Source organism: Pseudoxanthomonas sp. CCNWLY206-1 (assembly GCF_039710385.1).
Taxonomy (GTDB): Bacteria; Pseudomonadota; Gammaproteobacteria; order Xanthomonadales; family Xanthomonadaceae; genus Pseudoxanthomonas_A.
In genome coordinates this window covers 1-57671 of record NZ_JBDKXI010000004.1, presented here as the reverse complement: position 1 = coordinate 57671, position 57671 = coordinate 1, and the positions used below count along the sequence as shown (strand labels likewise).

Below are 57671 nucleotides of genomic sequence, written 5' to 3'. Positions count from 1 at the left end.
GGCGAGTGCTTGTCGCTGGTCATCGACCAGGCACCGGATTTCAAGCATCGTTGTCCAGAGTTGTTCTCCGTGCTTGTGGAATGCGCGGCCTTCGTGAACTGGCGGCGCATAGAGATGGACCATGCTCCGGTTCTTGCGCTGGCATTCCGTGCGTAAGCCGCCAACCAGCCATTCAGACAGACCTGCCTCGCGGGCCGGCTCAGGTCAACCTTAAGGCACACTGCTTTACCTATGGCCTATATCGCGCAGGCAAATCGTCCGTTTCCGGCATCCATGGAGGCAGACTCCGATGGCGCCTTCTTCGAAAGCATCGTCGACGACGGCGCAGCTTCCTTCTATCTGATCGTTCGCCCCAAACCATATCTGACCGCCCGAGACCAGGAGCTGATCGACCTAGGCCACTTCTCATTGGAGGATTTGTATCCGGAGGTGCTCAGGCTAGGCAGGACTCCTTCCTCCGAGACGAACTGGCTATACGACCTGGAGTCGTTAAAGGTCGCTCGCGAGCATCACGATGATCAGGAGGCCTTCAACGACAACGCGACGGACTATCGGTCCGAGATATTCGACGACCTATCGACCCTGCTGGACCATTGCCAACAGGAATTCGGCGTCTCGGCGTCGGACTTCAGGAGGCGCGAAGCCACGCACTATCCCAGCTTCTGAATGGACCGGAACGACCTCTACTCGGCAACCGGCACCCAGACAGCACCTTGTCGTGCGCTGGCCACCGCCGCCTCAATGAAGGCCATGCCGGCAATGCCGTCGTCGATGCCGGGAAGATCGAGATCATCCGGCAACGGCTCGCCCGCTACTTCCAAAGCAATGGCACGGAAAGCCTCGCGATACAGGTTGGCGAACGCCTCCAGGTAGCCTTCCGGATGTCCGGCGGGTATCCGCGTAACGCCTTGCGCGGCCTCGCCGACATAGCCGTTGCCGCGACGCAGGATTTCGCGTGGGCGGTCCGGATATTTAACGACCAACTCGTTGGGATGTTCCTGCTGCCACTCCAGCGAAGCCTCGCTGCCGTACACGCGCAGGCTCAGGTTGTTCTCTTCGCCGACCGCGATCTGTGAGCTGTGCAGCACGCCGCGCGCGCCGCCTTCGAAGCGCAGCAACAGATTGCCGTCATCGTCCAGCCGGCGGCCCGGCACGAAGGCGGTCAGGTCGGCGCACAGTTCGGTAATGCGCAAGCCGGTGACGTAGCGCGCCAGGTTTTCCGCATGCGTGCCGATGTCGCCCATGCACCCTGCCGCGCCGCTGCGGGCAGGGTCGGTGCGCCACGAGGCCTGCTTTTGTCCGCTGCTTTCGATGTCGCGCGCCAACCACCCTTGCGAATACTCCACCACCACCTTGCGCAGCGTGCCGAGTGCACCGCTGCGCACCAGTGCGCGCGCCTGCTTCACCATCGCGTTGCCGGTGTAGTTGTGGGTCAGCGCAAACACCTTGCCGCTGCGCGCGACCGTCTCGCGCAACGCGCGCGCCTCGGCCAGCGTCAGCGTGACCGGCTTGTCGCAGACCACGTTGAAGCCTTGCTCCAGGAACAATGTCGCGGCCGGGAAATGCTGATCGTTCGGAGTGACGATCACCACGAAATCCAGGCGCTCTTCGGACGGGCGCGCCGCCTCGGCAAGCGCCATCTCGCGATAACTGCCGTATGCGCGTTCGGCGGACACGAACAGGTCGGCCGCCGAATCACGCGAGCGCTGCGGGTCGGACGAGAACGCGCCAGCGACGAGTTCCGCCTGCCCGTCCATTTGCGCAGCAATCCGGTGCACGGCGCCGATGAAGGCACCGCGACCGCCGCCGACCATGCCGAAGCGCAGCTTGCGTCCGATCACACCATGCCTCCGCGGCCGCGGCCTTCGAACGCCGCATCGAACGCGACTGCGCTGGGCGGGAAATCGAGCTGGCGCACGAACGCCGCCGCCTCGGTGGCGCCGTGCACGCGATCCATGCGCGCGTCCTCCCATTCCACCGACAGCGGGCCGCGATAGCCGATGTCGTTCAGCGCGACGATGATGTCCTGGAAGCGGACGTCGCCGCGTCCGACCGAGCGGAAGTCCCAGTTGCGACGTGCGTCGCCGAAGTCGGTATGGCCGCCGAATACGCCCACGCTGCCATCGCCGCGTCCCCACCAGACGTCCTTCATGTGGACGTGGAAGATGCGGTCGCCAAAGGTGCGTAGGAAGCGCACATAGTCCACGCCCTGGTAGGCGAAATGCGAGGGATCGAAGTTGAAGCCGAAGCGCGGATGGTGGTCGACCGCTTCCAGCGCGCGCTGCGCACTGGCGATGTCGAAAGCGATCTCGGTGGGATGCACTTCCAGGGCGAAGTTCACGTTGACCGCGTCGAAGGCGTCGAGGATCGGCCGCCAGCGTTTTGCGAAATCGTCGAATCCTTTCTGCAAATACTCTTGCGAGGTCGGCGGGAATGCGTAGACCGCATGCCAGATCGACGAGCCGGTAAAGCCGGTGACCACCGCCGGGAAATCGATCGTGGCCGCACCCGGCCGCGCATCGAAGAAAGCGCGCGCGGCCTTGGCCGTATCGATCATCCGCGCGGCGGCACGCTGGCGCACACCTTCCGGCTCACCGTCGCCCCAGATCTCGGGCGGCAGAATCGCCTGATGGCGCTCGTCCACCAGGTCGCAGACCGCCTGACCGACCAGATGATTGGCGATCGCGTGGCAGGCCAGTCCTTGCGATTGCAAAACGCTCCAACGCTGACGCACATAGTCCGGCGAAGCCAGCGCGCGTTCGACATCGAAGTGATCGCCCCAGCACGCCAGCTCCAGACCGTCGTAGCCCATGGCAACGGTCTTCTTGGCGAGTTCGTCGAGCGTGAGGTCGGCCCATTGCCCGGTGAAGAGCGTGACAGGACGTGGCATGTGGAGACTCCTGTTATTGGCAATTTGATGTTTTTACACGGGAATGGGGAATGGAAAATTCCACTATTCCCCATTCCCGCTGTTCTCAGGCACCAACGCGTTCGATGCGATAACCACCGCGTGAGCGGTCGACCAGATGGAGGATGCCGAAGATCAGCGCGATCAATACCGGCAACACCGCCCATATCGGCAATACGCTGGAGGCACCATAGGTGTTGTTGATCCAGCCCATGACCGGGCCAGCCACCGCGGTCGAGAACGCACCGGCGGCACCGACCATCGCCAGCGCCAGCGCGCCGCCGCGCGGGAAGCGCTCGGAGGTCAGCCCCAGCATGGTCGGCCACCAGAACGCGGTGCCCACGGCGAGCAATGCCGCGGCCGCGAACGCCAGTACGGGCGTATCGGCACGTCCGAACAGCCACAACCCGATCGCCGCGATAGGCGCCGTCACCGCGACCAGCGTCACCGGCGAGAACCGATGCGCCAAGCCGCCGCCAAATTGCCGCAGTGCGTACATGATGCCGTTGATCCACACCAGCAGCAGTACGCCGGCCTGCAGGGTGCTGTGCATGACCTCGTTGAAAATGTTGCTGACCCATTGGCCTGGGCCGAGTTCGGTAGCAGCGGTCAACCACATGCAGATGAACACCACCAGGAACAGCGGACGCTTGAGTTCGCCGTACATGGCAGCGGTGGAAACGCCCGCCGCCTTGCGTTCGCTATCGGGAAAGTGCTGGGCGAAGAACATCGCCGCGTAAATCGCCGATGGCACCAGCATCAACAACATCTTGGCCTGCCAACCCAATCCAAGCTGGGTGAAGCCGAAGGCGAGCACACCGCCGACCACGATGCCGCCCGGGAACCAGGCGTGCAGCTTGACCAGCCGCGCGGTCTTGTTTTCGCGGTACAGCGTGGCGATGAGCGGATTGATGCCGGCTTCGACAAAACCATTCGCAATGCCGATGACCACGGTGGCCGCGAACAGCATGGTGAAATCGGTGGCGAACACGGTAAGCAGCACGCCTGCGATATGACCCACGGCAGCCAGCTTCAGTATTCGCCCCATGCCCAGCAGATCGCACAACGTGCCACCGAACAGGATCGACAGGCCGAAGCCCCAGAACGCGGCGCCGCTGATCCAGCCCAACTGGACTTTGTCGAGCCCGAATGCGAGCTCCAATTCACCCATTATGTCGCCGCGGATGGCGAACGACATCGCGGTGGCTAACAGGGCAATACAACTGGCGACGAACAGGCGCTGCGGGTTCATACGTTATCTCCGCGGATGGGACGAATGTTTCAGGGCAACGCACTTAATAGCAGCATGCTTCATGGCAGCACACGCACCTTGATGTTGCGGTAGTGCACTTCGCTATCCGGGTCGTGCGCCTGCAGCGCGAAGGTGCCCGAGGATAGCACCCGGCCACTCATGTCGGCCGGTCGCTCCGGCTGATCGGGCTGCGTGTAGTCGGCGATCAATTTGTCGTCGACGAAGGTACGAATGCGGCGGCCCTCGACGCGTATGCGCAGTGTGAACCAGGCGTCGTCCTTGGCCGGCGCCTGGTAGTTGTCCTTGACCGCATACAGGCCGCCGGTGCGCTTGGGGTCGCTCTGGCTGTTGTTGACCTGCACTTCATAGCCTTTTGCCGGCCAACCTTGTTCCTGCCAGGCGGTATGGAAATACACGCCGGAATTGGCACCGGGCTTGGTCATGACTTCAAGCTGCAATTCGAAGTCGCGGAAATCGTGACCGGCCACGTCGCCTACGTAGAACAAATGCGAACGAGGACCACGTACGACTATCGCGCCATCGCGCACGATGAACGAACCCGGCGCCTCGCTGGCCCGCCAGCCGTCCAGCGTCTTGCCGTCGAACAAGGGCTGCCAGGCCTGGCGTGCCTGTTTTTTGGCGGCCTGTTTTTCAGCGACCTGTTTTTCAGACGCCGGTTCTGCAGCGTGCGCGCTCATACCACTGGCCAATGCCAGCAGGCAGGCGACGAGCAAACGAATGTACATGCGAGTTGTTCTCCAAGTAGACCGGCGCGAGGCCGGCATGGGCGCTTTTCCCTTCTCCCCCTGGGATGAAGGTATGCGGCTTACGACCCATCGGGTCGTGCATGGCTGAATGCCCTGCGGGCGGCTTCGCCGTGCAAATCGGCAGTCCTGCCGATTTGTCTCCCGAAGGGCGAAGGGAGGTCCATCGGCTCCAGATGACAGAGAAGGATGGAAGCGGCATCACGCTCACGGCGACACCGGCCGCGCGATCGGGCGAATCCAGATATTACGAAACGCCACCCGATCGCCATGATCCTGCAACCGCAACGGCAGCTGCGCGGCATGCGCTTCGTATTTGGGCTGGCCCCGGTATTCGGTGGGTCCACGCAACGCCACGTCGTGCTGCACCAGCACGCCGTTGTGCAGCACCGTCATGCGTGCCGGCGCCAACACACGACCATCAGCGGCGAAGCGCGGGGCAAGGAACAGCACGTCGTAGCTTTGCCACTCGCCAGGCGGCCGACTGGCGTTGACCAGCGGCGGGTACTGCTTGTACACCGAAGCCGCCTGGCCGTTGACGTAGGTGGTGTTGCGATACGAATCCAGCACCTGCAACTCGTAGCGCTCCATCAGGAATACGCCGCTGTTGCTGGCACCCTGCCCCTCGCCCGTAGGCTGCGCCAGCGTGCGGAACTCCAGGTGCAACTGCACATCGCCGAATGCCTCGCGCGTGCGGATGTCGCCGCTGCCTGGCGTTACTACCAACGCACCGTCCACCACTTTCCAGCGGACCGGGCGGCCGTCTTCCGTCTTTGCGTCGGCGTGCTCCCATGCACCGGTGTCCGTCCCTGCGAACAGCACCTTGGCATCACTGGGCACGCCATTGGCAGGCGCGTCGACCTTCGGGGGCACTGGCTGCCACACCTCGGTCTCTTCTGGCGGCGGCAGTGCTTTTTCACCGGCCGCGGCCGACAGCGCGCAGGTCAGCACCACGACCGAACACGCTGGACCAGCCAGGCGCCAGCGCTTGTTTGAAGCACGCTTGTTTGAAGCAGGCTTCTTCGAAGCAAGTTTCAGAACCATCCCTGCCGATACTCCTTATTCAAATACCGATTGGCCTCGGGCACATTGCTCACGCGCATTGCCTTGGCATCCCAGTCCAGCCGCCGTTGCATGCGCTGCGCCAACACGCCCAGCAGCACCGTCTCGGTGAACGGCCCTGCGTAGTCGAAATGCGAGCCTGGCGTCGGCCCGCCCTTGCAGGCGCGCGCCCACTCGACGAACGGGCCGCCCTGGACGCGAGGAATGCTCGGCGCCGGCAACGCGATCTGCTGCGCCTTGGCTTCCGGCACGATCCGCACATCGTCGTAGTAGAAGCTGCACAGCGCGGTCGCCTTGCTGCCGACCACGAGCGTGCCGGCTTCGGCATCCAGGGTGCGTCCGATCTCGATTTCCGGCGGCAATACCGGCTGAATACCGCCATCGGACCAAACGTATTTCACCGGCGGTAGCGAACCGCGTTCCGGGAAATGGAATGTCACTACCGATGCGGTCGCGGTTCCCTCGGCGGTCGCACCAGCCACCATCGCTTCGACCGCTTCCGGCGCGCCCAGGTCCAAAGCCCAGTAGGCGCCGTCCATGATGTGGCAGCCGACGTCGCCCAGCGGCCCGGTACCGAAATCCCACCAGCCTCGCCACTTCGAAGGCGTATACGCGGGATCGTAAGGACGTGGTGGCGCCACCCCGAGCCAGGCATCCCAGTTCAGCGTCGCCGGCACTGGCGGGGCGCCCTTGCTGTGGTCCGGCCGTCCCTTCACCGCAGGCCAAAAATTACCCGGGCGATCGGTCCAGCTGTAGATCTCGCGCACCTCACCCAGCACGCCGGCCTGGACCCATTCGCGCAGGCGGCGACAGCCATCGCCAGCATGGCCCTGGTTGCCCATCTGGGTAACGACACCAGCCTTGCGTGCTGCGCGCGTCAGTTCGCGTGCTTCCCACACGGTATGCGTCAGCGGCTTCTGGCAATAGACATGCTTGCCCAGCGCCAGCGCGGTCATCGCCGCGGGGAAGTGCATATGGTCGGGCGTGGAAATCACCACCGCGTCGATGCGACTGGTCAGCGCGTCGAACATGCGCCGGTAGTCGTTGAAGCGCCGTGCATCCTTCATCCGCGCCCAACCTTCCGGGTCCTTTTCGGCCGTGCGCTGGAATTGCTTGTTGGCCTGCATCTCGTCGACGTCGCAGAACGCAATGATGTTTTCATCGCGCAGCGCGTTGATCGCGCTGCCGCCAACACCGCCCACACCGATCATTGCGATGTTGAGCCGATCATTCGGCCCGGGCCGCCGCACGCGCGGCGCCGATATGGCGGAGCCAAAAGGAGCCGCCAGCACTCCAGCCGCCGCCGCGGCGGCAAGAAAATCGCGGCGCGTGACCGGCGGCATCAGCCCACCCCCACGAGTTTGAGCACTTCCGGCGGCGGGCCGTCGAAACTGGTCAATGGCACGTTACCGACATAGCCCAGGTACTGCCGCCCCTGTGGCGATGTGCAAAACCCGCCAATGGTCAGGTCGCGATAACGAGCGAAGAATTCCGCGGCCTCCTTGAACTCGGCACGCGCCCGCGGCACATAGGCGATGTCATCGCAGATCTCGATGCGCTGAACCACGCTCGATCCAGCGAAGCTGCGTGAAAAGCGCTGATCCGCTTGGGCATCCAGCCAGTCGAATCCGGCCAGGATCCGCTTGCGATCGGCGGCTTGCTGCGGATACGGCGCGCTGACCCATTCGTTGATGAAAGCGACCACACCGACCGCAACCGCTCCCGGCGCATTCGCGTCGGCCGGGACGATCAGGTCGCACAACGCGGTGGCGGTGGCGCGCTGCCGTTCGCTCAGCGTCAGCGGCCAGACCGAACCTGGCCCGTAGACCTTGAGCAGGTCCGGATCGGTGCCGTAGCCCACGCCCGAGGGCAGCTTGGGCGGCGGCTCGGAACTGCAACCGGCCAGGTGCACCAGCGGCAGCGCCGCCGCGCTCAACATCCACTTCAACGAAGTACGGCGATCCATCAGAGCTCCTTGCGGCGCATGCGCGCCAGGATGTGATCGGAGGCGCGCCAGGCCAGCGCCATGATCGTCAGGGTCGGGTTCTTGTCGGCATTGGATGCGAAGACTGCACCGTCGGTGATGTAGAGATTGTCCACGTCCCAGGTCCTGCACCAACGATCGGTGACCGAGGTCTTCGGATCGGCGCCCATGATCGCGCCGCCCAGTTCGTGGATGATCGAGCCGCCCGGGTCGATGGCCTTGGCGCCGTCGGTCTCGACCTTGCCGCGCACGGTTCCGCCCATCGATTCGATGATGTCGGCGAAGGTGCGTTGCATGTGCACGGCTTGGCGTCTCTCGTGTTCGGACCACTGCCAGTGGAAGCGCAGTACCGGGATGCCCCACTTGTCCTTCACCTGCGGGTCGATCTCGCAATACGAATGCTCATTCGGGATCATCTCGCCGCGGCCGGCGAAACCGACGAAGGAACCGTAGTAGCGGCGCGCATCCTCCTTGAACTTCAGACCGTAGCTGCCACCGGTGAGCGATTCCAGTCCAGCGGCGGTGTACAGGTCCGGCATGCGCCGGCCGCCACCGAACTCGATGTGGTAGCCGCGCGCGAAACCGAGCTTGCCTGCCAGTTGTTCCTTGTAGAGCCACCACGGCGAATACATGTGACCGCCGTCGGCGCCGTCCTCGTTGTGCAGCGGCAGGTTCTCCAGCAACGGCACTTGTCCGGTCAGGTCGGTGCCGACGGTATCCATCAGATAGCGTCCGACCTTGCCACTGGAATTGGCCAGGCCGTTGGGGAACGAAGTGGATTTCGAGTTGAGCAGGATCCGTGCTGTTTCGCAGGCACTGGCCGCCAACACCACCACGCGCGCGGTAGCGGTGTATTCGTCACCGCTGGTCCTGTCGATGAAGCGCACGCCTTCGGCCTTGCCATTCGCACCCAATACCGTCTCGCGCACCATCGCATCGCAGACGATATCCAGCCGGCCGGTCGCCAATGCCGGCGGAAGATGTACGGTGGTCGATTGATAGTTGGCGCCGGTCGAACAGCCGCGACCGCAGGGCGTGGCCCACCAGCATGCCGCGCGGCGCAGCATCGACTCGCGCAGGATCCGCTGCGCTTCGGGGTTGCCCGGATGCAGTTTGGCCGGCAGGTTGTCCGCATCCAGGCGCCGCGTCAGCACTGCGCGGTGGCCGGCAATCACCGGAACACCCAGGCGCCCGGCGCGCTGCTTTACCAGCAGGTCGCTGACCTTGGGCTTGGGTGGTGGCAGCAATACGCCGGGAGACGAATCGGGCGTGTTCTCCAGGCCGTCGTTCTCGCCGTACACGCCGATCAGCATCTCGACCTTGTCGTAGTACGGCGCCACGTCGGCGTAGTCGATCGGCCAGTCGAAGCCCAGGCCGTCGCGGCTGTAGGGTTTGAAATCGTAGGGCCCATTGCGCAGCGAGATCCGGCCCCAGTGATTGGTGCGGCCACCGAGCATGCGCGCGCGCCACCAATCGAACCTGCCGGCATGATCCTCGCGCGCGTTGACGTACGGTTCGCCGGGTACCTGCCAGCCGCCGTCGACGGTGGCATCGTAGAAACCGAAGTTCTTTTCCGGTGTCGAGGTGCCACGCAGCGGCGCCTGGTCCGGAGTCTGGAACATCGGCGTTTCGGTTTCCGGCTTGTAGTTGCGCCCGGCTTCGAGCATCAACACTCGGGCGCCTTCCATGCACAACGTGTAGGCAGTCTGGCCGCCGGCTGCGCCGGAGCCCACCACGATCACGTCATACGCTTGTTTTTTGATGTCGCCCGCAGTTATGAAAGCCACGGCGTCACGCTTTCAAACGGCTTAGGTAATCGAAACTCAGCTTCACGCTTTCCATCGGTGCTCGTTCAAAATTTTCCTGCTCCACGAAGTAATGCTGGATCCGCTGCGGATCCATGGCGGCGAACAGCTTCGGCCAGTCCACCCGGCCTCTGCCGATCTCGACGGTCTGGGTATCGACGCGATCGACCATTGTCTTCGCATCCTTGCGTACGTCCTTGATGTGCAGCGAAGAAATCCGATCGGCATGTTGGGTAAGCAGCTTCAACGGATCGGCGCCGGCCGCGGCGACCCAGCCGATGTCCAACTCCATCGTCACCAGCTTCGGATCGGTCAGCCGCAGCAGTTCGTCATACGCCACCACGCCGTCGAACGAACGGAATTCCATGTTGTGATTGTGATAACCGCAGGTGATGCCCGCCTTGCGCGTGAGCTCGCCCAAGCGGTTGAGTTGCTCGGCATTCCATTTCCAGTCGTCCAGGGTCATGCCGGCCGCGAGTGCATTGCCGTCCTTGAAACGCTCATCCGCGGTCGACGGAAACGAGATCACGATGTATCGCGAACCGATCGCCTGCGCGTAATCGACGCGCTGCTGGAAGTCCTTCTGCGCATCGGCCATGCCGCAGTGCATGCTGGGCGCGGTCAGGCCGTTGTCGCGAAGCATGGACAGTATTTCGGTGGTGGTCGCTTTTGGTATGCCTGCGAATTCAACCTCGCCATACCCGATCGCACTAACCGCCTTCAGCGTGCCCGGCAGGTCCTTCGCGACCTCGTCGCGGAGCGTCCACAACTGCAGCCCGACAGGTTTATTCAGCGGCCCGAGGCGTGGTTTCGCGGCATTCGCGGCAAAGGCATCGAGGGAAGTCATCGCGGCAAGTGCCAGCGAACTGCGTTGAAGAAATGCACGTCGGGTCAACATGGTGTTCGCTTTGCCCCTTCAAAAAATATATCGGTTGATATCTATCTAGCAATGTTGCATTGCGACAACTTCATCGCGCCGCCCATTGTCTGATGCTCGTCTTGATACAACGTTTCGATATTACCCACTTTTCGCGGTAGAGTCGTGACCGAGCGTGGGCTTGAGGAAGCGAAGGTATGGCGGCTGAGAATAATTCTTTTGACGCAATCGTGGTCGGCACCGGCATCAGCGGTGGATGGGCTGCGAAAGAGTTGACCGAGAAGGGATTGAAAACCCTGGTGCTCGATCGCGGACGGATGGTGAAGCATGGTGATTACCCCACTACGTCCGATCATCTCTGGGAGCTGCCGTATGCCGGCCGCCCCACCCAGGAGGACGGCCAACAGCAAAATGTCGCGCAGCGCAGCGGTGCGCTTTCGCAAGCGACCAAACACTGGTTCGTCAACGACGTCGATCATCCTTACGTCGAAAAGCAGCCCTTCGCATGGATACGCGGCTATCACGTCGGTGGCCGTTCCATCATGTGGGGCAGGCAGTCATACCGCTGGAGCCCGATGGATTTCGAGGCCAACGCGAAAGAAGGTATTGGCGTGGACTGGCCCATCCGCTACCAGGATCTCGCGCCGTGGTACGACCACGTGGAGAGTTTCATTGGCGTGAGCGGGCAGGCAGAAGGCTATGAGCAACTGCCCGATGGAAAATTCCAGCCACCGATGGCGATGAATTGTGTCGAGCTTCACTTGAAGCAGGCAATCGCCGACAAGATGGGGCGCGCGATGACCATCGGCAGGACGGCCAACCTCACCGCGCCACTCGCGCACAGTCCACAGCGCGGCACGTGCCAGTACCGTAACCTGTGCATTCGCGGTTGTCCTTTCGGGGCTTACTTCAGCAGCAACTCCAGCACGCTTCCCGCGGCGGAGAAAACCGGCAACATGACGCTGCGGCCCAATTCGATCGTCTACGAACTCATCTATGACGCGAAGAACGACCGAGCCAGCGGCGTGCGTGTGCTGGATGCGGAAACCAACGAGCAGATGGAATTCCACGCCAAGGTGATCTTCCTTTGCGCGTCCACGTTCGGTTCCACGCAGATACTGATGAATTCCGTCTCCAGCCGGTTTCCGGAGGGGTTCGGCAACGACAGCGGCGAGCTCGGCTGCAACATCATGGATCATCACCTGGGCGTCGGCGCCTCGGCGATGGTCGAAGGCTTCGAGGATAAGTACTACAGCGGCCAGCGCCCGAACGGCATCTACATTCCGCGCTTCGTCAATATCGGCAACGACAAGCGATCCTACCTGCGCGGCTTTGGTTACCAGGGCGGCGCGGAGCGAGCCGGATGGACCCGGCTGCTCAAGGATTCCACGCTGGGTGCGGACCTGAAGACGAAGGCCGCGGAACCCGGACCATGGCGCATGGGAATGGTCGGTTTCGGCGAAACCCTGCCGTATCACGATAATCGCGTCACGCTCGATGGCACCCGCAAGGACAAGCATGGTCTTCCCGTGCTGGCGTTCGATGCGGTGATGCGCGAGAACGAACTGAAGATGCGCAAGGACATGGCGGCCGAGGCCGCAACCATGCTGGAAGCCGCGGGATTCAAGGATGTCAACGAGTTCCATGGCGGCGACCAGATGGGCCTGGGCATCCATGAGATGGGCACCGCACGCATGGGCCGGGATCCGAAAACCTCGGTGCTCAATGCCTGGAACCAGATGCATGCTTGCAAGAACGTGTATGTCACCGATGGTTCCTGCATGACATCTTCGGCATGCCAGAACCCATCGTTGACGTACATGGCGTTGACCGCGCGCGCCGCGGATCACGCCGTCCAGGAACTCAAGCGGATGAATATATGAAGACCGACATCAACCGCCGCGAGGCGATACGCCGTGTTGCCTTGTTGATGGGCGGCGCGGTTTCGGCGCCGGCCATCCTTGGCGTGCTCAGTGGCTGCTCCGCCGAGCCCGATACGGATGCCGCAGGCAAGAAAACCGAATGGAAGCCGGTGTTCCTCACCCAGGCGCAAGTCGCGTTGGTGGCGGAAGTCGCCGAGGTCATGATCCCGCGCACGGATACGCCGGGTGCGAAGGACGTCGGTGTTCCGGCCTTCGTCGATAAGATGATGAAGGACGTCTACCCGAAGGATGATCAGACGCACTTTCTCTCCGGGCTCGCGGATTTCGAAGCACAGGCCAAGCGCGAGCACGGGCGCGCGTTCCTTGAACTGGAACCGGCACAGCGCGCGGCGCTGGTGAAACAGCTGCACGATCCGGCCGTCGAGGAGGAGCGAGAGGCGACGCTTCCGCTTTCCGAACGGCGGCGCCCTTTCATCCTCATGATGAAAGAGCTGACGATGCTCGGCTACTTCATGTCCGAACCCGGCGCCACCCAGGTATTGCAGTACCGCCCGGTTCCCGGCGCATATCACGCATGCGTGCCACTGAAGCAGGCGGGCAAGGGCGGCAGGACCTGGGCCACGGAGACGAGCTGGCGGTTCTGATCCGCTGTACCTGAAGCCCCTCTCCCACCGGGAGAGGGGTTGGGGTGAGGGCGAACGAAGCGGCGCCCTCCGAGTCTCCAATGCAACAAGGCGCTCGAACACCCTCTCTTCGCTCGCCCCTCATCCGGCGCTTCGCGCCACCTTCTCCCGATGGGAGAAGGGACAGCGCAAGCAAACCAGCCCCATATGACGACAGGACTGACGCATGACTCCGAATTCCCGTTACATCGCGCGATCCGGCCGCTTTTTCTTCCTCCTCGCCGTACTGCTGACAGGCAGCGCCGCGGCGGAGACGCCGGCCGAAAAAGAAGAATGGATCTCGCTGTTCAACGGTCGAGATCTCGCCGGATGGACGCCGAAGATCGCCGGTCACGCACTCGGTGACAACTTCGCCAATACGTTCCGCGTCGAGGACGGCCTGCTCAAGGTGAGCTACGACCAGTACGAATCCTTCGGCAAGAAGTTCGGACACCTCTTCTACAAGGATCCGTTTTCCTACTATCGCCTGGTGGTGGAATACCGCTTCGTCGGTGAGCAGGCGCCACATGGTCCCGGGGTTTGGGCGGCGCGAAACAGCGGCGCGATGCTGCATTCGCCGCATCCGCGCACGATGGGGCTAAACCAGGACTTCCCCATTTCCGTCGAGGTGCAATTCCTCGGTGGTCTGAGCGACGGCAAGGCGCGCTCCACCATGAATCTATGCACGCCGGGAACGGACGTCGTGTATGAGGGTTCGATCTATCCGGAACACTGTCTGAGCTCCGCGTCGAAGACGTTCGACGGCGACCAATGGGTTCGCGCTGAGATACTGGTTCTCGGTAGCGGGCAGATCACCCATGTGGTCAACGGTGAGGAAGTGCTCGAGTACGCATTGCCACAGTTCGGCGGTGGCGCCGTAGCGGATTTCGATCCCGCCGACAAACCCGACGGGAAGCTGATCGAAGGCGGCTACATCTCACTGCAGAGCGAGTCGCATCCGATCGAGTTCCGCAAGGTGGAACTGCTTAACCTGGCTGGCTGCATGGATAACAGCGCAAGCAACTACAAGCGCTATTACGTCAAATCCCAGCCTGAAAGCTGCGTGTACGCGAAAGGCGCGAAGCCGAGTAAATAGCATGCAGTCCGGGTAAGGCCAAAGATCGCATCGCGCCCGGATCGCAAGCGCGAGTTCTTCGCTACCCGCGACCTCATGGAAGAGCTCGCGCCGAGACGGCGCTCCTACAACGGCAACGGCAAGCTTCTGTAGGAGCGCCGTCTCGGCGCGAGCTCTTGCTTCGGAGATCGTCCCGGGTGCGCTGCGCTTACCCGGGCTACATGCTATTGCTGTTGTAGGAGCGCCGTCTCGGCGCGAGCTCTTGCTTCGGAGATCGCCCCGGGTGCGCTGCGCTTACCCGGGCTACATGCTTTTCAACCGCCGAATGGCGGGTCATCCCCTTTGAAAAAGGGAAGGAAAGCGCCTTGCTTATCGCCCGACTGATGTGTTCACGGCTTCCTTCGCAAGATCGATGAAGGCGCGCGTCTTGGCGGGTGCGGCGATGTTTCCTGGATACGCCGCATGGAGAAACATCTTCCTGCTCGTCCAGCCAGGAAAGAGACGAACCAGGCGCCCTGCTTCTACCTCGGCGCGCAGGTCGGCCATGCTGGGAAAGTAAGAGATGCCTGCGCCCTGCATCACCAGTTGCATTACCGCGTCGGTACTCGCCACTGATATCGCGCCACCCAGCTTCACGCGCAGCTTGCGTCCGCCGCGCTCGAGATCCAGCGACCATGGCGTGGGCAAAAGCGACAGCGCGATCCACTCGTGGCGTGCAAGGTCCGCTGGCTTGCGTGGGGTGCCGTGCCGAGCGAGGTAGCTGGGGGCCGCGACGGTCCAGATCTGGAGCTCCTCAAGCACTACCGCGCGCAGACTGGAATCCGCCATCGGTCCGACGCGAATCGTGAGGTCGAAGTGTTCGGCGATCAGGTCGAGCTTGCGGTCCGTGGGCACGTAGTCGACGCGCATGGCGGGATAACGCTCCCGGTAACTCGCGATCCATCGGGCAACCAGGCTGGCCGCTCCCTGAGGGCTGGTAAGCCGCAACGTACCCGAAGGCTGCGCGCGCCCTGTGCGCGCGCGCTCCATCGCGGCTTCGGCGCCGGTCAGCAGCGCGCGGCAGTCGGCAAGGAATGATTCGCCCGCTTCGGTGATGGCGAGCTTGCGCGTGGACCGCTGCAACAACTGCGCGCCCAGCTCGCGCTCCAGCAGCGTGACGGCCTGGCTGACGGCGGACTTCGTTGTGTTCAGGCGTTCTGCCGCGGCGGTGAACGATCCCGCCTCCGCGACGGCGGCGAACGCGGCCAAACGGCTCAAGGAAATGGCGGGAGCTCTCATCTAGATCGTTCTCCTTAACTGAACAATGAATTATCGCTCGGGCGCTTTTTCGGAACAATTCCGACGCGCAGCATGGCATCCATCGACCTCACCGACTGATAAGGATTCGCCATGTACGTACTGCTCGGCTCCAACGGCAACATCACCTCCAAACTCGCCACGCTTCTTCTCGCGCAGGGCGCCGCGGTCCGCGTCGTCGGCCGCAATGCAAACTCGCTTAGCGCGCTCAAGGCCGCCGGTGCGGACATCGCCACCGGCGATGTCGCTGACGCGAGCTTTCTCGCCACGGCATTCGCAGGCGCCACGGCCGTCTACACCATGATCCCAACCCCGTATTCCGCGCCCGACCTGGACGCTTCGCTGGACCGGATCGGAACGGCGATCACACAAGCGATTACCGCGGCCAGCGTGAAGCGCGTCGTCAACCTCAGCAGCACCGGCGCGCATCTGAGCTCCGGCACCGGTCCGATCGCCGGCCTGCATCGGCAGGAGGTGCGCCTCAATGCGCTCGCCGGCGTCGACGTGCTGCACGTGCGGCCCGGCTACTTCTTCGAGAACCATCTTCTCGCGATCGATATGATTCCATCCATCGGCGTCTACGCAGACATGACCGCTCCCGATACGCCGCTGCCGATGGTGGCTACCGCCGATATCGCGCAGGTCATAGCGCGCGAGCTGCGCACGCCCTCCGCCCCGGACAAGCACGTACTTCACCTGCGCGCGCCACGTCTCTACACGATGCGCGAATCGGCGGCGTTGCTCGGCGCGGCCATCGGCAAACCAGACCTCGCGTATGTGCAGTCCAATCCGCATGAAGGCAAGGCGGCGCTGATGGAGCACGGTTTCTCCGCGAGCACTGCCGCGGCGTTGGAGGAAATGAGCGTCGCCTTCTCCAGCGGACTCCTGAACGGTGAGTACGAGAAAGGCCCGACAGAGATCATGCCGACGACGCTGGAGGATTTCGCGGCCACGGTTTTCAAACCAGCGTATGAGGCTAGCGCGGGCTAGGCGTATCTGAGGGATGGCTACCTCGGCCTGGGATATCCGAAGAGCAAGAGCTCGCGGCGGGACGCCGCTCCGCGCCCCGGTAGCCTCCCGGTGTGCACGATCACGAGCGCGCCGCAGCGCGTTCAGATGGCGGACGGTCGGGCTTCAACAGCTATTTTGAAACGCAAGAGCTCGCGGCGGGACGCCGCTCCTCCACGGCGATGTCATGCGCAGCACGAACACGCTCCCGTGACAATCTCGCTGGAACGATTGCCTTCGTAGACATCGTGGGTGACCCATCGGTTGGAGGAGTGCTGAAATGAGCCATGTAACCCGGCAACGCCTTCGCTTGTCTGGCGGCACGGAGTTGTCGTTCACCACGGCGGGGGAAGCGTCCAAGCCTGCCGTGCTGCTCCTGCACGGTCTTCCGAATTCTTCGCGGATGTTTGAGGAAGTCACGCCCGAGCTGTCGCAGACCGCGTACGTGATTGCTGTCGACTTGCCTGGCTTTGGCGAGTCCGACGTCCTGCCGACGTCCTCGTTTCCCGCCTATGGTCAAACTATTTCGGAGCTGCTGGACCGGCTCTCGGTCGGACCACGCTACATTTACCTCCACGATTACGGAGCTCCGGTGGGGTTCCATATCGCGATGCAAGCGCCGGAGAAGGTGCTTGGTCTCATCATCCAGAACGCGAACGCGCACCGAAGCGGATTCGGCCCGCAATGGGAACAGACGCTGGCCTATTACGCGAATCCCAACCCGGAAAACGAAGCAGCGGCGACCGCGCACCTGACACTGGAAGGTACGCACGCCCAATATGTTTCCGGTGTTCCATCGGAAGTAGCAGCGCGGATTCCGGCCGAACGCTGGGAAGAGGATTGGCGAGTGATGAACCTGCCCGGCCGGATGGATGCCCAGCGAGCACTCCTCGCCGACTATGGACACTACATCGAGCGGTTCGACGCCATCGCCGACTACCTCGCGCGCTGGCAGCCGCCCGCGCTGATGATCTGGGGAAGGCATGATGCATTCTTCGATCTCGCCGAGACCTTGTCGTGGATGCAGGATTTGCCGAGGATGGAAACCCACGTTCTGGACGCCGGCCACTTACTGCTCGAGACGAATTCGGCGGAAGCGGCGCCACTCATGCTCGACTTCATCAGGCGCACGCAAGGGGAAAGCAAACGAACCGGAAAGCGCGAATGATGCCGGCCAATCAGGCCAGTAGTGGTTGCAGTTCAACCGACCGCTGAGGGATCACACATGAAGAGCTTCCACGCAAGCCTCATTGCCGCGCTACTGGCGCTCGCATTGAGCGCCATTGCTCCTGCGCACGGCCAAGACAGCGCCAAGGTCCCGCAGGTGGCCGACGCCAGCCAGTCAGGCGCGCGCGGTTTCGATTTTCAGGTAGGCGAATGGCGCGTCCATCATCGCGTGAAGCGTGCGAGCGATTCGCAATGGCAGGAGTTCGAAGGCACCAGCAGCAATCGCAGCCTGATGGAGGGTGCCGCCAACGTGGAAGACAACACGTTCTTCAAGCCAGACGGCGTCACCCGTGGCGTCGCATTGCGCGCCTATGAACCCAAGACCGATGAATGGGCGATCTGGTGGGTCGACGGCCGCAATCCACTGGGCGCCCTGGACCCGCCGGTCAAAGGCCGTTTCGTCGATGGCATAGGCACCTTCTATTCGGACGGAATACTCAACGGCAAGCCGACCCGCACGCGGTTCATCTGGTCGCGCATCACGGCGACTTCCGCGCGTTGGGAACAGGCGTATTCGACCGACGCCGGAAAGACCTGGGAAACGAACTGGATCATGGATTTCACCCGCGTTCGATAGCAGGTTCGATCCAAAGGCTGGCCTGCACCGGATCCGCCAGGAAATCGGATATCCGGCAGGGATGACCTATGGCCTAGTGCATATCGTTATTCGATATGTTTAATATCGTTTCACGATACCGCCGGGATTCCCTGCATGAACGCCACTGCCAGCCGTGCCCTCGCCGTTGCCCGCCCCGTAATCACCGGCCTGACTGCCCTGAACATTCTTTACGGGCTATTTATCGTCGTGCTGCTGGTCGCCAGTGTCGTGGCGCCCAGCGTGCGGCCTGGCTGGCCCTGGGCGGTGTTGGGTTTCAGGATGGACGTTGCCCACCCTGCGCTTGCCACGGCGCTGCAGTGGATCGCCGTACTCGGACTCGCCGGCGCCGTGCTGGTGCACATCGTGCTGCGGAAGTTGCGAACCATCGTGGATACGGTGCGCGATGGCGATCCCTTCATCGCGGACAACGCCCGTCGGCTGACCGCCATTGCCTGGTGCGTGCTCGCCGGACAGGTGCTGCGACTGGCGATCATGCTGATCGCGGCCGCGGTATCCACGCAAGCGCAGCCGGTGGACATGGGCGATGGCTTTTCGTTCACGCCCTGGCTGGCGGTGCTGTTGCTGTTCGTGCTTGCCGGCGTGTTCGCGCAAGGGGCGCGGATGCGCACCGACCTCGAAGGCACGGTGTGACATGGCGATCATGATTCGCCTCGATGAATTGCTGTACGCGCGGCGCATGACACTGACCGAGCTGGCGACGCGCGTGGACATCACCGTCGCCAACCTGTCGATCCTCAAGACCGGCAAAGCCAAGGCGGTGCGCTTCTCCACGCTCGAGGCGATCTGCAACGCGCTGGATTGCCAGCCGGGCGACCTGCTGGTCTACGACCCCACACAACCCGCCGAGGACTGACCATGGCCATCGCGAACTTCTTCCGCACGGACCCGCTGCGTTACGAGGGCGTGCGCCCGATCAATATCTGGGGACTGCGGCTGTTCTATCTGTTGATGCTCGTGTTCGTCGCACCAAACGCCTGGCAGGTGCTGCTGACACATGAAGGACCTTGGCAGCCGTTGCCGGCAATCGCGTGGGCGGTGTGGGCGACCTACCCCGTCCTCGCCTTCTTCGGCCTGTTTCATCCATTGCGCTGGCTGCCGCTGATGTTCTTCACCATCGGCTACAAAGCGATCTGGCTGGCCTTCGTTGCCGTGCCGCTGTGGCAGGCGGGCTCGATGGACGGATCGGCCGCGCAGCCGATCGCCGAATCCTTCTACGGTCTTCCGCTGCTGGCGCTGGTGGTGCCATGGGGTTACGCGTGGCGCACGTACGTGCGTGGTGCACGACCAGCGCGCGCGGCTATCGGGCAGCAGGTTCTGCCATGAAAATCTGATGTAGCCCGGGTAAGCGCAGCGCACCCGGGAACGTGGAGCTTCCATATGAAGCGCCCCGGGTGCGCTGCGCTTACCCGGGCTACGCTGGCTTCAACGGCTTTCCTCAACCTCGTCGGCCTGGCTCAGTTTGCCTTGCGCTCGGTAGGCGAGTGCTGTCATCACGGCGCCTGTTTGTACTGGTTTGTCTTCGGGCTCTCCAACACCTGAATCGCTTTTCCATTCCTTCGGGAACGTGGGCCATGAGCAGGTGAACTGGCTGAGCATGTGGAAGCTTGCTTCCATGAAGCCGGGTTTCTGTTCCAGCGCGTACTGACGCGCATCGGGCTTGCCGCAATAGGTGGTGTGCTCTTGGTTGATGCGCTCGGGAATGCCTGCTTCGCCCAGACCGTGCGCCATGTAGCGGCGGATATACTCCCACAACGGAGCGGCCTCACTTGGATCGGACAAGCTCGGACCCACGAACAGGCAATCTTCGCCAACGCCACGGGGATCGTTGCCATCGATTGGCTTGCAATAGAGCACCAGTGCGTATCGCTGCAAACGACTATTTTCATGGCGCCTGAAGATGATGTCGTAGATCGTCCAATCCAAAACCGCACACATTCGATCCCAATCGAGTACGACGTTGCCACCGGCGAACTTCGGGCGTAATACGTAGACCTTGCGCGTGACGCGATTGAATCGGATTCGCCCGCGAGCGTACGTGAAGAATGACGGCCTGATAGCCCCTGGGAATACCGAGAGATGCCAGTAGGCACACAGCACTGCCGCGCATGGAAGCAGGAATATCCAGCCAAACCAAACGTAGATCGCACGTGCCTCGAATGAGCCAAGCCATAGAAAAATCATGTTGCCCGTGAGCAATGGGTGCACCGCAATCCCATAGAACAACCAAACAGCCAGGAAAACCGCAGCTCCTACGAAGAGCAACATGGGAACTGCCATCCACTGTTCCGGCCACCCGGGGTTGCACAGTTCCAGGTATCGGTCGTTCTGCGCATACACAGACCGGGCGGCGGGCTCGGGGGCGGCATCGGCGCTTTCATCCACACGCCACAGTCTGCTGGTTCCATCCGCCTGCGCACACCGGCGGCTCTCGGACAATGAGCGCTGACGGACAATTCGGTAGAAATTTTCAAATGCAAACATCAGGCTCTGATCGGTTGGACGGCTGGTGCTCAGCCTGGTGGACGAACGTCTGAGGCATCTTCTGCACGTTGCCCGAATCGGCATTCCGCAGTTGGCGACAGAACTCCATTTCGGTGTTCATCACTTGCGCGGCATTGCTTCTTGCGCCGCCTCGGCTGTTCCCCAGTACTGCAGGAACTCGATCTCGTCGGCCTGGCTCAGTTTGCCTTGCGCTCGGTAGGCGAGTGCTGTCATCACAGCGCCTGTTTGTACCGGCCTTTCTTCCGGTTCGCCCATGCCCGAATCGCTTTTCCATTCCTTTGGGAATGAAGGCCATGAGCAGGTGAATTGGCTGAGCATGTGGAAGCTTGTTTCCATGAAGCCGGGTTTCTGTTCCAGCGCGTACTGACGCGCATCGGGCTTGCCGCAATAGGTGGTGTGCTCTTGGTTGATGCGCTCGGGAATGCCTGCTTCGCGCGGGCCGTGCGCCATGTACTGTCGGATGTACTCCCACAAAGACGTCGCCTCTTGCGGGCCTGGCAAGGTTGGACCGACGAAGATGCAGTCTTCGCCTTTCGCCTGCGGGTCAGCTACATCGAACGGAGGATGGTAAAGCGCCAACGCCTTGATGATCTGTTTGGCGCCTGCACTTGCGCCTTCGGGTTCGAACAAGGCCACCAAGCGCTCCCACTCCAGCACCACGTTGCCGCCGCAGTTGCCCGGGCGCAAGACATAGACTTTGCGGGTGAGACGGTTGAAGCGGATGCGTCCACGAGCATACGTAAAGAAACAGGTGCGCATGCCCATGTAGTGGAACCACGCGAAGATCATGAAGGCGCTGACCAATGCCAATGGAAACAGCAGGAACCAGCCTAGCCATAGATCGGTCGAGGAGACGCGATCACTGATTGCGAAAAAGAAAATAATCTGTTCGAACAGCAATGGATGAACTGCCAATCCGTACCACATCCAGATCAGCACGAGAGCCGGCAGGATGACAAAGAGATTCCCCATCCCCGCACGCCATTGCAGATCCCAGCCTGGATTGCACAGCTCCAGGTACGCATCGTTCTGTGCGTAGGCAGCCCGACTTGGCAACTCGACGTTGCGCGCACTGGAGCGCGAGGCCGGCCATTGTTTTTGCCCTTCCAGATTGATGTGGGCACGGCCTTTTCCAGGCGCGCGGCGCCAGGCCAGCCGGTAGCTGTTTTCTCGAACGAACATGAAGGGTCCTCAAGCGGGTTGCCGTTCGGCGTGCGCGTCAATCTGTTGCGAGTGATCCCCGCGAACGATGCGTTCTGCCGAAGGCAGGCGCATCTTACCCGCTCCGATGCACCAAGTTCCTTGCGATTTGGACGTTCGCTTTCAGGACCGTGCGCACCGCCAGCGGATTGCGATGTGCCGATGTGAAAGTCGCTCGATTAAAGAAGCGACGGATCCATCGGTGTCTGATTGAGCTACGAGCGACTCAGACGATCCGTCCAAAGCGACAGGAGCCGTGCCGGAACGGCGAGCGGATTGCCTATCCGGACATGCAATAAGCAGGCGGTGGACTCGAGGGCATACCCTGAAGAGATGTTGGCTCGCACTTGTGTGTTCTTGTTGGCTTGTTGCGAGATTTTGGGCGAGCTCTTCCCTTCTGCCATTGGGATGAAGGCGTGCGGCTTACGAGCCACTGGCTCGTGCATGCCTGAATGCCCTGCGCGCTGCGCAGGGCCGGGGCGGTAGCGAGAGCTTGCCCTCACGAAGGCGGGGGTGGCGCGTTGCGACGGATGAGGTGTCCGCTTGTAGCAACGGTCGCTGGCGAGTCATTGCCATTCCCTCATCCGTCGCTGCGCGCCACCTTCTCCCGGCGGTAGAAGAGAACGAAAGACATGAAAAACCCAATTGCCGGAGTAAGCAGAATATCTACTTCGACTCCCGTTTCGGACGCGATACCAACAAGCTCGCCGCCTCTGTAGCCTGGGTTCCACATGCGGCATCGAACTCCGACGACGCGCCGGAAACACCAACGCCGCCGATTGCGGTGCCGTCACGGGCAAAGATCGGCACGCCGCCTCCCATGGTGGCGATCATCGGCGCTGTTGGCGCATTCCACGTGGCCGTTTCGCTTGAGGCTCTGCGATAGACGGCCGCCGAACGTCCCTTCCACTGCGCCACCTCGGCCGCGGCCTGCGAAGCCCCATGGTTGGAGTAGCTCATCAGGTCGCCGCCGTCGTCGTACACCGCGACGGCGACAGCCTCGCCTGCTTTGTCGGCACTGGCCAGGCAATGGTCGCGGATGGCATCGGCGGTCTTGAAGTCGAGGAACGGCCGCATCGTCTGCGCCTGCAATCCCGTGCTCATGAACAATGCGGCCATCGCGACAAGTCCTGCGAAAACGTTCGATTTCATCCTGCTCTCCTGTTGTTGTGGGAACGACATGCAAAGAATGCCTCAAGCTGGTCCGCTTACTGGCGGCGCTCTTCCTGCGCCGTCAGTCGGAGTATCTGGCCGGGTTCGGCGGTCACCAGGTAGATGGCGCCGTCGGGCCCGACCACCGGTTCGTATGGGCGGCCCTCCGCCTTGAAGATGATCTCCTCGTGCTGGACACGGTCGCCGTCGAGGGTGAGCAGGCGAAGATCGCGCGGCGACAGGCCGGTGACCAGCAACTTGCCTTCCCAGAGTGGAAATTCGTCTCCGCGATAGAACGTCAGCCCCGACACGCCAATGGAGGGCCGCCAATAATGCACCGGCTGCTTGATGCCCTGCGCCCGCGTGTCCGGCGTCAGCACCGTGCCGTCGTAGTTGATGCCGTGGGAAACGACCGGCCAACCATAGTCGGCGCCGGGCTCGATGATGTTCAGTTCGTCGCCACCGCGCGGCCCGTGCTCGGTGGCCCAAATGCGGCCGGTCACCGGTTCGATGGTCACGCCCTGCGGATTGCGGTGACCCACGCTGTAGAGGGAATCCAGCGCGTTCTCGCGACCGCGAAACGGGTTGTCCTGCGGCACCGAACCGTCCGTCATCACGCGATGAATCTTGCCCGCGGGGTGCCCTGGCTCACGCGCCAGTTCCTTCCCGCTGCGATCGCCCACGGAGAAGTGCAGCCGCCCTTCGCCGTCGAACACCATCCGGCCCCCGTAGTGCCAGAACGCCTCGCCATACGCGGCGCGGTCGGCTTCGAACACGACCTGCTGGTCGACCCAGGCATTGCCGCGGAGTCGCCCACGCACGATCCGGGTCATGGCGAGCGGTTTGCCCTCGGGCCCGGTCTGGTCCAGCCGGTGGCTATAGGAAAGATAGATCCAGCCGTTCTGCCCATAGTCCGGGTCCAGCGCGATATCCAGCAGGCCGCCCTGGTTCCATTGATGGGTGCTGACATAGACCGGCGGCGTGCCGGTCACCGGCTGCGCCTGCAGCACGCCATTGCGGATGATCCTGAGCCGACCGGGGCGTTCGCTGACCAATGCTGTCTGCGCATCGATGAAAGCAATCGCCCACACCGTTTCCAGTCCTTCGGCAAACCGTTCCACGCGGACCGCGTAGTCGAGCGTATCGACCACGCCGGGAACCGCGTCGAACTGGCGCGGTTTGGCCTCCGCGGCCGGCGCTTCTTCCGGCTTGGGTTCGGCGTCACGGGCCGGGAGGAACTTGGTGAGCGCGTCGATTTCCTCCCGCGAGAGTATTCCGCCGAAGGCCGGCATGCCGCGCGACACGATGCCGTTGTGGATGACGCGGGCCAGATCGGCGCGAGCGCCGCCATAGCGGTACGTCTGGGTCGAGAGCGGCGGGCCCAGCCCGGTGCCTTGCCGTTCAGCACCGTGGCAGGACGCGCAGTTCCTCTGGTAAAGCGTCGATGCCGCCGTCTGGGCGGCGGCTGGTGCCGCGGCGGCCATCACGACCAGCATCGCTGCCGCATGGGCGACCGTTCTAACAAGGAAACCGGGCATGGACCACATCCTCCTGAAATCGATCACTCGGATCGGACGATGCAAGAAAACGACGAATGGCCCGCTGCTTGAATGGAGGGAAGCTATGGTTTTGCTATAGATTGGCTGCCGACGCGACCGGCGCTGCCGGGAGAGCGCAGGTTCGGACGGTGGTGTGGAGTGGACGAACACATGGCAATCGGAAAGATCGATGAAGCACTCGGAGATCGGACGGCCCGCAGAGGGCCTGCGAACTTCACCGCGGGCGAAGCGCTGATCCAACCCTCGCTCAACCGGATCTCGATCCAGGGGCGCATCGCGCAGGTCGAGCCGAAGGTCATGCAGGTGCTGGTCCTCATGGCGGAACGGCCCGGCGCGGTGATCACCCGGGAAACGTTCCTCGATACCGTGTGGGCTGGCACCATCGCCGACGACTACTTGCTCAACCGCGCGGTGTCCGAGCTCCGAAAGATCTTCGACGACGATCCGCAGACGCCCCGCTATATCGAAACGATCCGCAAAGGCGGCTATCGCCTGATCGCTCCGATCGCGCCGGCCAAGGTCGCTGCGGCGGTGGCTCGGCCCGCACCTGACGAAGCGGCTCCCGACGAAGCTGTCGCGACTGCACCGCAATCTGCCGCGCAGCCCGCCGCAATCACGCCCGCACCGGAAACGCCGAGCGTCTTCCGAAGCAAGCCTGTGTTGTATGGATTGGCCGCGGCCTGTGTCATTGCCGCGGCAGCCGCCGTTTTCCTGCTGGGCCCGAAGATGCTGGGAGACAGCTCCGGCATCGCCGAAAACTACAACGTGCTTCCGCTGACGAGCTTCGTCGGCCGCGAATTCGAACCCGCGATCTCGCCGGACGGAAGCCGCGTCGCCTTCATCTGGGACGGCGGCAGCGACGCCTTCGACGTCTACGTGAAAACGATCGGCAGCGAGGACGTGCTCAATCTGACCAACAGTCCCGCCGAAGAGCGCTTCCCGGTCTGGTCCGCGGATGGACGCAGTGTGTTGTTCTCGCGGCCGGACGACACCGGGATCGCGATCATGCGCGTCTCCGCATTGGGTGGTGGCGTGACTCGCGTGTTCGGTGACGAAGCAGCCAACGACATCCGCGGCATGAGCTTGTCGCCCGACGGTACGCGGATCGCTTACGCCAGCCGGGAAAATGCCGCTTCGCCTTACCGGATTATCCTGGCCACGTTGAGCAACGGAGAAAAGCGGAGCGTGTCGAATCCGGAGCCAGGTTCGCTTGGCGATATCGACCCGCGTTTTTCGCGCGACGGCCAGTCGGTCGCGTTTATTCGCGCCATCAACGAGGTCACCAAGGATGTCTACCACGCAGACCTGGACGGTGGCGAGCCAACCCGCCTGACCTCCGACAACCGCAAGATAAATGGACTCGCGTGGTCGCCCGACGGCGAACGGCTTCTTTTCACTTCAACCCGTTCCGGCATGTACGGCCTCTGGTCGGTCGAACCGGACGGTGGCGACTTGCGGCAGATTTCCCTGGGCAACGAGAACGTGCATCAGCCTGCAACGGCGGCGGGCGTGGATGCCATCGCCTTCGAGCAATGGATGCACCGCTCGCAACTGCGGCAGATCGATGTCGCTCGGCGAACGCAAGCCGACGCCGGCCAATACATGCAGTCGACCCGCTGGGACTCCAATCCGGCCTGGGCACCCGACGGCGAACGGATCGCCTTCGCTTCCAATCGCAGCGGGCCGCATGGCGTCTGGGTCAGTCAGCGCGACGGGCGCGGCGCCGTGCAGATCGCCGACTTCGGCGGCGCCTTCATCGACAATCCCGCGTGGTCACCCAACGGTGCACTGATCGCGTTCGACGGCAGCCCCGAAGGCAAGACCGAGATCTTCACCGTGTCTCCGGAAGGCGGCACCCCGCAGCGAATCTCCGACGGACAAGGCGACAATCGCAACCCCACCTGGTCGCGTGACGGTGCATGGATCTACTTCGAATCCAACCGCAGCGGCGAATGGCGAATCTATGCGCAGCCGACCACCGGCGGCGCACCGATTGCAGTCATCACCGGCCCGGCCATCAATGCGCGCGAATCCGCCGACGGCCAGCGGCTTGTCTACAGCAAGCCTGGCACGCCAGGACTATGGCAGCGACCGCGAGAGGACTGGCGCAAAGCAATCACCAGCGCACCGGAACAACTACTCATCGCCGAACTCGACCCGCAAGACGGCGCCAACTGGGCACCTTCCCCCAACGGCATCTACTTCGTTCGCCGCCCCGCCGAAGGCACACCCACCCTGTCGCTACTCGATCAAGCAAACTCGTCCATCACCGACGTCACCGAACTGTCGCCATCTTTCGAAGGATGGGGATTCGACCTGTCTCCCGACGGAACCCAGCTCATCTTTTCCGAAGTGACGATGCTGGAAAGCGATTTGAGGTTGGCGGCTCCGCGATAAGTGGTGCGTGGGTGAACAGGAGACAGCTGCGATTGCTGTGATGGGACCACTGGAAGGCGGTCGAGACCCGCCCTACGTTGGTTGATTGGGCTGCATGGACGACATGGCTATACCGCCATGAAGCCCAGGTCACGGGTGGCGAAGTTTCCGAGGTTGGGGAACACCACATCCAGTTCGGATCCGCTGACACCGAACCAACGCGCAAGCGTCGCTGCGTATTGGTCGACCGAGGTGGTGGGGATCATGCGGCCGGCCTCGACGTCGTCGGGTCCGCCGTTGCGCAGTTCCGGCATGCGGCCGTAGAAGCGGCCACCGCGGACGGCGCCGCCGATGACGAAGTGATGGCCACCCCAGCCATGATCCGAACCATCGCCGTTGGACGACAACGTGCGGCCGAAGTCGGATGCGGTGAACGTGGTGACCTGCTCGGCCACGCCCAGTTCCACCGTGGCGTCGTGAAAGGCTTTCAATGCCTGGGAAAGTTGCGACAGCAGCTGCGGATGCTGGGTGAGCAGGCCATCATGGTGATCGAATCCGCCCAGCGAAACGAAGAAGATCTGCCGTTTCATTCCAAGCGCGGCGCGCACCTTGATCAGTCGCGCGACCATCTTGAGCTGGGTCGCCAGGTTCTCATTCGGAAATGGCGTGACGAGCGGTGACGTCTCCGTCAGCGCGATGTCGACGCTGGAAGCCGTCATGCGCGTGCGCCGGAACGACGCCGCGAAGCTGCGCTCGAAGAGCGATGCCTGCAGGTCGTCGGCATGCAATGCCAGATAGGCGTTGCGGACATCGGGGTCCCATTCCAGATAGCTGAACTGGCGCGCGCCTTCGTTGCCGATCACATACTGGTGGCCGCCCTGGGAGCGCAACAGAATACTTTCGTAGTTCAACGAAGTGCCCATCGGAACAAACGCGTCCGGATTGGCGGCATGCAGCACGTCGGCGATGCGCCCGGCCCAGCCGGTATCGCCGCCGCGGGTACTGGACACCTGCCAGTAAGCCTGCTGGTCGTTGTGGGAGAACAGCTGCGGCGGTACCTCCACGCGATTGGCGAGATAGTCGGTCTTGGTCGTGGGCCGGATCAACGTACCCACGTTGCCCACGATGGCCGCCCGCCCCGTGTTGAACAGCTGCTGCAGACCGCTGGCGCCCACCGTATCCGTCGCGTCGGTGCTGGCCTGGATCGCATAACGCACGCCATCGGAAGCGCCGCCACCGGCCTGCGCGGTCAGCGGTAACAGGTCCGCGTGCGATACCGCCAGCGTGGCGCGCGCCTGCCGGTACTGCTGGTACGCCGCGTCGTCGTAGGGGATCACTGTGTTCATGGCGTCGTTGCCGCCGTTCAAGAACACGCAGACCAGTGCCTTGTAGTCGGTGAAGGCGGTGGCGCCGTAGGCGCGTGTCGCCGCTTCGACCAGGCGCAGGTTGCCCAGCGCGGTGCAGATGCCGGCGCCGCCGAGCGCCGCGTAAATGCCTTTGCGCAGAAATTGTCGGCGTTTCATGATCATTGCGGCGTCCTCACTTCTGCACGACGTATTCGGGGGAGTTGACGATCAGGTACAGCGCATTGCGCACGCGCTCCCGTCGTCCATCGACGGTGGAACCCGGGATGGCCTGTAGATGAGCTACCAGCGTGTTCTGCATCTTCGGCGACATGCGACCGGACAAAAACAGCAGGTTGTAGCGCGCGACCAAGGCGGGCGCGTCGGCTGCCAGTGGCAGGTCGCGACCCACGTTGACCGCGAACGTGCCGGTGGCGTGCGGCGGGCCTTCGACGGTGTGATCGACGGCGCGCCGGAAGAAGTACGCCTCGTGGCTGGGCAGCAAGTAGTCGGTCGCCAGCTGCAACTCCGGCGCCACCAGGCCGGCATTGGCCAGCAGTCCTGGCGGCATGTAGCGGGGACTGAAGAAGTTGAACACCGAAGGCGCCGACATCGGCATCTGGCCGAGGTCCGACGAGAGGGTCCAGAACTCCTCCATGTGACCGTTGCCAGCGCTGGCGTCCGTGGCACGCAACAGATGCGTCAGCCGCAGCAACGGTTCGCGCACCTTGCCGAAGTTGGCGGGCGGAACCGCCTGCCGCGCCTCGTCGTCCAGCAGGATCGCGCGCACCACGGCCTTCATATCGCCGCGCACACCGCTTCCGTTGTTATTGAATACTTGCGCCACGCGCTGCACGTAGGCGGGACTCGGATTGCTGGTGACCAGTCGCTGGATGAGCTGTTTACCGATGAACGGGCCGACGTTGGGGTGATGAAAGATGTTGTCGAGCGCGGCGTCCAAGTTGCTCTCAGGTGTGCCGCCCGCCGCCAATACGCCGCCTGGCAGCGTACTGCCGGAATACACCAGGAGCTGCTTGGTTTGCGCGGACGCGTGGTATTGCGGATAGCTCATCATCGGGCGGACCCACGCCGGATTCGTCTTGTCGTAGGCGTAGCAGCCGCGGAATCCCCACGGGCAATCGGAGAACGACCAGCCGGTGAAGACGTGCGCGAATCCCTTGACGGTGTCCTGGCCGTAGCTGGGGTCCGGCCTCCCATCGCGATTGCCATCAAGCGGCACGCCATCCGGCCCGAGCATGACGGTGCCCACACTGAAAAGCTGAAGGACCTCGCGCGCGTAGTTCTCGTCGGGACGAATATTGTTGGCGGCGTCCGGTTTCTCGTTCCCCAGCATGGACAGGTAGACGCCCATCACCGGATGCAGGGTGACGTTCTCGAGCAGATCGCGGAAATTGCCGAAGGCACCACGTGTCAGCGTGTCGTAGTAGTCCGTCATGCCCTGGGGGGCGCCCCCCAGGCTGTCGGACGTCGCATCGGAAACGACGAAGATCTCGCTCAACGCAAAAGCGACGCGTTGGCGAAGCTGGTCGCGATGGATCATGTTGGGATCGAACGGATCACGCCCGCCCAGCGCATGCGTAAACCAGGCGTCCAGTCGCCACTCAGGGTCGCTCGTCGAACCGGCGGCGCGCAAGAAGCGCAACTGCGATGACATGGGGTGAGCTACCTGCTCTTCGATCCAACCGGCGTAGCCGAGTTGCCTGACCCGCTCGATATCCTCAAGCGTGGGGCCGAAAGTGGCCTGGGCCAGAAAGCGCGCGCTGTCCTGCTGGCTGATTCGACGCGCCGCCAAGTTGCCGCCCGTCACTCGAGCCTGTGCAGCCGACACCGCCGCCGAAGAGGCCTGCCTTGTCAGAGCCGATCCCGATAGCGCGGTACGCGCCGGCGATGCGGCTTTGGATGCAGGCACTCGCACGTCCTGACGCAGCAAGGACGCGAACACCATCAGCACAAAGAACACGCGCCATAGCGGCGACGCGAACAGCGACAGGTACCAGATTCTCATGATGTCCCCTTTCATCCCTTGCCCTTTCCTGGGTCGACACGGCGTCCGTGCGCGAGGCCATCAAGGCGCGCGCCATCATCATTGCGGTACACGCGCCGCACTGTGCTTGGCGTCTCAGTTTCGCAATGATGGCAAGTCTTGCACGTTGGCCGCCAGTGCCCCATTACCTCGCACGCCACGGACTGCGCCAGCTTAGGCTGACCCTATTCTTGTAGAGCGGAGCTTGCTCCGCTGCCTTCCTGTCTGGGGTTACTGCTCAAGAGCAGCGGAGTCCCCCAAGGGAATGTAACAAGCTCCGCTCTACGGTGAGCATGACATGCGGATTCGCAAGGCTCCGCCTAAGTTAAAAGGAAAACCAGTGCGAGAAACGCTAAGAACCGAAATATACAAACTGGTCGAGGAATTCCTCGATGCAATCAATGCTGGCAACGTTGAATATCTAACCAGAAAATTCAGCTTATCTCCCCAGGTTCTGGACGAGATACATGAAGTCATCAATGTTGTCCCACGACATCCCGGTCCGAAGCTCGGGCTGGCTCCCTACGAGCGGGCATTTGAGCAAGGCGGGAGAAGCAGGCCTTCCATCGAGTTCTTCAGAATGGACGACGCCAGCTCTTGGGGAGTGGAGTGCTCATTGTGGATGGACGGCCGAGAATCAGAATTTATCCTGCATGCCGTGGTGACAGAGGGCGCTGAAGGATTGGCTTTGAACTATGGGTATATCGGCTCGTAATTGTCAGAGCCGTCCTCGTCGGGGACGGCATCTTAGCTCTCCGTTGAACATGCCGTAGGCCATGTTTTCTGGCGTTTAACGCCAGTTGCTACCAGCCAACTGTTTCATCGGTACCGCCAAAGATCGCTGGAAGGCCTTTGAAGTGGGGCAGATCATCCTTGACCGCCATGACCGCGAATTGACACTGATTATGAAATGCAGGTTCGAACATGCCAGCAGGAAGCAATGAGCCGCTGACCCCACGTATTGCCAAGCCAGGTGGCTCACCAAAGAGAAGTGTCCCGCAGGTCGAACAGCGAGTACGAGGCAGGGTTTTGTACGTCCACGTGAATGTGTCCCCGGTCGCAACGACCGAGTCCGCCGGGAAGAGCGCCACGGGGACATAAGCGCTGCCAGTGGCAGCTTGGCAGTCATCGCAATGGCAGTAGAACTGAGCAACAGGAGCGCCGCCGATCTGCAACTTGACACTGCCGCACCGGCAGCTCGCGGTGAATTCTTCCATTACCAACCCCTCGCTAGGATTTCATGTCGGAACCAAATTGGGGCCTCTTCTTCGAGGAACCCTCCAACCACCTTCCACGCAAACACCTTCATGCCGCGCGGGCTTCAACCCGCCCAATGAACGTGAGGCGACACTTCTGCAGGCCCTACCCGATCGTTACCGGCAACATTATGTCCGAATGATGCAAGTTCTCCAGCTTTCATGGCTCCGCTCGCGAAAAATGCGCCCGCCTGCGCTGGGCCACAAGCCGGAGGGCAACGACAAGGAACGCAATGTGCAAAGGCGCAGACAGAACAAAGCTGCTCCACAATGAGCCACTCTCGTTGTTGCCAAGGATCGCGACCACTGACCATGATAGATACAAGACGAAGGTAGCGAGAAACTGATACACAAGCCGTCGTGATGCGTCGGACAGAAACAGAAAGGTAGCGGCAACTAGACCAACCACACCTGCCCAGCCGAGTATCTTGCCCGCAACCCACCAAGCATCAGCACCGCCCATCACCAGCAGAACCGCCATGGGAACCGCACCGTGCCCGGCCACGATAATGGCGATTGAGTAGCAAATCAGGATAACGACTGCGGTGATCATTGGTGCGACCCTAACGCCGGAGAAGCCAACTTGCGAAGCGGGTTCGGCTTGAATGAACTGTTAGGGCCCACCTGCGGACTCGCCGAGCAACGGTTGATTGTTGCGAAACCACTCAGAAGCAGCTTTATCCCATGGCCAGATCCCGCTAGTAGTCGGGTAAATGATCTGGAGTGCTTGAAAGTCGGTACCACCATAAAGCCGCGTTGCGGAAAGCATGTAAGTCTTACGGTAATCCTCTAGCACCGGACGGAAGTACACTGGAAAGGCGCTAAGGAAGCCTAGGTAAGGAGTGCTGGGCAGGAAAGACTCCCCGCCGCGCGCACGCTCCATGTAGAGGTTAACGAGGGAGTGACCCAATTCGGAGCGTACCCCGATAACAATGACCTCCGGAACGCCAAGTGTCTTGGTGAGGCCGATGGAATAAGAGAACGACGGATCCACCTGATTCGGATCGAACACAGAGGTGACATGACAGCCGAACTGCTCAATGTCGTCGAGTATCCGCTGCTCAGCAGGTTTCATGTGGGCCTTAACGCCTGAGTTAAGCCGACCCGCGAAGCGGGCTTGGCTTGAATGAATTGTCAGGCCCTACCACCCTTGAGCCTGCGCGAACGACTCTAATTGATCCTGGATGCGAGCAGCCAGCTCTGGCGATGAATAGAACGCAAGATCAGGAGCGTCCACGTCGTCCTGGAACGCAACGATCACCAGGCGCTCAGTCTTGCCATTTGCAACGACCTTGTACTCCCAGTTGCCAGTCTGCCCCACAGGCAACGAGTCAATTGACTGAGCAAGGATGTCTGCTTGGGAGGCGTCTAAGCCAGAGGTGAAAGAGCGGGACAGTTCTGCGAGGAACGGACCAACCCCCTCTTGGTCGAAGTTCATGGACGACTCCGAAAGACCAGAAACGTCAATGGGCGGAGTCTGTTGCGCGCAAGACGCGCCAGAAACTGAAATAAGCAGGATCAAAGTTGCGATGAGTCTCGTCATAGGCACTAACTAATAGCCGGATCCTGAACGTCCGGTTGTGCGACTTATGCACAGCGCCCCGTGCGGTGCGCTGCCCCCTTGATGCGGCTCGATCTTAGGGCGGTGCGGTCCGGCTAACAAGCAGACGTATAGGCGGGCCCAGCGGCCCCACCCGTGCCGGTCAAAGACTTCGGGTAGCGCTCTCCGCCGACGTCCGCTTCGGGTCGAGCGGACCTAGGGCCGTAGCCAAAAACGCCCTGTTCGCGTATCCGCCAATCACTCGGCCCGGCGCGCTCCGGCAGGCACCACGCAGTATCTATAGCTAATCCATAGCAAAACCGTAGGTTCCCTCCATTCCGGCAAGCGGCGGATGGGTCTTTCCTTAGGGGAACCCTGGCCCTGCTTATGGAGGTACATCTCATGATTCGTATCAGCGTATTAATCTTCGCCCTGGCTGCCGTGTCCCCCGACATCGGCATGGCACATCCCGGTATCGAGCTCGCCGCCCAGACGGCGGTACGTGGTGACGCGGGGGACGCATCGCGCCTGCTGGCACGGCTTGCGCCGGACCAGTTGCAGATCGAGGACCGATCATTCCGGCAGTGCATGATTTCCCGGTTTGGCTCAAGCAAGCCAGAAGCGCTTTCGCCTGTCCCCGGCGATCCGTTCGTTAGAGGCGTGTTATCCGCCTATCAGACGTATTGGCATTCCGCCCTGCGGAATCCTAAGACCGAACCAAAGGCCCGCAAGCAGTTGGTCTCTCGACTGGTGCGCTTGGCTCGGCTCGATACGAGTGACGCAGACCGGCGCGCGCTGCGAAATTTGTCCCATGGCGAATATCAAACGTTGCGGACGCTTTCGCTCACCGGCGGTGGACCGGGATACCCTGGCTTCGATCTGCCGTCTTACGCCGATCTAACCAGGCGTTCGTTGGCACAGGAGAAGCAGGCAAACGATCATGCGGGGACGACACTGGATGCAGTCAGCCCCGTCATACGGCAGAGGCTGTCGGATCTGGGTTACTTCTCGATCGAACGCGAGGCGGGAAATCTGCGCGACCTGGTCCTGTGGGGTAAACAGACCACTCGGCCTCAGGAGGTCCAGATCGCCAACGATCCGCGCGCGGTTACCGTGGTCTATATGGACGATATCTATAGCCTTGGATGGAAGGACTATGCCACCTGTAGCCGCAGTACGCCCCAAGGCTGGCTGGCCGAGGACTCTCTGTATATTGCGGTTGACAGGTCTCCCGCCATGGCCAAGCAAACATCAACCCCATAAGCGGTGCCGCTTTCGTCTTCGCCACGCCTCCAGACGGGACGGCCATTCTGGCCGCGCATTTCCTGGTGGATGGACCCACACGTTGCAGGCTTAGGGTGGGCACGTTTCGTGTCCACCCCATGTCGCCTCTGTATGAAGAACGATCCAGGCGAAGTCGCCGGTAGCCTGCGGACGTCCCCAACTCTTGAGTAGCGCAGCGAACCACAAAAGGGCGGAGGCACGATCCAGGCAATCGCCAGATCAATAACTCCGCCATCTATTGACCGACGATACCGCCCTATACTCGCAGGCCCGCAGGCAATTAACTGAAGGACCTGGATCATGACCGATCGCTCGCGCCGAGATGTCATCGTCGCCGCCACCGCCCTGGCTGCCGGCGTGGCCGCCACCGGCTCCCGCGCTGCCGCTTCCAAGCCCGCCAGCAAGGCATCGTTCCCGCCAGTCGTGCACCACGTGTTCTTCTGGCTGAAGAATCCGGATTCCAAAGAGGATCTCGCCAAACTGCTCGCCGGATTGCAAACGTTGGCAGGCATCGACACCGTGCGAGGCATCCACATCGGCGTGCCGGCGGATACCGAGCAGCGCGGCGTCGTAGACGGCAGCTACAGCGTCTCGGAACTTCTGTTCTTCGACGATGTGGCCGGGGAGAAGGCTTATCAGGTCCATCCCATCCACAAGCAATTCGTCGCCGACTGCGAGCACCTATGGCAGCGCGTGGTCGTGTATGACGTCAAAGCCGTCGCGCCGTAAGTCATTTAGAGCAGTCAGGAGATCCCGTTGTTCTCTACCAGCGCCGCCACAGCGGCCGTCATCAGCCGGCTCATCCGGGTAAGTTCATTTACGTAACTAGCCGCGAACAACCGGTTAACGATGCGCTATTAATGTTCCGATGTGCTAATGGAATGGCCTTAGCACATCACTGAAAGTCGACATGGAGAACGACGAGATGAACTCGATGAAGCTGCTGGCCTTAACTCTCGTGATATCAATGATCTTCGTCGGAACACTTCTGGCCGAAGACCAATCAACGCCGAACGCCGATGTTGGCAAGATAGTTCGACAACAAGCCATGCTGGACCAAGACATCGCCCTTGAGCTGGCTCCGATCAAATCCTCCGCGGAATTGCAACAACATATGATGTCTGCAGGTATGAATTCGCCACTCTCATGGCTTTCTACACCTGCCCGCAAGCGCTTCATCGCGAGTCTAAGATTCAATGAGAAGGGAATCACAAGCTTCAAGTATGAAGACTTGCAGGCGGAGCTAACAGCTTCCCAGATCTATCAGGTGCTAAGCCTGTTTGGTGCACAGCATACGGTCGCAATGATGCGAAACGCACGCGTAGAAAGTCCGATCGACGAGCAGATCATGAAACCTCTTACCGATCCTTCTGACGTCTTATGCCCATCCCAGCCGTGCGATTATGAAGGCTACGAGTGCGCGAAGAAGGCAACGTGTGCTACCAACATCAACACGATCTGCATGCGTAACTGCTGATATATCTGGTGCAAGGAGCAGAATCTATGTCTTCGAGACTCACGGCATCCTCCTTGACCCTAATCCTACTGCTCTTTGCGATGCTTGTGGCCGGGTCAGCGCGTGCACGCGCTGACCCGGCTATTCAAGCGCGGTTCGATTCATTAATGAGCGCAGAAGAGAGCAGCCGCGGAACCTCGAGTAAAGGCAGAGCCGAGGTGATGACGGAAGCCTTCGCTAAACAGTTCCCAGCGACCATTGTCGCGGAACTCACCAGCCTTAATGATGCGGATCTTGAGCTTGTGTTTCGTGCAGCGAACGTCGCCACTTTTTACACGCAGAGTGATGAGCATCTCGGTGTAATGCGAACCGCTTTTGACGAGTTAGGCAACCGAGGGTTGGTCGTGCGGCGGACCTTCGCGGACATGCACGGTGCGACGATGGCGGCGCGGCAATTCGATAATGCCCGAGGACTGGCGCGTGCTTATGGACAGTGGGTTGTAGAACCGTCTCCTCAACTAGAAGACAGCCCTGATGGCGCTGTCACAGCACTTGAGATCAAAGAAGCAGGCCTCCTGAACCCTGTGTCGGTCGGAGTACAGAGTGGCGCTCATATCGTCGTAATCTCCCACCCTTTATGCCACTTCTCACGACGTGCCGTTGCTGCCATCGAGTCTGACATCGAGCTGTCCAAAGCGCTGGAGGGTGCGGTATGGATGACGCCGGTAGACCGCTCGCTGCACTTGGATGTCCTGAATGATTGGAACAAGAATCACCCTGAGCGACAGATGGTTATCGCCTACTCCAGGAAGGCTTGGCCGCAGTTCGAGTCATGGTCAACACCTACGTTTTATTTCTTAATGGACAATAAGGTGGTCGATGTCGTGGAGGGCTGGCCGGAGGAAGGCCGAAAACCTGAGATTATGCGAGCGGCAAAGACTATTGGCAGATAGGCGGGTAAGTTCTGTTGCATGACAGGGTCAGAGTGCACTTCCCGTCATCGTATGAGAAAAGCGACTCTGACCCTGTTTGCGCATCGCCTTGCTCGACGTTCAAGGAGATGGACGCATTTCAAACGCATAGATTGTTAACGCACGTGGGCGCCGCCGACACACCCAGCACCTGCTACTCTCCGCGTCGGAAGACCCCAGACCGATGCGATGCTCTGTAGGGCTGGTCCAAACCTCGCCACTTTTCGTTACCGGCAGCGCGCTGGGTTCGGCGTGTTGTGGATCTCGATACTCGGGTTCAATCAAGTCGAATCGGATTCCGTCGAACCGGTACATTCCTTCCGCGCTAGCGATCCACAAGAAGCCATCGTTGCCCAGCGCCAAGGCGATCACGCCGGTGGGGACCTCGCTGCCTTATCCAGCGCTGGTGCGAGTAGTGCGCCAGGCGGCGGGACTCTTCGGCCGAGGTGGCCCCGGGCAATGCCGCCATGACAGCAAACAGGATTGCTCCAAGTCGCCGCGCTGTCGCTCTCATGCGATTCCTGGCTACGGCGCACAAAGCCACCTCATCAATGTGCCCTGACCCCAGAACATCCTATCCCCCAGATCGAGGGGGCAAGGACTGACCTGATCGGGGCTGGCCGACGCGGAACGGCGCAAGCAGCCTCAACGAACCCCAACCACCGAGGCCGCCATGTCGACCCAGCTTCCCTTGAACACCGTCGGCCCGTCCATGCCTTCGAAGCATGTAGGCATCAACGCGGCGCAAGACGCATCGCCCACTGGCGCCGAAGCGCTGTCGCTGACGATGTCGCGTCGAACGGTCCTGGCGGCCGCGGCGGGGATGGCGGGCGCCGCCATGGTCGGCAGCGTATTCGCGCAGTCGTCCGGCGCCACCAGCGGGACCGGCAACGGCAACTATCGGTCGCAGCCCCGCTCGCCTCAGGGCGGCGTCTGGAACCATGACGAAGTTGCCTTGGTGCTGATCGATTACCAAGTCGAGATGTTCCAGCAGATTCGCTCGGAGACGCCGGCGGAACTGATTGATCTCAACACACGGTTTCTCATCCGCATCGCCAAGGCGTTCGACATTCCCGTGATCCTGTCCACCGTCGGCGTGGAGATGGGGGTCAACGGCCCGACTCGCGCCTCGATCGCAGAAGAACTCCCGGGCGCTCACATCATCGATCGCAGTTCGATGAACGCTTGGGAGGATGAGCCCTTCCATGCGGCAGTCGTGGCGACCGGCAAGAAACGCCTCATCTTCGGTGCGCTCTACACGGAGATCTGCTTGGCGTTCCCGGTGGTCGACGCGATCAAGGAAGGCTATGAGCTCATGATCGTGGCGGACGCCGTCGGTGGGCAATCGCAGGTTGCCCATGCCACCGCACTCGACCGCCTCGCCCACGCCGGCGCGATTCCGAATACCGCGCTCGCCTTGAGCGCGGAGTTGTTCCGCGATTGGAAGTCCGCGCAGGCCGAGCGCGCCCGCCCGATCATCATTTGGTACCTGGGCGAGCTGAAAAAGCGGGGCTCTCAAGGCTGATCGTATCGCGGTCTTCACCCCAAGCATCGGGTCAACCCACCACAAAGGAGAACCCCATGTCTTCGCAGACTGACGCCAACAAGGCCCTCGTTCGCCGCTTCTTCTCGGCGATCGAGAGCGGCGACCTGTCGGCCTTCGACGAAATCGTGGCCGAAGATTACGACGACCACTTACCGGGGCAAACCCGCGGCCGAAGCGTCCTGCGTACGTACTTCACCACGTTGCGAACGGCGTTCCCGGATCTGCAGCTTCCCATCCACGACATGGTGGCCGAAGGCGATCGCGTGGCCGTGTTTAACAGCGTCACCGGCACCCATCGCGGCGAGTTTCCCGCGTTGGGGCTTCAGGCGACCGGGCGTCGCATCGATGCGATGGCGTTCCAGCTCTATCGGATCGAGAACGACCGCATGGCCGAGCATTGGGAAGTGGCGGACTTCGCCACGCTGCTGCGGCAATTGACCGGTTGAAACACGAATCCTCCCCGAAGCGTCGATTACGCGCGTTAGCCCAAGCACGAGTCCACACCAATTCCTTCTCAAGGAGACGTCACCATGAACGCCCTGTCCCTACTGCTCGCCGGCATGCTCGCCGCTACGACGAATGCCGTGGCTAGCGACACGCCCGCGCCGTCCGCCGACGCGCCGGCCAAGAACGTCGTCCTGGTCCACGGCGCGTTCGTCGACGGCTCGGGCTGGCGCGGGGTCTACAACGACCTCACGCGGCGCGGCTATCGCGTCACGATCGTGCAGATCCCGCTGACCTCACTCGCGGATGACGTGGCCGCCACGCGACGCGCCCTCGACCGCCAGTCGGGCGCCACCATTCTCGTTGGCCACTCATGGGGCGGGACGGTAATCACCGAGGCCGGTGTACATCCGAAGGTGACGGGGCTGGTGTACATCGCGGCCCTGTCACCGGACGCCGGCGAAACCACGGGCCAGCAGTACGAAGGTTTCGCCGCGACACCCGAGTTCGTCATCGACACGCACAGCGACGGTTTTGGCTTCGTCAGCCCCGACCACTTCCGTTCGGGGTTCGCCCATGACGTCAGTGAGGCCGAAGCTGCGTTTATGCGCGACTCGCAGGTGCCAATCGCCATGTCGGTCTTCGGCACCAAGCTCACCCAAGCCGCCTGGCGCACCAAACCGAGCTGGGCCGTCATCGCCACCGAAGACAAGGCCTTCGATCAGGCCATGCTGCTGAACATGGCCAATCGCATCGGTGCGGATATCACCAAGGTGTCCGGAAGCCACGCGGTGTTCATGACCCAGGTCGAGGTCGTTGCGGACGTGATTGACCGCGCGGCACGCAACGCCGCCCGGCACAGCAAGTAACCACCTGATCGCGAATCACGCCGAAGATCCAGTCACTGGACGCCACCCATTGAGATCAGCATGAGCGGCGAATCCGGTTCGAGCATCTACCTTACGGGGTCAAAAGTCGGCGCGCGGTACAACCCAAACTGCGTCGCCATCTACCCACACGCCTGCTTTTTCCACCAACAAGTGGCCAGTATCGATGCCTACTATAGGCTAGAGCTCGCGATGTGGGTAGCTGAAAAAACAGGGCTAGAAACAGGGGTAGCAGAAACAGGGGCAGAGCGCATTTTTCTCTTCGCCATATGAGAAAAGCGACTCTGGCCCCTGTTTTTATGGAAGCGCATCCGACCGATAGTCGGCGACTCATCGAATGGAAAGTGCTCTCACAGGGACAGTTTTTGACGTGGGTAGGCAGACATAAACGTCTCAGCTCCAACTGTCGGCGCCAATCACCGATTACCTTTGGCGAAATGCTCTATGGTTCTCGTACCAACGGCCGAATGCTGGTGCCCGAAGAAAGCTAGGAGCTTTTTAACTCTTTGTGCCCGCTTGGTGCAAAGGATAATGTGTTCACCTGAGTTTGCACACGGTCGAACTTGAGCAGCCAGCCGGCGAAATCCGGCTTGAGATTTAGCTCGTGCTGATCTAGGTGGCTCATCATCCCGTCAAACTCAGAGGCCGTCGAGGGACGGCTCGGCCAGCTCCAGTCGTCTTTGCTATCCATGGCCTAATAATGCCATCTCAAGGCGAGGTTTGGTCCTCGGCAGAACTGGCTGCTTAGCGCGCTGCGACTCAGCGGCTTGGCTCCCGGCATCTCAAGCCACTTAAGACGGATGGCCCGCTCCCCGCCGATATCCGCCAACACTAGAATTAAGCATACCGGAAAGCGGCATCGGCCTGAATGAATTGTGCATAGGGCCTTCTTTCAATCATTGCTAAACTGGTAATAGCCGTGATGTTCTGCGTACTTATCCATTGTCTCGTGATCGTTTGGATCAACGAGCTCGTAGTAGTCGGGCGGAGAGTACTCGGATCGATTTGTGAAGTGATCACCGACGCCGGCCGCCACTAGTTCTTGATACCCGACTAACCTCAGGCCGCATGCCGTGCAACTAAATTTGGTGGGGATCACGCTCTCTCGAACAATGATCATTCCGTCTTTGTGCTCCAGCCTCTCGCCCCCATACGTTGTGCCTTGCACGGTAGCCGTGCATTTGCATGATGGACACGCGACACGGTGATGTCCTCGGTGGGAAAGTTTGTCGCTTTCAACCTGAGCGTCTTCAGCAAGCTTCTTTCGCTCTTCTGAGTCCTTTGCTTCGAACACGCGGGCGTATGCCGCGATGGACGATTTAACTTGGCTGATAACGCCAGCCTCGGCTTGTCCGAGAATCTCTTCAGCGACCGTGGCCTCAGCGTGCCCAAAAAGAGAGGTTAGTGACTCGCCTTGATGTTCAGCCAGTATTTTGCAGCAGCGAAAGAATCCGCCAATCCAAGACTGAAGCGGGAACGTTGCAAAAGCGGCTGACCCTGTATGCAATTCTTCATTCCTGCGATTGAGCAGCGACGATGCAGCTTTGAACTCGTCCTCGGTGAAGGCGGGTACTAGTGTCTTACAGTGAGAAAGCACTTGAATAGTGGGAATCGACTTTGGCGCGTTACTTGAGCTAATCCCAAGCGCGTGCAGCAAGTTCCTTTGCTCTTTATCCGGATCAGCCAGCAGAGCCGGGCTAGCTTGCGCTACAACAGCCCTTGCCAAGAGTTCAAGTCCAAGTGACGCCCAGAGCCCAAACTCCGGACTTTCCTTGTCCTGCGCCGCGGCACGCTGCATGAACAAAACAGATTTTGCCCATAATGCCTCACGCTCCCAGCTCATTTGCTCTCCCCCTGTAGAATCTATAAAGAACGCGCCTGTCGTTGCTGCAATCTTCTCTGCCGTGAAATGTGCGCCAATTGTCAATGATTAACACCTTTCCCCCTGTCCAGGCCACGCTATGCGCGCGCGCCGACAGCTCTACCATTGCAGCTTCGAAGTCTTTAGCCGCCCTATTCGCGGGTTGCATATAACACGGATCATATAACGCACAATCTCCGGACTCTTGTGTCCACGGACGCGAGTAGATTGGACCATTGACGGTTTGCCTTAGGAATATTGGATTGCTGCGTCTCGCGAGGTTAATGAGTTTTCGCGTGTCCTGCAGAGGTAGGACCAGGGTCGCCGTTCGAGAAGCACCTGCCATGAAGAACACAATAAACCGTCCCGGCGTTTTCCAAAAAACCGTATCGGTGTGCAGCGGAAAGGCGGCGCGCCCGTAGCGTCTACTAAACGAGTGTGAAGCAGCTGCCTCCCTGTCAGTAGCAAGCAAGGTCTGAATAGCCTGGTCATTCAGAGGGATTACGTCTCCAAGAACCGAGGTGGCGCTGAGCGCCTCCTCAATGCTTTGTACATTGAACAGCTCGACGTAACCATAGGTTGATAGTGCCGAGACGATGTCCACCGCGATACTCCCTGCGCCGCCTACGCCTGAGTTAAGCCGATCCGCGAAGCACCCAGTGCTTAGTTGTACTCAACTTGCGAGGCATGAAACAAGTGAACACCATCGATCAAGCCGAATCGGATCGCCCCTGGCTTTCCATCAATTTTAGCTACACTAAGGTCACCTACGTCCGCATAGCGCTCTCCCTTGAAGGGGATTGTTATCTTTCCATAGATCCGCATGAAATCAGATTTCGCCTTAGTGGGCTGGCCTGAACTGAGCGGGTGTCCCAACGCTACTACAAGGCTATCGATAGCCGCTGGCGTCTCGTCTTGGATTGCCTTGAAGAATGCAGATCGGCTTTCGGATTGGAGCTCGGAATTTGGCAGGGTCGGTTTGAAGTGGTAAAAGTAGTTCGCTTCACTCTCGGCGTTCTGCGTGTGAACGACTAGAGTGGCGCGGGTAACTCCATCCGAATCTACACTGAGCAGCACCGCGTGTGCCTTGATCAGGTTGTCGTGATCCTTTTCGCTAATTACTTGGCCAATCGACCCGAAGTCTTGCACCACAACCTCGTCGTCGATAGTGTTGGCGATAGATTCGGAACGCTGGGTCATGGCGCGGCTATTGAGAAAGGCGCCCCCAAGCAAGAATTTCCCTAGATTTCCTCCCTTTGTTTGATACACAAAAACGCTGCTGGCACCCACTCGGGCAGTGTGGTCACTCAAGGCATCCAGGGCGTAGATTTCTGATTTAGAAGATGTCTGTGCATTGGCCGCGAACGACAGTGACGCTACCAGCGCAAAAATTACTATGGCTCGCATTAACCTCTCCGATTGGCGCCTAACGCCGGAACTAAGTAGCTCCGCAAAGCGGGTTGGGGTGAAAGAATTTTCAGGCACCAAGTGCGGCATACCTATATGTCTCATAGGGCCCTTTATGAGCAAGGATGGTCGCAGCGGCACGTCTCTGGTCCATCAGTTGCTCGACGTTCGAGCTTTTGAGGTTGAAGTGGCGCTTATCCAGAAATCTAACGGAGCACAATGTTGGATGCTGAAGAAGTGGCGTTAGATCTCCATCCACGACGTTCGTACCAACAAACCTGAAGTCAACCAGCTTTGGGAAGGCGCTTAGAAAGGACAGGTTTTGAAGCGGTGCGCAATTATTTAGGCAAAGTACTCTCAGGTTAGCCAGCTTGAGCATGTTGCTTGCATGAGAAAATTTCTTGGACTGGTTGATATGAAGCCATTCAAGAGAATCTGCCAGCCCATCCAAGCCTTCATCACTCTCCAGTTTAAGGCAATGAGTTAGCTCAAGCCGCTTGAGACTGGAAAGCTTGCTGATTCCGCTGAATGAAGTGGCATTAGTCAACGTCAGGTGTAGGTAGAGCAGCGACTCGATTCCAGGGAAATCTTGGAAATCCCGGGTCTTGGATTTAAAACTACGGGCGATCAGATAGCGAGATTTGGATATGTCGGAGCGGCCAGTGAGCCGTTCGCCAAAGTTGACGGATGCCATTTGTCCTTCAGGTAGTTGCTCGAACCAGATGGTGTTGTATCTCCAGTCCATGGGAGTCCTTTATTTGGCGCCAAGCTACCGGTCGCCAGAGCTAGCATTCGATTACCCGGCTAATCCACAGCGCGCCATGTCGCACGCCATCCCCTTTTGCCGTTGTTCGATCTTAGGCTGGCCAGGTCCGGCTAACAAGTCGACGTAAACTGGTGGAGCTGCCCGCCCTGTGTCCGTGAAGGCACCACGTGGTCATAGCCGGTGTCTTCTTCGGGTCGGAAGCTGCCCTTCCCTGTCCACGATAAACATCCCTAATTCCTGCCCATCAGCGTCAGCTACCGGGCATAGGCGGATATTACGAACGCTGAGTTGAATCGCGTCGCGAAGCGGAATCGCTTGGATGAATTATCAGGGGCGTGTGCGACTACGTACCACGATCTGTTGAACGATACGGCGATTGATCTTGCATTTCCACTCAAGCTGCTTGGTGGAAAGATTGCGCTTTAGACGTGTCGAAACGAGGAACTCATACTCAGATTCATAGATAAAAACCGAGCTTTAACCCACGCCGGATTACATCAAGGTTTGCGTTGGCATACTGATCTTTAGCAATGCGCTTTAGACCATCAAACAAGGTCCCAGTATCAATGCCAAGGAATCGATTGATGCAAACGTTTCCGACGTACGTTGAATGACCCGTAATGCGGTTTGTTATGTAGCAGTGTTCTTTGATTTCTTGGTCGCAAGGGCAATGATCAAAATCCTCCGTAATCTCCACCCCAACGAGGTCCCACTCCGTGCGCGCCACATCGAAGCGGCTCGACTGGGAGAGCGGCAGGATATGCGCTTTTAGCCTTTCAAGATTGTGCTCCACTGCACCCTCAAGGAGAAATGGAAAAGGAACACCTAACTTCCCAATAGATCGACTCTGGTCCGGCTACTGTCTGCAGCGAACGAGAACTCGTGAATCCCATACTTTGGCGGACCATAGGCAGCCACAGCCCCGGCAAACAAGTGGGGGGCCAGACCCGACAAGCTCCGTTGGTGAGGAAAGGACATCCGCTTTGGGTCGAAAGCCGCCAAAGCGACCCCATCTGGCTCCCATTCGAAGGCAAGTCGTTGCAACTATTGCCTTTTTTATCATCATAAGTTGAAACAATGTTTCAACTTATGCGGCCGGTACCATTGGATGATCTTGAAGGCATAAGCTGAAACACCGATAGAAGCATAAGTTGAAACCAAGCGGCGTCTGTAGATGCCAGAAGCCCGCTTGCGGTCAATTGCTGACAGCAGGGTAAGAAGTCGGTCTCGGAATGACGAAGCCCGGCACAAGGCCGGGCTCATCGCAACGCTATCGCTAGAGCGGATTACGCCAAGACCGTCGCGCCGACCTTGTAGCCTCCCGGATTCACCGAGAATGAGTCGACGCGCGGGTAGCTCGGCGAGTAGTTCGTCAAGCTGTCGGAACGTCTCGTTCGTCGCTTCCTGCGCGCCAGTGCCGGTCACGTCGAGCGCTTCGTCGTAGCATGCAGTCGCTCGAGCGGCGCCTACCGTCGCTTAGCAGCTCAGCCCGTATCGGTATCACTTCCAGCGTCTATTCGTTCGTCGATTTGCTTCCCAGAAAGAAAAATACCTTCCTCTAATCCGCCAATAAACACCTTGATTATTCTCCGCTGTAGCGCCGCGTACTCTTTGTCCTTCATCCGAATATCTGCATCAGATAAAAACTGCCAAACTCGTATTGGCACTTGATCGCAAACAAACGGATCATTCCGCAACAAAGCAACTAGCTCTTGCGCTTCCTCATACCATCGCTGTAGTGACTCAGCATCAACGGGTTCAGCATCGTCAAGTCGCTTCAGCCTTTCATATACAGAATTAGTTATTTTATTTTTCATTTAAGTGTATTTGGCGTGTACCAACGCGGATCCCAGATGACGATATGGGGCGCGGCGCCGCGCCCGCTTTTTCCAAAGTTTATATGGAGCACTGGCGTTCCTTTTGATCCTGGAACTGGAGCATAGTCAAGGCGAAGGTTTAAATTTGAATTCCGCAACGAAATGCCAATCACTCTTCCGTTGGCGTAATTTAATCCCGGAGATGGACCATCGATTCTGACATTTTTCGAAATGTACTTCCCTCCGGAATATACTCCAAACCAAACAACAGGGCCTCCACGCCCGACGGTATAAGCAGCCGCAACAATCGCTGCGCCGGCCGTCCCCGCTGCTCCTTGAGCCTGCGTCCTATCCAAGAATTCGTCTGAGGATAGTTTTCCATCCAAGAATTGATTTTGGTTGTACATAAAATCGCAGTCCGCGACTCCAGAACAATAAAGTGGCTCATGCGGACCATCATTTGCAGCATATAGACCTGAAACACCCCCGGCCCCACTTACGCCTGCTTGTGCTTCAATGGATGCCTGATGAAGCACTGTCTGCGCGCCAGGCATTGTTGGCCCTCCTCCCATTGTGGTGAAGTCACCGGTACTCACACATGTTCCATCACCGTTCTCAATCCGGGAGCCGGTACAACGGCCATCCGGATCAAAGAATGCATATGGGTTATTCGCTGCGTACATGTAGCGATTGAAAAGCCCGCCTGAGTTTGGATCAGCTTCTACTGGATCAACTGACAAGAACCTCCCAATCTCTGGATCGTAATAGCGCTGCTGCATGTACGTCAGCCCGGTGGCTGCGTCTTGCACATGCCCTGTATACCCCGGCTCATCCGCCAGCGGTCGGTTCAGCAACTCGCCGTAGGGCGCGTATTCGCTACGCTCGATCACATTTCCGCCAGCGTCGGTCACTGCCACCGGAGTGCCTAAAGCATCGGTGTGGATGTATTCCACGGTGGTTTGTGCCTGCACCGTGTTGGCTGCCAAGGCCGCCATCAGCCATAGCAATGCTCTGCAAGCCAAGCGCGGCAATGCATGCAACACATCTTTCCTGATCACCGCGCTCATGGCGATACCCCCGCCGACCAGGCCGAGCAGCCGTTGGCGCTACAGGCACGCACCCAATAGGTCAGTGCAGCGGTAGTCCCCACCCCGGTTCGCCTGACGCTGGTTGCAGGGCCGTTGTTGAAGACGACCGCCGCTGCCGTGCCCTTCTTTTCCTGCACCTCATAGTAGGTGGCGCCGTACGAAGCGGACCAATTTACGTGCGCCACCATCGTCTGCAGCTCTTCATCGCGGAACCGACTGACCGATAATCCTGTTGGTGTAGCTGGAATAGCCGGCGGTACATTCACTACCGTGGAAGCCTCTGCACTCCACGGGCCGCAGCCACCCGCGTTGCAACCACGCGCAACATAGCCGTAGGTCGCATTGGCTTTTCCGCTGACGCTCATCGAGGTGGCCGGCGCATCGTGCACCGACACCCAGTTGCCGCCATTCACCCGCTCCCACACGTGATAGCCGGTGGCCGCACCGACCGTCGACCAACTCACCGTGTAGGCACCCGTCATATTCGACGCCGGTACCGAGGCCGAAGGCGCCGCGGTCGGTGGCAACACCACCGACGTGGTCACCGTGGCCGAAACCGGACCGCACCCGGCGGCATTGCAGGCAGTGGCTCGATACGCGTAATTACCCGCCGTCTTGCCGCCGACCGAGGTGCTGGTGCCGCTGCTGTTGTAGATCGTGATCCAGCCGCCGCCTAGCGCGCTTTCCTCCAACTGGTAACGGGTCGCGTTGGCCACGGCCGACCAGCTGATGCCGTAACTGCCCGTGTTGTTCAGTCCCGGCGAACTGACGCTGGGGGCACTGGCCGGCGCATACAACACGGTGATCGAGGCCGTACCGGAGTAACCGGTGCAGCCCGCCGGATTGCAGGCCCTCACTCGATAGGCATAGCTACCCGTGGCCTTGCCGCTGTAAGCATTCGAGGTAGCCGCTCCGTTGTAGGCCAATGCCCAGGCCGCACCGTTGGCGCTTTCTTCCAACTGATAGCTGGTGGCGCCTGTCACCGCGCTCCACGACGCCGTATAGCTGCCGCTGTAGCTGCTACTCGGCAGGCTCAGCGTGGGCACCGTGCTGGGAGGCAGCTCGACCGTGACTGTCGCTATTCCGCTCCAACCGCCACAGACGGTCGGATTGCAAGCGCGGACGCGGTAGCCGTACACGCCACTGGCCTTGCCACTGATGGCGTGGCTGACTGCTGCACCGGAGTAAGCCGCCTGCCATGCGCCGCCATTGGCTTGCTCCTGCAATTCATAGCGATTGATCGAGGGCACCGCCGACCACTGCACCGTATAGCTGCCTTGGGTGCTGTACCCCGGTGCTGTCAGTGCCGGCACGCCGGGCGCCACCGCCACATTTACCCGCGCCACCAGGCTGTCACCCAGTTGGATGAACTCGGTGTTCTTGCCTAGGCGTGCATTTGCCTGCCGGCGCAGCACGCCATCCTGGCCATACATCGATAGGATGTTCCCTTGCGCGTGACTGCTGGACTGCACGCGGCGGCCGTGACCGTCGTAGCGGTAGGTCTCCTTGCCCGTGGCTTCTCTTAACCGATTGCCGAAGTCGAACACATACTGCTGGCCGTTCTTGTTCCTCAGATTGCCCCGCTCACCATAGGACAAGCCGACAACGGTCGCGTTGGCCGAGTTTTGGATACTCAGCAGTCGATTGGTCGCTGGCTCGTAGTAGTAGTTCGCATAGTCCTTCACGCCTGCCAACTTCCAAGACTTCAGATTGTCCAACGCGTCGTAAGTGAAGCGATACCAGTGGTCACCACCGAACGATGCCGAGCCCGCACCGGTCAGCCGGTCCAGTCCGTCATATTCCAGCGTTCGGCTGTAGTTGCTCCCTTGCACCAGATCATGAAGATGAGTCGGGTTCCCGTTGTCGTCATACCAGTACTCGTAGCCGGTGACATTGCCCGACCGCACCTGCAAGGGCAGCTGGCGGTCGTTCTGCGTCATCGTGTGTACAATGCCATTGCCGTAGGTGAACTGCTTGATTGCCCCATTGGGGTAATAGCTCACCCCGGAGGCATAGCTGCCGGCTTGGGTTGGCTGCCCTAGCGCATTGGGCGCAAAGCTCACTTGCATTCCGCTGGGATACGTCAGATTCGCCAGCGCACCGTGGGTGTCATAGCCGTAGTTCAATGCCCAGCTATACACACCGGGTTGCGTCACGCTCTCGGACGTCAGCATCCGCCGCTTGTTGTAGCCGTAGGCGTTGACGACGGGATCGCCACCGTTGCTGTTGTACGTAGTGATCTGGGTGGGCAGACCATCTGGGGTGTAATCCCAGGTCTGATTGCCCACTCCATCCGGGAAGCTCAACGTCTTGATACGGTTGCGAGCGTCATAGGTGTGCGTGACGGCGCGGCTACCGGCTTCGTTGAAATTGCAATCACCGACGGACGGCAGATCCAGGCCGTTTGCCGACCACCAAAGATTACCCGCGCCGTCATTGTAATAGACCGACGCCCCGGTCTCCGGCTCAATGTCCTTGCACAGTGTCTGATCCCACGCGTAGATGTAACGCCGAGTCACCGACAGGCTGCTATCCGCATTGCGCCGGATTAGCGCCGTGGGCTTGCCGAAGATATCCCGGCTGATGTCCGTGAACGCGCCTTCCGGGTGGCTGATCATCACCGGACTGTCGTAGCTGGGCTGATCGAAGACCTGGAAGCTGGAGGTGGTCTGGCCGTTTTTGGGATTGGTGACTCGGACTTGGTTGTTCGCAAGATAATCCGTCAGCGTCGTCAATGGGCCGTGCTCGCTGTCTTGCGAGACCGACCTCACCCGGCCCAGGGCGTCGTAGATCGTCCAGACACCTTTCAACGGCGGCACCAGTTGCGATGATGGATACGACTGAAAATCAGCACGGCCGCTGGTGTTGTAGGTAGTACGGGTTGCGCTTAGTGTTCCGGGTATGTTGGTGGCGTCGAATGCATGCACGAGCACCGGTCGCCATAGCGCATCGTAAAAGGTATTTTTGTAGCCATTGCCGGTAATTTGGCTTTGCAGCCAATGACCCGGCGGCAACCCATGCTCTTCTATGTTTCTGTATTCAAAAGTAGAGACGGTCGGATGCCAAGCACCCCCGCAAACTCCCGCTGTCTCTGACGGATAGTCGATCCGCGATAACCGCCCCATCACATCGTAGCCGTAACAGGTCTTCGCACCGATCTCATCGGTGACCGATCGGATCCAACCGTCATCATCGACTACCGCCGACTGGGTGTTGGTATCTGCATAGGTAATGAGCTGCGGAATGCCACGCTTCCAGACCCCTAGCGTAGTGATGTTGTTGTTGCCGTCCTTGACCGTAGCCAGCGTGCCATTGGCGTTATAGGTCAACGTCTGCTGCAGCTTGCCGAAGCGCTTCTGTTGCAGCGGCAACGCGGTGCCAGGATCGAACACGATTTCAGCGGATATCAGGCCGGTATTGACGTTGGTCGTCTTGCTGGCCTGGCTCAGCACCCACTTGCTCAGATTGTGGTGATACTCGGTGGTGTCGGTGCGGCTGTACCAGGGACTGAATCGTGTCTCGCGCGTGGGGCGTGCGAATGCATCGAAGCACAACACGCCGTCGCAACCGGAGTCTACTGTCCTGGTGTAAGTCACCCCTTCCCGAACTTGCGTTGTGGCTTTGATGGGGCGAATCAAATTGGCCATTGCGTTGGGAAGATGAAGCAACGTTGTTCCTGCCTGCGCAGGAAACTTTTGCGACGCCACTTCGGAGTCTTGAACGTATGCCTGAGCAGACACATGCTGGACCACCCCGGCGGTGTCTTTGACGGCCGTAGAAAGCAAACGGCCTTCATTCAAGCCGTACATAATTCCATATTCGTAAAGCGTCTTAACACCGTCGGGTGCTGTCACGGTAGTAGTTTTGGAAGGTACGCACGATGGGCAAGGGTCACTGGAGGTGCCACTGGTATAAATCCCACGCGCGCCTACGCCAATGGAGTAGTCCCAGATCGCGGGAGCTAGACCTGGACCAGTGACCGTCTTCTTGTGTAAAGAGTAAGTGTCAAAGAAATGGGGAATGTACGGAATGAGCTCAGGCACACCCGGCGGGGTATCGCAAGGGTGGATGGGAGTGTGAGCGCGATATCGGCGCGAATGCGAGAAATTGAATAACGCGGAGGCGCCCCATGGCGCGGTGACTTCCAAGCTGAAAGCCCCATCCATTCGATCAGGCTCCGATCTGCAATTGTTGTTCTGGCCGCCATCCGGTGGCTGCTCGCGCAGCGGCATCAACGTGCCACTGGCCACGCGGTATCCCCAGGTTGATGCGTCCGGCCTCTGGACAGAGCGCAGTCGATAGTCGCCCGTGGGCGTTGGATATGCCTCACTCCATTCGTAGCTATAAGTCCATGTGCGGCCATTGGCGACCGCGCTTGCCAACCGGCCATCAGCATAGTTGAGGCTAATCAAACGGCCATCGCTAGACTCTATGCTGGTAAGCAAATCGCCTGTGTAGTTGTACTTGACCCAGTTTCCGAAACGGTCCTCAACGCGAGTAGCCATCAGGTGGACGCGCGTGCGACCGATGTAATTCATGATGGTCTGTACCATGACCTTGTATCCCTTGATGGGGTGAGTCACGGCATGATCGAAGTAATACTTGGTTCCATCCGGGGTAATCGCAACGAACCCCTCCCCTGGATAGCCATTCTTGGTCGCAGATAGGCAACCTAACCGGGTGAAATCCCGTGTGATCCAGGGATAGCTCACACCATCTTGCACTGCAGGAATCTTAGCTTCCGTGTTTAGCAAAAGTTCCTGGTCACCTGCGCCCGGCATATGCATGTGATAGCCGTGCCATATCTGATGGTTGGTTCCCGCATTCTCCACGCCGTTGATTACCGCAGCGGCATCCGCGATTGCTGGAATGGAGCAGCGGCTATAAGGCGATGTACTTTTCGTCTTCCATCCCTTATCGGCGTAGAACTCACCATAGAGACGCGGCGTGTCTAGCTCCCAGTCGGCGATTCCAGGTAGAGCACGTTCCTTTCTACGGTTAAATACCTTGAAGTAACGACTCAGTCTTACGGGTAGACCGTTGTTTCCAGGAAGATCGATATCAGTCGCATTGAAGCTCGTGCTCCCGTCGTAGAGGCTTACGCTCTCGCCGAAGGAGTCGGCAGACATAGGCGACACGACTTGGGCGGATTGAATTTTCTTGTTGTAATCCTCGATGGGCTCTAAATCGTTGATTATCTGCGCCACGCAGCTACTGGCAAAGCAGAGCTGCAGCAATATCAGCAGCACGAGGTGGTTAGTAAGACGCGCTATGAGTGGCACTTGCTTGCCGAAACGCCAGGCTTTGCCAGCTTCCTTAAACATCCATTTCCCCTTTTTATCCTTGATTTTCCGAAGACATTCGAGTCGTCGGAAGCCAGACTTTTTGCTGCGGTCTGCGGTGAACCTCAGAGGGCACTTCTGGTGCACATAGGACATTCCACTAGCTGCTGACAGGTCCAGCAGCTATGGAGGCAGAGCCACCCCTGTCTTGGATTCCCGTCCTAGCGTTCTGCATGGCAGCCCGACCGAAGGCTCGCGAATCCTCTTCGGCAACCGCGACCGAACCCCTATCCCCATTCCCGCAACATCCCCTTGCGGAATACCTGTTGCGAAACATATCTCTACTGGAAGGCAAAAGAAAGACAGAGATACAGGTAAATGCGTGTACCAGACATATTGGCAGCTATCACATGCCGTCGTGGCTTCTTCAACCAGACTGATTTGGCCTGTAGATCTCGTTCACAGCCAGGTCCATGTCAGAGGTGGGCAGGGCTGCGCTAGCCACGGAGCCGAGTAGCGGAAGGATAGCGGGCAGAAGCTGGATGCCATGGCACTCATTTACTACTTGAATGTCGCGCGAACTGAGGCAAACATGCTTGGTGTCGAAGACCGCTGTGCACAGTATCCCCCGGCGAGCGGATAAACTAAGGAAGGATAGGGACGGCTATGAAGGCATTGAACATCAGGCTACTCCGCCGCGGCAGGAGTAGCGCCACGGCGTTTGGCGATTCCTTTGCTCCCGGAGCCGAGCGCGAGCTTCAGTTACACAACTGGCAAGGCGAAGACAGCGCCGCCTTGTATGTGGGGCAGATCTATTCGAACCCACCGGCTTGGCGAGATTTCCTACAGTCTCTGAGCGGCCCTCTTCCCGAAGAGCTCTTTACTGGAGGCGCCGGAGCGGTCCTGTTTCTGCCTGTGGGTCAACGTACGGTCGCTGTATGCTTCGGGCATGTTCACATTGCGCTAGACGATGATGCGTTCGAGCGGGGATTCGGCCTCCGCGTAACACTGAATTCCGTCCCACGGGGGCAGCTTCGCACATTGGACCTTGCGACTCCTGACGCAGTTACGTTTCAGAAACGAATCCAAGCAAGCATGGATAGCGACGTGCAAGAGTTTGGCGTCGACATGCTTCGCGACTTGGCGCGCGTTGCCGGAGGCACCCCATCAGATCGGCGTTTCGCCAGGTTTGTCGCTGGCAAGGACACTCTTTCCATCACCTGCGACGTAGAGCCAGAGACGATCGGCGCGAAGTGCACTGAGGTCATGGCCGTTTATCGCAGCCACGCCTACAAGAGGGATTATGCGTGGGTAGACAATATGCGCGTCATCAAGGAACGCGACATCCTTAACAGGCTCGACGCGAAACTCTTCCGTGCTCTAGAGGATCTTCGCGAAGGCAGGGTCAGCGATCTGCACATGGCCCCGCCAGAGGTCGTGAACTATACCGAGGGCAGCCTTCTACACTACAACGGATTCGGCAGTCACGGAACCAACTTCACTAGCCTATCAATTGATGACTACGTAGATGAACTGAATAAGCAAGAGTTCCATGGCGACATTTCCGAGATCAAGGACAAGCACAGAATTCGGGCGATGGCCGAGGGCTCTGGTGCGTTCTCTGAGAAGTGGCGTGTCTATGATTGCTTCGTCTTCGAAACGACTGTCCATGAAGGTGGCCGCAATGACTACTACGTCATGTTCGCGGGAGACTGGTACTTCGTAAAAAGGACATTTCGCGACCGAGTTGAAGCGTTCTTCGACTCAATCGAGAAGGTATCAATCATCGGACCAACGACATGCCTCAACGAACGCGAGCTTATCGCCAGTCTTGATGGCACAAGGGACGATCTTCTCAACCTCGATCAGAGGAAGATCAATCCAGCTGGAGTTAGGTACGCGAACCTTGAACCATGCGACTTTCTTTCGCGCAACCGGGAGTTCATTCACCTCAAAGATGGCCACTCTTCCGGGCCGATCAGCCATCTATGGTCGCAGGGGGTCGTTAGCGCGGAGGCGTTTGTTAGTGACGCTGATTTCCGAGCAAAGCTCCGAGAGGAAGTAAGGTGCGAGCGGAGAGGATTCGAAACATTACTGCCGAACCGCAACGCGACAGTTACGAGGACTTCCTACAAGGTAGTCTTCGGCATCATGCGCAAACCGTACGCGGATGGAACGCTCGGACTTCCGTTCTTCAGCAAGGTTAGCCTGCAGGCAGCTGCCGAACGTATCGCCCAGTTCGGGCTCCCAATGGCGATCGAACTGATCCAGAAACCTGCCTCAGACGCTGAGACTCAATGATTGCCTTGAATTGCCCAGCGTTTCGGCAGCGTTGGGTGCGCCTTCTTTTCAAACTCTACCGGCGATAGGCCGTGGTTGGAACCGTGCCGCTGCTTGGAGTTGTAAAACACGTCGATGTATGGCGTGCCCTTGATACTGCATGATCTTAAGGTGACAGCATTCGGCTAACAAGCCTGCATATGTAATCGGAGCAGGGCCAGCTCAGTTCGGAGCCCAGATTAGTTTGTCTGGGGCGGCACACCAATGTCCATTATGGTCGGAACGGACCTCTACGCCACACTTCTCACTACTGCAGCAAACATCCACGTTTGAAGTGCACCTCCACAACAGCTTCGAGTCCGCTCTTAAAGTCCAGCCCATCCGCCTCGATTCCGTCACTGAAAATCACACCGTTCTCGGGCATCAACGACCGAATGCGCAATGGCACTCCTGAAGGGATCCGACCGAAGACCAGCTCGGCGCCGGTGGAGCGACTCGGGTAAGGCTCCCGGACATTGAACACCAACTCGCGACTGTCCCATGGCACACCGCGCTTCCGGACTTCCTGCATGCCGGGATCGGCATCCTGGCCGGTCACAGCATGGGCACCGGTCAGCACGCTTCGCAGCCAGCCGGTCGAACCCAATCCCGTCGAGACGATAACGCCGCTGGAAGACTGCCGCTCCCTCTGATCGCCCAGCGCGATTTCATATCGCGCCGACACATGACTGCGTACGCCGATAAATAGATCGTTCACTGCCAGCAAGGTCTGACCATCACTGAGCTGCGCTCGCGCCATAGTGATTTCCCGCGTACTGCGCCGATCCTGCAGGACTTCGGGAAGGAGCCTAGCAAGGTCTCCCACCTGGAATGGCAGCAACACGCCTTCCCAACGTGCCGGATCCGGATTGATCGCCAGCACCGGCTGTCCTTCCAGATACTTCAAGGTGTTGGCGACCAATCCATCCTGCCCCACCACGACCACCAGGCATTCGGGCGGAAACAGGAAATTGGGCAGGAAGCCGCGGTCCAACCGCTGCAACTTGCCATGACGCTGCAACGCATCGGCTACTGCAGTGATGGCTTGCTGGTAGACGTGGTCCTCTTCCAGGAAGTCGCTGAAGTCCATACCCAGGTGCTCGGCCTGGAAGCGTGCCTGCTCCGCGGTGTTGTAGCGAGCCACCAGCTCCTGGAGACGCGTGCGCCGCGTCACTAGGATGATCTTGCGATCGCTTCTGTCCATGGCCTTAACCTTTTTGCTTAGCCATCTGGCGCAGCAGGTCAGGCGAGAAGTTGAACTCGCCGATCTTGGCCGCGTTGTCGGCGATGTTCTGGAATCCCAGTGCCATCATCGCTTCGGGGCTGGCGCCGCCCATCGTCAATGCCTGTAGCGAACGGGCATCCAAGCCCTTCATGGCGTTGACCAAGGCTTCCAGGCCATAGGCTTTGACATCCGCTTCCTGTTTGCGATTCTCCGATTGCAGCTGGACCAGTTCGGCATTCTGCTTTTCCAGTTGCACCTTGCCGGTCAGTTCCTGGGTCTGCATCTGCTGGCGCTTTTCAAGCAGTGTCCGCTCGGACTCGATCTGGGTCTCGCGCACCTGCCGTTTCTTCTGCTCGATGATCAGTTCGCTGCGCAGTTCGTTTTCCTTGACCGAGCGTTCCTGCTCGATGGCCGCATTGCGACGGGTATACATCGCATCATCGGCCTGCTTGAGAATCTCCTCCCGCATCGGCGCTTCCAATGCGCGGGCGGTGTCCGGGTTGGGCTTGACTGCCAGCAGGCCCAGATCGCCGATTTCGATGCCCAGGGCGGTCAGGCTGGGCGCACCGGCGACAGCCCGCCGCGCGGACACGGACAGGCGCTCGGTCCCTTGCAGGACATCGCGCAGATCCAGGTCCTGCAGCAGGGTGCGGAACTGCGCCTTGACCGCATTCAGCACACGCAGCGGGAGCCGTTCCGGATCGTCGGAAGCGTACTGACCCGTGGGCTGCAGGCTGTAGTTCTGTTGTTCGGCCAGTCGCTTGGGATCGGTAATGCGGTAACCGACCTGGCCTTGCAACGTGACCTGCTGGAAGTCGCGGGTGACCTCCTCGAACATGAAGGGCACTTCGACTGCATTGAGCGGAATGCTGACCAGCGTTGAGCGGGGTGCGTAATACCAGAAGGCCAAGCCCGTACCTTCGCGGACGACATGTCCGTTGCGGTACTGCAGCAGGTACTGGCTGGGAGAGGATTTGACGTAGCGAAAACCGAACATGGTGGTGCTCCTAAAGGTGCCGCGCGAAGCGCGGGATGCAGGGGGCCGCACGACCTGTTGCATCCAGGTCGTGGGATTCAAGATGGAAACGGAAGCGGCTTAGAGCCGGGCGGCGTTGGCGCGGGCGCGGATGTCGGCGAAGGTGTCGTCGTGGAGGATCCTGCCGTCCTCCCAGATCGTCACCATCGCGTCATCAAAGCCCATCGGCTTGTCGACCTGCGCCAACGACTCGGCTTCGGCCGGCACCGGCACGGTGCGGTAGCTGCCGTATTCGCGGTGCTGCAACAAGGTCATGCGGCCGCGCTTGCTCTGCTTGCCTTTGTCGGTGACCGGATCCTTGTAGACATCGATCCAGGTGCCGTTGACACGTGCGGCCGAGCACTTGAGTGCGAATTTCTGTGTGTCGCGATCCAGGCGCTGCAGCAGCGCGCCACCCATGCCGAAGGCCACGTTGTCGGTGGCGTAGCCGGCGCTGGTGATGCGTTCGAGGATGGCGCGAATGCTGATCGGGTTGATGCCATCGCCCTGGATCACGCGGACGTGGTTGAGCACCTTGTAGCCCTTGCCGTTGACGGTATGGCCGAAGGCTTCGTCCAGCAGCTCCAGGCACTGATGCACCACCGCCACCGGGTCGCCCGAGTCGGGTCGAATCACCACGGTGGCGCCGGAATCGATCACTTCCTGCTTCAGCGTCTTGCCCCAATGCTCGCGGATGGCGTGGTAGATGTCGTAGCTGTCCGACACCACCGCGACAATCGAACCTGGCCTGGCGAACTGCTTCAACATATTGCGGTAGGCCTGCACTTCGTTATCGCGGCCCCAACTGGTGATGGTGCTGTGCTCGGCGGCGGGAATGGAGTAGCCGGCCATCGGCTCGTGGTAATAGGCCTTGGCCAGCTGCAGGCCAGACACCGTATCGGTGCCCAG

At 60.2% G+C, this 57671-nt stretch carries 51 protein-coding genes and 2 pseudogenes (1 of these 53 running past the window's edge); 22 read left to right on the top strand and 31 right to left on the bottom strand.

What is annotated here, in order from left to right:
* Both AADW18_RS10665 and AADW18_RS10660 read left to right on the top strand, forming a co-directional pair.
* Window positions 1-156, top strand: a pseudogene (locus tag AADW18_RS10665) (barstar family protein) (its annotated part extends 108 nt beyond the left edge of the window); the annotation flags it as partial.
* 117 nt (window positions 157-273) lie between these two features.
* Window positions 274-666 (top strand): hypothetical protein, encoded by a 393-nt coding sequence (locus tag AADW18_RS10660; RefSeq protein WP_337343363.1) that lies wholly within the window; start codon window positions 274-276, stop codon window positions 664-666.
* Between the two features lie 17 nt (window positions 667-683).
* On the opposite strand, the gene AADW18_RS10655 is transcribed toward AADW18_RS10660, so the two are convergent.
* The 9 genes from AADW18_RS10655 to AADW18_RS10615 all read right to left on the bottom strand — a co-directional run bounded on the left by AADW18_RS10655 (window position 684) and on the right by AADW18_RS10615 (window position 10673).
* Window positions 684-1841 carry a Gfo/Idh/MocA family oxidoreductase gene (locus AADW18_RS10655; RefSeq protein ID WP_337343362.1) on the bottom strand — a complete coding sequence of 386 codons (1158 nt, stop codon included), beginning with the start codon at window positions 1839-1841 and terminating at the stop codon, window positions 684-686.
* A complete protein-coding gene (locus AADW18_RS10650; RefSeq protein ID WP_337343361.1) occupies window positions 1838-2890 on the bottom strand; it encodes a sugar phosphate isomerase/epimerase in 1053 nt (350 codons plus the stop codon). Before AADW18_RS10650 ends, AADW18_RS10655 begins: the two co-directional genes overlap by 4 nt.
* 85 nt (window positions 2891-2975) lie before the next feature.
* Window positions 2976-4160 (bottom strand): MFS transporter, encoded by a 1185-nt coding sequence (locus tag AADW18_RS10645; protein WP_337343360.1) that lies wholly within the window; start codon window positions 4158-4160, stop codon window positions 2976-2978.
* A gap of 59 nt (window positions 4161-4219) precedes the next feature.
* Entirely contained in the window at window positions 4220-4906 is a 687-nt protein-coding gene (locus tag AADW18_RS10640) for a DUF1080 domain-containing protein (protein ID WP_337343359.1), read from the bottom strand.
* 225 nt (window positions 4907-5131) lie between these two features.
* Window positions 5132-5968, bottom strand: a complete 837-nt coding sequence (locus AADW18_RS10635) for a DUF1080 domain-containing protein (protein WP_337343358.1) — start codon at window positions 5966-5968, stop codon at window positions 5132-5134.
* Complete coding sequence (locus AADW18_RS10630; RefSeq protein WP_337343357.1) at window positions 5959-7329, bottom strand: Gfo/Idh/MocA family oxidoreductase; 1371 nt, start codon at window positions 7327-7329, stop codon at window positions 5959-5961. Before AADW18_RS10630 ends, AADW18_RS10635 begins: the two co-directional genes overlap by 10 nt.
* On the bottom strand, window positions 7329-7952 hold the full coding sequence (locus AADW18_RS10625; RefSeq protein WP_337343356.1) for a gluconate 2-dehydrogenase subunit 3 family protein: 624 nt from the start codon (window positions 7950-7952) through the stop codon (window positions 7329-7331). The genes AADW18_RS10630 and AADW18_RS10625 overlap by 1 nt, the downstream gene beginning before the upstream one ends.
* Complete coding sequence (locus tag AADW18_RS10620; protein WP_337343355.1) at window positions 7952-9757, bottom strand: GMC family oxidoreductase; 1806 nt, start codon at window positions 9755-9757, stop codon at window positions 7952-7954. The genes AADW18_RS10625 and AADW18_RS10620 overlap by 1 nt, the downstream gene beginning before the upstream one ends.
* A gap of 4 nt (window positions 9758-9761) precedes the next feature.
* Window positions 9762-10673, bottom strand: a complete 912-nt coding sequence (locus tag AADW18_RS10615) for a sugar phosphate isomerase/epimerase (protein WP_337343354.1) — start codon at window positions 10671-10673, stop codon at window positions 9762-9764.
* Window positions 10674-10849: 176 nt separating this feature from the next.
* On the opposite strand from AADW18_RS10615, the gene AADW18_RS10610 reads away from it, so the two are divergent.
* From AADW18_RS10610 to AADW18_RS10600, 3 genes are all read left to right on the top strand, one after another.
* The gene (locus tag AADW18_RS10610; RefSeq protein WP_337343353.1) at window positions 10850-12535 is read left to right on the top strand and encodes a GMC family oxidoreductase; all 1686 of its coding nucleotides are present in this window, start codon (window positions 10850-10852) and stop codon (window positions 12533-12535) included.
* On the top strand, window positions 12532-13179 hold the full coding sequence (locus AADW18_RS10605; RefSeq protein ID WP_337343352.1) for a gluconate 2-dehydrogenase subunit 3 family protein: 648 nt from the start codon (window positions 12532-12534) through the stop codon (window positions 13177-13179). Before AADW18_RS10610 ends, AADW18_RS10605 begins: the two co-directional genes overlap by 4 nt.
* A gap of 205 nt (window positions 13180-13384) precedes the next feature.
* On the top strand, window positions 13385-14293 hold the full coding sequence (locus AADW18_RS10600) for a DUF1080 domain-containing protein (RefSeq protein ID WP_337343351.1): 909 nt from the start codon (window positions 13385-13387) through the stop codon (window positions 14291-14293).
* A 348-nt stretch (window positions 14294-14641) separates the two neighbouring features.
* On the opposite strand, the gene AADW18_RS10595 is transcribed toward AADW18_RS10600, so the two are convergent.
* Window positions 14642-15520, bottom strand: coding sequence for a LysR family transcriptional regulator (locus AADW18_RS10595; RefSeq protein WP_337343350.1), 879 nt, complete (start codon window positions 15518-15520; stop codon window positions 14642-14644).
* Window positions 15521-15661: 141 nt separating this feature from the next.
* Here AADW18_RS10595 and AADW18_RS10590 point away from each other — a divergent pair, with 141 nt between their 5' ends.
* The 6 genes from AADW18_RS10590 (at window position 15662) to AADW18_RS10565 (ending at window position 19745) form a co-directional block, all read left to right on the top strand.
* Window positions 15662-16558, top strand: a complete 897-nt coding sequence (locus AADW18_RS10590; protein WP_337343349.1) for an NAD(P)H-binding protein — start codon at window positions 15662-15664, stop codon at window positions 16556-16558.
* Between the two features lie 298 nt (window positions 16559-16856).
* Entirely contained in the window at window positions 16857-17744 is an 888-nt protein-coding gene (locus AADW18_RS10585; protein WP_337343348.1) for an alpha/beta hydrolase, read from the top strand.
* Window positions 17745-17801: 57 nt separating this feature from the next.
* On the top strand, window positions 17802-18380 hold the full coding sequence (locus tag AADW18_RS10580) for a DUF1579 family protein (protein WP_337343347.1): 579 nt from the start codon (window positions 17802-17804) through the stop codon (window positions 18378-18380).
* Window positions 18381-18515: 135 nt separating this feature from the next.
* Window positions 18516-19052 carry a DUF2975 domain-containing protein gene (locus AADW18_RS10575; RefSeq protein WP_337343346.1) on the top strand — a complete coding sequence of 179 codons (537 nt, stop codon included), beginning with the start codon at window positions 18516-18518 and terminating at the stop codon, window positions 19050-19052.
* Window position 19053: 1 nt separating this feature from the next.
* Window positions 19054-19275 (top strand): helix-turn-helix transcriptional regulator, encoded by a 222-nt coding sequence (locus AADW18_RS10570; RefSeq protein WP_337343345.1) that lies wholly within the window; start codon window positions 19054-19056, stop codon window positions 19273-19275.
* A 2-nt stretch (window positions 19276-19277) separates the two neighbouring features.
* Window positions 19278-19745: a hypothetical protein gene (locus tag AADW18_RS10565; protein WP_337343344.1), complete on the top strand. Its 468-nt coding sequence runs from the start codon at window positions 19278-19280 to the stop codon at window positions 19743-19745.
* Window positions 19746-19844: 99 nt separating this feature from the next.
* Here AADW18_RS10565 and AADW18_RS10560 read toward each other — a convergent pair whose 3' ends face one another.
* The 4 genes from AADW18_RS10560 to AADW18_RS10545 all read right to left on the bottom strand — a co-directional run bounded on the left by AADW18_RS10560 (window position 19845) and on the right by AADW18_RS10545 (window position 24814).
* On the bottom strand, window positions 19845-20804 hold the full coding sequence (locus tag AADW18_RS10560; RefSeq protein WP_337343343.1) for a DUF6708 domain-containing protein: 960 nt from the start codon (window positions 20802-20804) through the stop codon (window positions 19845-19847).
* Window positions 20805-21023: 219 nt separating this feature from the next.
* Window positions 21024-22106, bottom strand: coding sequence for a hypothetical protein (locus AADW18_RS10555; RefSeq protein ID WP_337343342.1), 1083 nt, complete (start codon window positions 22104-22106; stop codon window positions 21024-21026).
* 684 nt (window positions 22107-22790) lie between these two features.
* Window positions 22791-23276 carry a heme-binding protein gene (locus AADW18_RS10550; RefSeq protein WP_337343341.1) on the bottom strand — a complete coding sequence of 162 codons (486 nt, stop codon included), beginning with the start codon at window positions 23274-23276 and terminating at the stop codon, window positions 22791-22793.
* A 56-nt stretch (window positions 23277-23332) separates the two neighbouring features.
* Entirely contained in the window at window positions 23333-24814 is a 1482-nt protein-coding gene (locus tag AADW18_RS10545; protein ID WP_337343340.1) for a PQQ-dependent sugar dehydrogenase, read from the bottom strand.
* A 171-nt stretch (window positions 24815-24985) separates the two neighbouring features.
* Here AADW18_RS10545 and AADW18_RS10540 point away from each other — a divergent pair, with 171 nt between their 5' ends.
* Window positions 24986-27232 carry an LpqB family beta-propeller domain-containing protein gene (locus AADW18_RS10540; protein WP_337343339.1) on the top strand — a complete coding sequence of 749 codons (2247 nt, stop codon included), beginning with the start codon at window positions 24986-24988 and terminating at the stop codon, window positions 27230-27232.
* Between the two features lie 107 nt (window positions 27233-27339).
* Here AADW18_RS10540 and AADW18_RS10535 read toward each other — a convergent pair whose 3' ends face one another.
* Window positions 27340-28734, bottom strand: a complete 1395-nt coding sequence (locus AADW18_RS10535) for a DUF1501 domain-containing protein (protein WP_337343338.1) — start codon at window positions 28732-28734, stop codon at window positions 27340-27342.
* Between the two features lie 16 nt (window positions 28735-28750).
* Window positions 28751-30580 carry a DUF1800 domain-containing protein gene (locus tag AADW18_RS10530; RefSeq protein WP_337343337.1) on the bottom strand — a complete coding sequence of 610 codons (1830 nt, stop codon included), beginning with the start codon at window positions 30578-30580 and terminating at the stop codon, window positions 28751-28753.
* Between the two features lie 316 nt (window positions 30581-30896).
* Between AADW18_RS10530 and AADW18_RS10525 the strand changes: the two genes are divergently transcribed.
* Complete coding sequence (locus tag AADW18_RS10525; protein WP_337343336.1) at window positions 30897-31313, top strand: hypothetical protein; 417 nt, start codon at window positions 30897-30899, stop codon at window positions 31311-31313.
* 88 nt (window positions 31314-31401) lie between these two features.
* Here AADW18_RS10525 and AADW18_RS10520 read toward each other — a convergent pair whose 3' ends face one another.
* From AADW18_RS10520 to AADW18_RS10505, 4 genes are all read right to left on the bottom strand, one after another.
* Window positions 31402-31815, bottom strand: a complete 414-nt coding sequence (locus AADW18_RS10520; protein WP_337343335.1) for a GFA family protein — start codon at window positions 31813-31815, stop codon at window positions 31402-31404.
* A gap of 199 nt (window positions 31816-32014) precedes the next feature.
* A complete protein-coding gene (locus AADW18_RS10515) occupies window positions 32015-32407 on the bottom strand; it encodes a hypothetical protein (protein ID WP_337343334.1) in 393 nt (130 codons plus the stop codon).
* A gap of 60 nt (window positions 32408-32467) precedes the next feature.
* The gene (locus tag AADW18_RS10510) at window positions 32468-32929 is read right to left on the bottom strand and encodes a DUF4262 domain-containing protein (RefSeq protein WP_337343333.1); all 462 of its coding nucleotides are present in this window, start codon (window positions 32927-32929) and stop codon (window positions 32468-32470) included.
* A gap of 66 nt (window positions 32930-32995) precedes the next feature.
* Complete coding sequence (locus AADW18_RS10505; protein WP_337343332.1) at window positions 32996-33292, bottom strand: hypothetical protein; 297 nt, start codon at window positions 33290-33292, stop codon at window positions 32996-32998.
* A 504-nt stretch (window positions 33293-33796) separates the two neighbouring features.
* Between AADW18_RS10505 and AADW18_RS10500 the strand changes: the two genes are divergently transcribed.
* The 8 genes from AADW18_RS10500 to AADW18_RS10465 all read left to right on the top strand — a co-directional run bounded on the left by AADW18_RS10500 (window position 33797) and on the right by AADW18_RS10465 (window position 40255).
* Entirely contained in the window at window positions 33797-34657 is an 861-nt protein-coding gene (locus tag AADW18_RS10500; protein ID WP_337343331.1) for a hypothetical protein, read from the top strand.
* A 321-nt stretch (window positions 34658-34978) separates the two neighbouring features.
* A complete protein-coding gene (locus AADW18_RS10495) occupies window positions 34979-35407 on the top strand; it encodes a Dabb family protein (RefSeq protein WP_337343330.1) in 429 nt (142 codons plus the stop codon).
* 181 nt (window positions 35408-35588) lie between these two features.
* Window positions 35589-36155 carry a hypothetical protein gene (locus tag AADW18_RS10490; RefSeq protein WP_337343329.1) on the top strand — a complete coding sequence of 189 codons (567 nt, stop codon included), beginning with the start codon at window positions 35589-35591 and terminating at the stop codon, window positions 36153-36155.
* 146 nt (window positions 36156-36301) lie between these two features.
* Window positions 36302-37087 carry a hypothetical protein gene (locus AADW18_RS10485; RefSeq protein ID WP_337343328.1) on the top strand — a complete coding sequence of 262 codons (786 nt, stop codon included), beginning with the start codon at window positions 36302-36304 and terminating at the stop codon, window positions 37085-37087.
* 691 nt (window positions 37088-37778) lie between these two features.
* Window positions 37779-38630, top strand: coding sequence for an isochorismatase family protein (locus AADW18_RS10480; RefSeq protein WP_337343327.1), 852 nt, complete (start codon window positions 37779-37781; stop codon window positions 38628-38630).
* Between the two features lie 56 nt (window positions 38631-38686).
* On the top strand, window positions 38687-39097 hold the full coding sequence (locus AADW18_RS10475; RefSeq protein WP_337343326.1) for an ester cyclase: 411 nt from the start codon (window positions 38687-38689) through the stop codon (window positions 39095-39097).
* 84 nt (window positions 39098-39181) lie between these two features.
* Window positions 39182-39964 (top strand): alpha/beta fold hydrolase, encoded by a 783-nt coding sequence (locus tag AADW18_RS10470; protein ID WP_337343325.1) that lies wholly within the window; start codon window positions 39182-39184, stop codon window positions 39962-39964.
* 60 nt (window positions 39965-40024) lie between these two features.
* A complete protein-coding gene (locus AADW18_RS10465) occupies window positions 40025-40255 on the top strand; it encodes a hypothetical protein (protein WP_337343324.1) in 231 nt (76 codons plus the stop codon).
* Between the two features lie 214 nt (window positions 40256-40469).
* Here AADW18_RS10465 and AADW18_RS10460 read toward each other — a convergent pair whose 3' ends face one another.
* The 8 genes from AADW18_RS10460 to AADW18_RS10425 all read right to left on the bottom strand — a co-directional run bounded on the left by AADW18_RS10460 (window position 40470) and on the right by AADW18_RS10425 (window position 52245).
* The gene (locus AADW18_RS10460) at window positions 40470-40673 is read right to left on the bottom strand and encodes a hypothetical protein (protein WP_337343323.1); all 204 of its coding nucleotides are present in this window, start codon (window positions 40671-40673) and stop codon (window positions 40470-40472) included.
* Between the two features lie 201 nt (window positions 40674-40874).
* Window positions 40875-41909: a hypothetical protein gene (locus AADW18_RS10455; RefSeq protein ID WP_337343322.1), complete on the bottom strand. Its 1035-nt coding sequence runs from the start codon at window positions 41907-41909 to the stop codon at window positions 40875-40877.
* A gap of 597 nt (window positions 41910-42506) precedes the next feature.
* A complete protein-coding gene (locus AADW18_RS10450; protein WP_337343321.1) occupies window positions 42507-43250 on the bottom strand; it encodes a hypothetical protein in 744 nt (247 codons plus the stop codon).
* 70 nt (window positions 43251-43320) lie between these two features.
* Window positions 43321-43995 carry a hypothetical protein gene (locus tag AADW18_RS10445; RefSeq protein WP_337343320.1) on the bottom strand — a complete coding sequence of 225 codons (675 nt, stop codon included), beginning with the start codon at window positions 43993-43995 and terminating at the stop codon, window positions 43321-43323.
* A gap of 478 nt (window positions 43996-44473) precedes the next feature.
* Window positions 44474-44809, bottom strand: coding sequence for a hypothetical protein (locus AADW18_RS10440; RefSeq protein ID WP_337343319.1), 336 nt, complete (start codon window positions 44807-44809; stop codon window positions 44474-44476).
* Window positions 44810-45500: 691 nt separating this feature from the next.
* Entirely contained in the window at window positions 45501-45833 is a 333-nt protein-coding gene (locus AADW18_RS10435; protein WP_337343318.1) for a hypothetical protein, read from the bottom strand.
* On the bottom strand, window positions 45830-46900 hold the full coding sequence (locus tag AADW18_RS10430; RefSeq protein WP_337343317.1) for an RHS repeat-associated core domain-containing protein: 1071 nt from the start codon (window positions 46898-46900) through the stop codon (window positions 45830-45832). The genes AADW18_RS10435 and AADW18_RS10430 overlap by 4 nt, the downstream gene beginning before the upstream one ends.
* Entirely contained in the window at window positions 46897-52245 is a 5349-nt protein-coding gene (locus AADW18_RS10425) for an RHS repeat protein (RefSeq protein WP_337343316.1), read from the bottom strand. Before AADW18_RS10425 ends, AADW18_RS10430 begins: the two co-directional genes overlap by 4 nt.
* A 624-nt stretch (window positions 52246-52869) precedes the next feature.
* Here AADW18_RS10425 and AADW18_RS10420 point away from each other — a divergent pair.
* Entirely contained in the window at window positions 52870-54504 is a 1635-nt protein-coding gene (locus AADW18_RS10420) for a DUF6119 family protein (RefSeq protein ID WP_337343315.1), read from the top strand.
* A gap of 286 nt (window positions 54505-54790) precedes the next feature.
* Here AADW18_RS10420 and AADW18_RS10415 read toward each other — a convergent pair whose 3' ends face one another.
* The 3 genes and pseudogenes from AADW18_RS10415 to AADW18_RS10405 all read right to left on the bottom strand — a co-directional run.
* Window positions 54791-55726 (bottom strand): sugar kinase, encoded by a 936-nt coding sequence (locus AADW18_RS10415; protein WP_337343314.1) that lies wholly within the window; start codon window positions 55724-55726, stop codon window positions 54791-54793.
* A gap of 4 nt (window positions 55727-55730) precedes the next feature.
* A complete protein-coding gene (locus tag AADW18_RS10410; protein ID WP_337343313.1) occupies window positions 55731-56744 on the bottom strand; it encodes an SPFH domain-containing protein in 1014 nt (337 codons plus the stop codon).
* A gap of 99 nt (window positions 56745-56843) precedes the next feature.
* A pseudogene (locus tag AADW18_RS10405) lies at window positions 56844-57671 on the bottom strand (nicotinate phosphoribosyltransferase); the annotation flags it as partial.

Excerpts from the sequence above, each read along its gene's own strand:
- AADW18_RS10660 (WP_337343363.1), top strand. The coding sequence starts at position 274 with ATGGAGGCAGACTCCGATGGCGCCTTCTTCGAAAGCATCGTCGACGAC.
- AADW18_RS10650 (WP_337343361.1), bottom strand. The coding sequence starts at position 2,890 with ATGCCACGTCCTGTCACGCTCTTCACCGGGCAATGGGCCGACCTCACG.
- AADW18_RS10645 (WP_337343360.1), bottom strand. The coding sequence starts at position 4,160 with ATGAACCCGCAGCGCCTGTTCGTCGCCAGTTGTATTGCCCTGTTAGCC.
- AADW18_RS10640 (WP_337343359.1), bottom strand. The coding sequence starts at position 4,906 with ATGTACATTCGTTTGCTCGTCGCCTGCCTGCTGGCATTGGCCAGTGGT.
- AADW18_RS10635 (WP_337343358.1), bottom strand. The coding sequence starts at position 5,968 with ATGGTTCTGAAACTTGCTTCGAAGAAGCCTGCTTCAAACAAGCGTGCT.
- AADW18_RS10630 (WP_337343357.1), bottom strand. The coding sequence starts at position 7,329 with ATGCCGCCGGTCACGCGCCGCGATTTTCTTGCCGCCGCGGCGGCGGCT.
- AADW18_RS10625 (WP_337343356.1), bottom strand. The coding sequence starts at position 7,952 with ATGGATCGCCGTACTTCGTTGAAGTGGATGTTGAGCGCGGCGGCGCTG.
- AADW18_RS10615 (WP_337343354.1), bottom strand. The coding sequence starts at position 10,673 with ATGTTGACCCGACGTGCATTTCTTCAACGCAGTTCGCTGGCACTTGCC.
- AADW18_RS10610 (WP_337343353.1), top strand. The coding sequence starts at position 10,850 with ATGGCGGCTGAGAATAATTCTTTTGACGCAATCGTGGTCGGCACCGGC.
- AADW18_RS10605 (WP_337343352.1), top strand. The coding sequence starts at position 12,532 with ATGAAGACCGACATCAACCGCCGCGAGGCGATACGCCGTGTTGCCTTG.
- AADW18_RS10600 (WP_337343351.1), top strand. The coding sequence starts at position 13,385 with ATGACTCCGAATTCCCGTTACATCGCGCGATCCGGCCGCTTTTTCTTC.
- AADW18_RS10590 (WP_337343349.1), top strand. The coding sequence starts at position 15,662 with ATGTACGTACTGCTCGGCTCCAACGGCAACATCACCTCCAAACTCGCC.
- AADW18_RS10585 (WP_337343348.1), top strand. The coding sequence starts at position 16,857 with ATGAGCCATGTAACCCGGCAACGCCTTCGCTTGTCTGGCGGCACGGAG.
- AADW18_RS10580 (WP_337343347.1), top strand. The coding sequence starts at position 17,802 with ATGAAGAGCTTCCACGCAAGCCTCATTGCCGCGCTACTGGCGCTCGCA.
- AADW18_RS10575 (WP_337343346.1), top strand. The coding sequence starts at position 18,516 with ATGAACGCCACTGCCAGCCGTGCCCTCGCCGTTGCCCGCCCCGTAATC.
- AADW18_RS10570 (WP_337343345.1), top strand. The coding sequence starts at position 19,054 with ATGGCGATCATGATTCGCCTCGATGAATTGCTGTACGCGCGGCGCATG.
- AADW18_RS10565 (WP_337343344.1), top strand. The coding sequence starts at position 19,278 with ATGGCCATCGCGAACTTCTTCCGCACGGACCCGCTGCGTTACGAGGGC.
- AADW18_RS10555 (WP_337343342.1), bottom strand. The coding sequence starts at position 22,106 with ATGTTCGTTCGAGAAAACAGCTACCGGCTGGCCTGGCGCCGCGCGCCT.
- AADW18_RS10550 (WP_337343341.1), bottom strand. The coding sequence starts at position 23,276 with ATGAAATCGAACGTTTTCGCAGGACTTGTCGCGATGGCCGCATTGTTC.
- AADW18_RS10545 (WP_337343340.1), bottom strand. The coding sequence starts at position 24,814 with ATGCCCGGTTTCCTTGTTAGAACGGTCGCCCATGCGGCAGCGATGCTG.
- AADW18_RS10540 (WP_337343339.1), top strand. The coding sequence starts at position 24,986 with ATGGCAATCGGAAAGATCGATGAAGCACTCGGAGATCGGACGGCCCGC.
- AADW18_RS10535 (WP_337343338.1), bottom strand. The coding sequence starts at position 28,734 with ATGAAACGCCGACAATTTCTGCGCAAAGGCATTTACGCGGCGCTCGGC.
- AADW18_RS10530 (WP_337343337.1), bottom strand. The coding sequence starts at position 30,580 with ATGAGAATCTGGTACCTGTCGCTGTTCGCGTCGCCGCTATGGCGCGTG.
- AADW18_RS10525 (WP_337343336.1), top strand. The coding sequence starts at position 30,897 with ATGCGGATTCGCAAGGCTCCGCCTAAGTTAAAAGGAAAACCAGTGCGA.
- AADW18_RS10520 (WP_337343335.1), bottom strand. The coding sequence starts at position 31,815 with ATGGAAGAATTCACCGCGAGCTGCCGGTGCGGCAGTGTCAAGTTGCAG.
- AADW18_RS10515 (WP_337343334.1), bottom strand. The coding sequence starts at position 32,407 with ATGATCACCGCAGTCGTTATCCTGATTTGCTACTCAATCGCCATTATC.
- AADW18_RS10510 (WP_337343333.1), bottom strand. The coding sequence starts at position 32,929 with ATGAAACCTGCTGAGCAGCGGATACTCGACGACATTGAGCAGTTCGGC.
- AADW18_RS10505 (WP_337343332.1), bottom strand. The coding sequence starts at position 33,292 with ATGAACTTCGACCAAGAGGGGGTTGGTCCGTTCCTCGCAGAACTGTCC.
- AADW18_RS10500 (WP_337343331.1), top strand. The coding sequence starts at position 33,797 with ATGATTCGTATCAGCGTATTAATCTTCGCCCTGGCTGCCGTGTCCCCC.
- AADW18_RS10495 (WP_337343330.1), top strand. The coding sequence starts at position 34,979 with ATGACCGATCGCTCGCGCCGAGATGTCATCGTCGCCGCCACCGCCCTG.
- AADW18_RS10490 (WP_337343329.1), top strand. The coding sequence starts at position 35,589 with ATGGAGAACGACGAGATGAACTCGATGAAGCTGCTGGCCTTAACTCTC.
- AADW18_RS10485 (WP_337343328.1), top strand. The coding sequence starts at position 36,302 with ATGAGCGCAGAAGAGAGCAGCCGCGGAACCTCGAGTAAAGGCAGAGCC.
- AADW18_RS10480 (WP_337343327.1), top strand. The coding sequence starts at position 37,779 with ATGTCGACCCAGCTTCCCTTGAACACCGTCGGCCCGTCCATGCCTTCG.
- AADW18_RS10475 (WP_337343326.1), top strand. The coding sequence starts at position 38,687 with ATGTCTTCGCAGACTGACGCCAACAAGGCCCTCGTTCGCCGCTTCTTC.
- AADW18_RS10470 (WP_337343325.1), top strand. The coding sequence starts at position 39,182 with ATGAACGCCCTGTCCCTACTGCTCGCCGGCATGCTCGCCGCTACGACG.
- AADW18_RS10465 (WP_337343324.1), top strand. The coding sequence starts at position 40,025 with ATGAGCGGCGAATCCGGTTCGAGCATCTACCTTACGGGGTCAAAAGTC.
- AADW18_RS10460 (WP_337343323.1), bottom strand. The coding sequence starts at position 40,673 with ATGGATAGCAAAGACGACTGGAGCTGGCCGAGCCGTCCCTCGACGGCC.
- AADW18_RS10450 (WP_337343321.1), bottom strand. The coding sequence starts at position 43,250 with ATGCGAGCCATAGTAATTTTTGCGCTGGTAGCGTCACTGTCGTTCGCG.
- AADW18_RS10445 (WP_337343320.1), bottom strand. The coding sequence starts at position 43,995 with ATGGACTGGAGATACAACACCATCTGGTTCGAGCAACTACCTGAAGGA.
- AADW18_RS10435 (WP_337343318.1), bottom strand. The coding sequence starts at position 45,833 with ATGAAAAATAAAATAACTAATTCTGTATATGAAAGGCTGAAGCGACTT.
- AADW18_RS10430 (WP_337343317.1), bottom strand. The coding sequence starts at position 46,900 with ATGAGCGCGGTGATCAGGAAAGATGTGTTGCATGCATTGCCGCGCTTG.
- AADW18_RS10425 (WP_337343316.1), bottom strand. The coding sequence starts at position 52,245 with ATGTTTAAGGAAGCTGGCAAAGCCTGGCGTTTCGGCAAGCAAGTGCCA.
- AADW18_RS10420 (WP_337343315.1), top strand. The coding sequence starts at position 52,870 with ATGAAGGCATTGAACATCAGGCTACTCCGCCGCGGCAGGAGTAGCGCC.
- AADW18_RS10415 (WP_337343314.1), bottom strand. The coding sequence starts at position 55,726 with ATGGACAGAAGCGATCGCAAGATCATCCTAGTGACGCGGCGCACGCGT.
- AADW18_RS10410 (WP_337343313.1), bottom strand. The coding sequence starts at position 56,744 with ATGTTCGGTTTTCGCTACGTCAAATCCTCTCCCAGCCAGTACCTGCTG.